The following is a 57,492-nucleotide window of genomic DNA, read 5'->3' as shown; positions in this document are numbered from 1 at the left end:
CCGATATACCTCTCGCATGTATCTCGAATGTCCAGTCTTCAGCCTTAGTAAACTTTGTGGTTAAAACGGGACCTATAACCACTTTCCATAAGCGGGTTGTGGCTTTTTGTTGTGGTATGAGGAAGTCAGTTTTGTATTCATTACTTAACCGATTCAACGTAACTACTTTTTTAAGATAAACCTCTTTCAGTTCACTATAGGATCGCTGGCTCTCGCAGAGTTTCAGGTTCGTCTCGCAGATATCGTTTAACGCCGATTCCTGACCTCCAAAATCTTCAAACGATGCACGTTTTAAATGGTCCTGCACGCCTTTCCAAAAATTTGACAGGCGCAATAAACTTTTTGCCGGTACGGTATCAGTTCCCCATTGCAACGTCTTCATTTGGCTCATTATGCGCAGCCATGTTGATCTTTCTCTACGGATAAGGAGGGCTATGGTGGAAAAGTGTAGTTCCAGTTCAGGATTAGTGTGGAACACATTTTGAATTTTTTCAGCATCGCGAAGTATTTCAAGTCGCAGCAGTGGGCGTTCATAAAACGGACGCGTTTCAATGTCTAATGCAACCAGCTCATTGATCGCTTGTCTACGCATGGATTCGGATGGCAGAGGAGAAATATACGCGGCCGGCGAACTACAGCTTGCTTGCAAACTGACGGGTGGCGCTCGTTTCACTCGGCATTGCTTTTCATCGAATTTTTCAGTGGTAAGTTCTTCGAGTGCATCATTTCGGTCCGGGCCAGAGCGATACTGGATTCTGCCTTCCTTATCATGAAAGCTGAAAATAAATTGATCGCGGTTAAAATGATCAACGTACATCGTGGATGTCGACCAACCTTCTGGTAGGTTAAACCCCTGTTCTATTGCCGCGTTAAAAGAAGTAATAGTCTTGGGAAGTTCGCTCATGGGTGTAATCAAATGATTGTTCGTTACGTACCAATTAGCGCCGTCATATTTCATATCAAGACGTAAGTCTTCCGGTATGCCCTTTCCCAAAATACCCTCTCCCTTAATACGACGTTCTCCACTGGGCTCGGATTGTTCTTCGAGTAAATAGAATCCGCCCTCAAGTTTGATATATTCACGGTCTCCTACGCTGTAGATACCATGCTTTGCCTGCACAGGCGGATGATCAAAGAAACTCTGGTATTTGATCTGGCGCACGCTGTTGAGACGTTTGTTGTTGTATAACATGCCGGCTACATCTGCTGAGGATGAGGGTTGGGGAAATTTACGCATAAATGTGGATAAAACTTGCGGATCTTGATCGAGCAGATGTTCATATGACTTCAACCATTGATCGGTTTGCAATTCCAATATTTGTTTTGGCTCATTCCAGAGGTAACTCACTTTTTTTTCTGAATTAGCTAACCCCATGACGATATATATTTGCCCACCCTCAGACTTTTGTATAAGGCCTTTCGGGGCCAAGTTGCGCGGCACCCTGAGGGTGTTTCCCCGAACTGAAATCTTGTTAGGGAGCGTTACGATTTTAGCTGGTGTAGTGTCAATAAATTCGGAAATCCCAGTTCTAAACTGTAAGTCCTTTGGTTTCATCGCCATATGAGTACTTGCCGCAAGCTTTCTTCTCTCCTGCTTCAGATCCACTTTTGAGCCGGTTTCGGGCGCTTGTTTTGCCAGATGCGTTGTAATCTTGGATTCCGCAAATTCGTCTGAAATTCTGAAGTTAAAAGGAGGGCGAACAGAGGGAATCAGATAACTTGCCTGCTCTGCTCTGACCATCCCGGTGAAACAAAATAAGGCATCCGTCCCTATTGCCATTCCTTGCTCCGCGAGACCCTCGTCGGTATTTGCGGGCAGTGCGATCATTTCAGCTGTGTCAAGGACGGCAATTACGCAACTTCCCTCTGGAATCATTCCAATAAGGAATTTTCCGAATGCATAAATTGTAGAATGGAGGTTTCCGGTTACGGTTGTCGATGGTGGTTTCTCCGCTGACGCATCGATAAATCTTTTATGTATCGATGGTGGGAAGTTGTACAACCCACTCAAGGCGATGGCGATTTCATCTGGATTTGTTCCAAATGTAAAGATAGATGAAGTCTCAAAGCTAATCTGGCTGGACGGCTGGAACCGGACGCCGCTGGTAAAGGTGGCATGATGGTCATTCACGTACCTTGTTACATCGCCCGCTATTTGTTTCGTAATTCTGGAAACAACCGGGGAGCTCCAGGAGCGCTCCTCTGAAAATAAATAATATTCGGAAGACCCCGTGCTGTGTGTGGATCCGGTTCCGACAATAAATCCAGATGTTGCAGTAAGTGTGGCTTTATAAGAGGCGTTATCGTCTTCGGCTTTATATAAAATCACTTCGGGTACAAATACTTCTAGTCGACCCTCACTACTTGAGCGGATAAGATTTTCTTGATCGGTTTGTGGCAAATGCTCAATGCCGAATTTGTATAAATGAAATTTACTTAACTCAAGTTCATTTAGCGCACTCCTGGACTGCTGTTCGTGAAATGTATCGTTATTGAACCGTTCGGCTGCACATAATAAGAACGCATTCTCTTTAATTTTGACTTCCTGCAAGAGCCGAATTTTGGTTAGTACAGGCGCCATCAGAGAAGATAGTCCGGCTTTCATACGTTCAGCGGGACTCTTTAAGGGCTCACCAGGCGCATTTGCCGGAAGCGAATTGTAAAAGCGTATCAGGGCAGCGCCGGTAGTCGATGGCCATGCTTGAGGAGAAAGATTAATCAAGCTATGCAGGCCCACCTCACGCAGAACGGCGGGCGTGAGGGCGTGGCTGGTTTTTGCTGGAAATTGATGAATGAATCCGGCCCCAATGCTCATTAATGTGCCGTCACGACTATGATAGGAAGTCTGGCCAAAGTCAGGATGCTGAATGTTAAGTTCCGCGCTAAGCAACGGATCCATATCCACCAATGTCGCCTCGGTAAACCAATTTACCAGCGTATCCAATCGGTGACGCTCCGTCGCAGTCAGTGAAAGCCCGGGAAGCGCCAGCCTCCTGAGCACTAACCCTCTTATTTGAGTAGCCAATTTAGGCAATTTATCCAAGGTGGGATTAGCGTGTAGATCCCAGTCTACAATGCTGTGTATGAAATCTCTTAAGGTTCGAGCGCCCAATGTTTCATTTATTTCTGCTAAAGCATTAAAGAATAGCTTCGTGGCTGCTTCTTTTAATTCTGTCTGCGGCCTAACCGTTTGCGGTTGCACAATGTCACTCAACCAGACCCTGCTGCCAGCGGGAGCGCGCTGGAGCTGCGTCGCATACTTCAATATCGCGTACTCATATTGATCAACCGTTACCTCCTTCCCCCACTCGCGCCGAATTAAAGGTGCGAACGCGACCAGAAGCTGCTTAACATCGACTATATTATTACGGGTGTACTCGAGTGCTAGACCCTTTAATCGTTCGTCTTGCGGAACATTCGGTAGCCAGTGGTGATAAGCGTTGATACCGCTAAATATTGCTGCTGAGGTATTTAAAGAAGTTGTCTCAGCATCGGCGGTAAGGGCGGCCCAGAAAGTTTTAGGAGTAGGCTTAGGTTCTTGATCAGCTACGTGCCAATATCTTTCCCGGTTATGTTCAGGAACACTTGCGCCGACGCCCTGTATACCTCCCTTGGGTAACGCTGGCAGGCTGTCATATACATATTTTCCACATTCTAAAAGGCCGTTCCCGATGTCTGCTAACGTGGGTATATTTGACGGTGTGACTGCAGCCGTATCATTGTTCCGGCTTTTGATGGGTGCCGTTAGCTTCAGGTCTTCAGTGGTCGTCGGTAAGATAGGAAAACGCGTTCCCGTCTGTTTACAATAAGCTGAAAATAATAGCGATGGTTTACATGCATTTGCTATCAGTACAATGGCTAGCGCCAATCCTGTTTTATTGATAGGTCCTTCCGCAGCGCATGAGCTAAGGCAAGAAACGTCGCCAGGATTCCCGTAAAATTGCGCGTAACCATCTCGCAGTGCGGCCATTTCCACTTGTTCATTTTCTTCATTTATTTTTTCATTTTTAATTTCCGTATTAATGCGTTGTCTGCGGGTTTCCCTGGGCGCTTTTGCATGATGCGACAATTTCACTTTGTGTTGTGAGGCATCAACACCATTGCAGTTTGTGACCCGAGTGCTAAATGTCGAACGGGCGCCGGCAGTTAAAGCCGGCGCGTGAGCTGCGGAATTCGCGGGGGGCGGTGACGTTGAGAGACGGGAGGTGATAGGGCCCATGGGCATCCTTTGATGATGTTATTGACAGGTAACGACGAGCGACCAAGATGCTGCGAAACACCGACTTAGCTGGGGATGTTTCCGGTTATAGTTTTGGTTGTCAATCGTGCATTTATTGATGCGAAGCCGTCTAACATGGCTGGGTGACAGTTAAGAAAAGATATAAATTGAAACTAAGGATATAAATTGAAGGTAAGACAAGCTAGTTGTTGCCTTGTACGCGCTAAAGCTTTCAAATTCACGCCCTGTGGACGCTACCAATAGCAACTAAATAAGTACGGTATCGTATTTATTTAATTGCGTTGGTTTCTCTAAATTATCACTAAGCTTTTCTTCTGTCGCTAGGACTAGAACGAAAGTTTAGTTCTCATATGTGGGGTATTAGGTGGTGGCGTGGTCGCGTTATATTAGGACGCTCAGCCGTACTAAACGCTGTTATTCTTGATGGGTACTGCGTGTGCGCTCAGCTATCCAATTCAGGGTAGCGGCGAAAAATCCCTTGCTGGTTAAACGCCAGCCGTCTTGATGAGGCCAGGTATCGTGCTATCCGCGGCTGTGAAGCGACTAATTTGTACAATGCTATCAAACAGGGATAATCGGGTTCAAGTCTTTTCATGGTTTTTGGAAATGCATATCGCAATCCTGCGACTATCTGAAACATTGACAGGTCCACATAAGATAACGCGTCGCCGATTAAGTGTTTGTCACTTTTTGGGTTGCTGACGATAATCGACTCAAAGTAATCCAAAAATTTCGGTAGCCTTGCACCAGTGAAGTCAGTTGCGCGCAGTAATGCTTCAGGCTTTTGATCTTTGTAATACAGGCCACTGGCGACAGGGTGATGGGTATCGTGCACTTCGGTGACCAGATCGGCGATGGTGAGTTGTAGCTGATGGGCCCAGAGGTGCGTTGCTTCATCTTCAGGAACTAAATGTAGACGTGGGCCCAAAAACAAAAGGATGTTTGCAGTTTGCCCAATGAATATATCGCCAGATTGTAAGAACGGCGGGGCGAACGAGGGTAACGGATTGACGCCATTTTCCATCAAACGCAGCATCGCCGCCACGCCCATCCCGCTTCGCTCCGATCGACGTGCTACGTCTGTATAGGTCGCCCCGGATTGCTCTAACGCGAGTCGAATAAATTCTCCGCGCCCTTGAATCGTCGGCCAGTAATATAGTTTATAACGCATGCCTTAACTATAGCCGGAAGATATTGGACAAGGCAAGGTCAAACAATCGTAGGTTATTAGAACCTACTGTTGAGTGACAGTATTTCAGCAGATAAATTCTGCACGCAGTAAGATATAAGAAGGATGAATACTTTAGTTAAAAAATATTCAACAAGGCGGATGTTGCGCTGTTTAGCTATCTGCATGCTATTAATTGGTGCGGGATCCGCTGTTGCCGCAGGAATAGTCAAGCCAGAAGTAGTGGAATCGCTTTCACCCGTAACCCTACGCGCCAGATATGCCGATTTGCGCGGACAACTTAGTCATAATCAGTTTAATAGGCCGTTATATCTCGACTCTACCGAGTCTTCCAGTCATTTGAAGGGTGATATTTACGTATTAGTGGATTACCCATTTTCTACCGTCAATATAGCGCTCAATGATCCGTCGCATTGGTGTGACGTGTTAACGCTGCATCTTAATATCAAATATTGTCATGCTTCTGCAGATAAAAGTGGCGACGCGCTGCTGGTTAGCGTTGGGACAAAATACGATAAGCCACTTTCTCAAGCTTTTGATGTCACATTTTCGTACAGCGTAGCTGCGAAGACACCAGATTATTTTGCTGTGCGTCTTCATGCAAAAAACGGTCCCCTTAGTACGAGTGACTACCATATACAACTTGAAGCAGCATCGCTTCAGGAAGGTAAAACTTTTCTGCATCTGACGTATTCATACGCTTACAGCTTCGCAGGGCGTTTAGCTATGCAAAGTTATCTCGCAACAATCGGTCGAGATAAAGTCGGGTTCACCATCCAAAATGGTACGAGTAAGCAATTGCATGCAAGCCCGGATTATATCGGCGGCGTGCGTGGCCTGGTGGAGCGTAATACGATGCGCTATTACCTCGCCATTGATTCCTACCTCTCCGCATTTTCTGCGCCACCCGCCGCGCAGCGTGAAATGCGGCTGCAAAGTTGGTTTACTTCTACCGAACAATATGCGAAACAGTTACATGAAATGGATCGTGCTACCTATCTTGAGATCAAGCATAGTGAGTATCAGCGTCAGCAGAAGCCATCGTCATAAAAGATCAATTGCGTTTTCGATGTGGATTAATGTATTCCCTGAATCATGCGATTGATTAGGCGCGGCATTACATCTGGTTGCTGCATGCGTTCTACCCACCACGCCAGCGCAGCACCATTCTCACCGGTTCGCCAAGCCAGATAAAACTGTTCATCCTGTCTCGGTTCTTCCACTTCTTTGGCGATTAACTGACCCGAAGCAAGCGCTGCACGCGCGCACGGTTCTGGCAAAAAACCAAAGCCGATCCCGGCAACTTGTAATGCGAACTTACTCTGCATATCGGGTACTGTTAAGGTATTTTGTCCCAGCAAAAGTCCGACAGTGCGCGCCGCCATTTTTCTGGCAGAATCGGCCACCGTAATGGCGCGATAAGGGTGCATGTCGGCTTTTCCTAAAGGGTGCGTTACTTGTGCAAGAGGATGGTTTGGCGCGACGGCAAAGACGAATGAAAGACTTCCCATCGGCTCGGCAATGTAGCCGCCACCAGCTGGGCCTTCACCCGGCGCTGCAATGAGCAGGTCGACACGACGATCAAGTAGTGCTTCCCACGTGCCATCCAGCGATTCTCGTGCAATGCGCAGCCGCGTATGATCAGCGACTTCATAGAATGCGGCGATATCAGTCACCAGTGCGGTTGCCAGCGCTCCGCCTGAAAATAGTGAATCCAACCCGATGGTGAGTTCAGTTTCCCAGCCGGACGCCACGCGTCTGACGCGATGTTGAAGGTCTTCTGCGGCCTTTAAAATATAGCGGCCTTCTTTTAGAAGTTCAGCACCAGCTAAGGTTAATGTGACTTTTGGTCCACGTCTCTCAAATACTTGTACGCCTAAGTCCTGTTCCAGTTTGGCGACTGTGTAGGAAATTGTCGAGGGAACGCGATGTAAGGCAATGCCCGCTGCTGAGAATGAACCACGCCTGTCAATTGCATCCAAAATTTGTAACGCATCAAGGCTTAATCTAAGCATGCCAACTTTCGTGGGGGAAAATAGTTCGACACCTTTGGTATTTCATCGCAATACCGCCAGCGCTACAACCATGTTGTCTTAGTTCGGTGTCAGGTTTCGACAGGATAACCAGCAGCAACCCACGCATCGATACCGCCAGTCAGGGGCCGTACCTTTTTATAACCACGTTGCATCAATTGTTTGGCGACCGCTGCCGCCGATGCTTCATTAGGACACGCACAATAGACGATGATTTCCTGATCGGTCGTCGCATCGAGGGTGAAGGTATTGATCTGTTGTAATGAGGTGATGACTGCACCAGGAATCCAACCCTGCTGTTGCGCCAAAGGCGTTCTGACATCAACAATCGCCGGTTTTATACCTTGCTGCAGTAATCGTTCTAATTCCGCCACCGAAATACGCGCCATCAGTAATGACTTCATAAAACGTTTGCGTTGCCACCATTTCCCCACGACAAAAATGGCAACTCCAGCAAGGATGATCGCTAAACCGGTTTCACCCAACTCTTCTAGCAGAAGCAATAACTGGTCGATTGTCGTGCTAAAGCGCGAACCAAGGAAAATTGCCAGACCGGCCCACAAGGCCACACCAGCCCCGTCAAAGAGCAGAAAAGTTGGGCGACGGGTCCCGATCGTACCGGCCAATGCGCTGGCGATTGAGGCGAAGCCAGGAATAAATTTGGCAATTAGCAATGAGGGCGGACCCCATCGTGCATAAATCGCCTCCGTTTGCCGTACGCAGGAATCTGGCGACAGCGAAACGCGGCATAACATTCCCATCACTTTTCTGCCGTAGCGTTGTCCTGTCAGATACCAGCCATAGTCAGCAATTAATGCCGCCAATACTGCCGTGAGTAACAACATTGTAGTTGAATATTCACCACCGCTGGCTAGTGCGCCAGTGATGATCAACGTCGGATATGCTGGCAGCGGCACGCCTAACTGTGAGAGTAAGACATTAAAAAAAACAATAATCAGACCGTATTGCTCGATCAGTTGGAGCAGGTAAGACATTTAATCTCCAGTGCAACGACTGTGTTTGGTGATGTGTTCATGGGTTTGACTGGAGATGGTTGGTATTGAGCCCCTATTTTACTGCTTGCTCATGTTTAGCATGGTTTGTTATGCGTTTTTTTGTCATGGAGTCCGCGCCAAATGTTCTACGTGCTCTCTGATGAGTTTTTATGTGCATCGCTTTCGTCAAATCTTCTTGTGAAAATTCTGTAGTAGAAGGCTTAAATAAATCTTCAATGTTGCCGTTAACCCCTTTAAGTCGCGTTGTTGGTCTTGGTAACGGCTACTTTTCAGAGATTATATAAAGATCTTTTAAGCGTGACTGATCGAAAACTAGAATAGTGCCATATTGATATTTAACATCCTGACATCTGCACCCATTTTTACACCGCTGCGACTGATACGTTGCTTACACTTTTGAATTGAAAAGAAAAATATGACTTGGTTCAATAACCTCAAGATTGCAAGGAAGATGGTACTTTCTTTCGCATTGATGCTGATTCTGACCATATTACTGGGCGGCTTTTCGATTTTGCAGTTGGGGCGTGTAAATAGCGCAGCCACCGAAATTAACAGCAACTGGTTACCAAGTGTTCGTGCCGTTCTGCGTCTGAAATCGGAGTTGTCCAGATTGCGTCTAATGGAGTTGCAGCACGTCACGTCCTACGATGAAAAGGGCATGGAAAGCTATTCCGTCCAGGTGCCAGAAATAAAAGCGGCGCTAAAAAGAAATATATCTTTTTATGGAGCGATGAATCTAGGAGCGGCCGAGAAGATTACTTTTGAAAAAGTTAAAGCCGGTATGGAGACTTTCTTTTCCCAGAACGATAAGATATTCGCGTTATCGAAAGGAAACGAAAAAGAAGATGCGCTAAACGCTATTCGTGATGAATCTTTTTCGACCTTTCAAGGATTAAATGCTTCGCTCGATCAGTTGGAAAAGGCGAATAGTATTGGCAGCCAAAAAGCTAGCGCAAATGGAGAGACACTTTTCCGTAACGCTCGCCTTGCTATTTGTGCACTATTGATCGCGATGATCGTCATTGGTATGGGGATGGCGATGTGGATTGCGCGCAAGGTAGCGCAGCCATTGGAGTTTGCAGTGGATGTTGCGCGTCGGGTGGCGGATGGTGATTTAACCACCGATATTGAAGTCAGGTCGAAGGACGAAACCGGGCAACTCATGCAGGCGTTAAAAGATATGAATGCAAGCCTTCAGCAGATAGTGGGTGAAGTACGCAATGGTACCGATATGATTGCCACCGCATCGAGTCAGATCGCAGCAGGGAATCAGGATCTATCGTCGCGTACCGAGCAACAAGCTAGTTCACTGCAAGAAACAGCGGCATCGATGGAGCAATTGACATCAACCGTAAGGCAAAATGCCGACAATGCAAGCCAGGCTAATCAACTTGCCGTCACTGCATCGGAAGTCGCTCTCCACGGCGGTTCTGTCGTCACTCAGGTGGTGACGACGATGGGCTCAATTAATGCGTCATCGAAAAAAATTGTAGACATTATCGGCGTCATCGATGGGATCGCGTTTCAAACCAATATTCTGGCATTGAATGCCGCGGTCGAGGCGGCGAGGGCGGGTGAACAAGGGCGCGGTTTCGCCGTCGTCGCTGCAGAAGTCAGAAATTTGGCGCAGCGTTCCGCGAGTGCTGCCAAAGAGATCAAAGGTTTAATCGATGATTCGGTCAACAAAATCACCCTTGGTTCTCAGCTGGTTGATCAGGCCGGTACCACGATGAACGACATTGTAGTTAGCATCCGTCGCGTCACTGACATCATGGGTGATATTAGCGCGGCCAGTCATGAACAAACTGCCGGGATCGATCAGATAAATCAGGCGGTTAGTCAGATGGATCAGGTCACACAACAAAATGCCGCATTGGTTGAAGAAGCGGCTGCGGCGGCTGAGAGTTTGCAAGATCAAGCTGCTGCTCTGGCTGACGTCGTCAGCGCATTTAAGCTGGATCGACATGATGTTGTGACACATTTGCATGGTCAGACATCATTCAATAGTTCATTGCATGCATCATTGAATACATCACAAACCACTACCGAAAAAAACCAGCCGGCAGCCAAGCGCGTCATCGATATTACCCCACCAGCGCGCATGTTACATGGTCGCGCAGGCCATACAAGTCACACCCATTCGCCATCAAAGCATCCAACGGGCTCTGAATAACGATTCCGTCGAATTGCTTGGTGAACGTTGTCAAATTGCTTTGTATGGGTCGTTAATCAGATTTGCAAACTTGTACGCAGGTGATCAGTCCGACATTCAAGGTAAGCTTTCGGGCGCAAGTATTTGTTACATGCAGGAAGGAAGCCTTGTTTTAACGTGTTTTTCGACCCATTGAATGGCAACAGATTTATGTATATTTATCATCGTGTAGATAAAACATGCATAACAATATTTTTCGGTCGAATACGCAAAGAAAAAAATGGGTAGCCAATGCTATTTGCCAATCGATTGATTTTGATCGGGTACACATAACGTTGACTGTGTTGAAGGGATATCCAGATAGTTGCAGAAAATCACAGCATGACCATCAGTTTCTGACATCGTTGGCTGTCATTCTTAGATGGTTCGCATCATCGTTAATATCACTGGCAAATTATTTGATGTGTGCACTCCAAAATTTTCGAAAAACCTTCCGTTGCAGGATGCTAGCGAACGATTTTTCTGTATCCGCATGGTCAGGACGGTAACGCCATGACGCGTTCTTCACCAATATCACCAGTTTCAAACACTAGCGTTATGCGCGACTTTGTGCTCACGGAGTATGATTTTTCCCGCGTAAGAAATATGATCTATCAACGCGCTGGTATAGCCTTGGGCGAAAAAAAGTGTGAAATGGTCTACAGCCGGTTATCGCGGCGCTTGCGCGCTTTGGGACTTACCGAATTTGCGTCCTATCTGGCGATGCTGGAATCTGATCAGGATAGCCTCGAATGGGAGGCCTTTACTAACGCACTGACTACCAACCTGACCGCTTTTTTTCGCGAACCGCATCACTTTCCGTTATTGGCAGCGCACGCTCTTAAATGCGCCCAGCCGATCACCGTCTGGTGTTCTGCTGCTTCCACCGGTGAAGAGCCGTATTCAATCGCCATGACGCTTATTGAGGCGCTCGGTAATCGGGCTAGCACCGCCCGGGTATTGGCAACAGATATCGACACGCAGGTACTTGATAAGGCTGCAACCGGTGAGTACAGCATCGAACAGGTGAGAAAATTGTCACCGGAGCGGCTGAAGCGATTTTTTTTAAAAGGTTCCGGAGCACAGACCGGAAAGGCAAAAATTCGACCGGAAGTTGCCGCTATGGTCCGCTTTGAACAATTGAATCTTTTGAGCCCAAACTGGGCTCTCAAAGAGCCATTTGACGCCATTTTTTGTCGCAATGTAATGATCTATTTCGATAAGCCAACCCAAGGAAAAATTCTGGAGCGTTTTGCGCCTTTAATGAAGCCGCACGGCCTGTTATTTGCTGGACATTCGGAGAGTTTTTCTTATGTAAATCAACCGTTTAGATTGCGTGGACAAACCGTCTATGAACTGACCACACCTAAAGTGCGACCATGATTTCTGCAAAAATGGAGCCGGTCGCTAGTCATCATTATTTTGATCGCGAATTTCAGATTGAAGCCGTGAAGCTGTTACCCAATCAATATTACGTCACCGACAAGGACATGGTACTGACAACAGTACTCGGCTCATGCGTGTCGGCGTGTGTGCACGATAGTATGGCGGGTATTGGTGGTATGAATCATTTCATGCTGCCTGAAGATGGCGGGGCCAATACGCGGGATGCCACAGCCGCGGTATCAATGAATGCTTTGCAGGGAATGAAATCAATGCATGCCATGCGGTATGGCGCGTACGCCATGGAAGTGCTTTTGAACGAGCTATTGAAAGCCGGTGCGCGTCGTGATCGACTCGAAGCCAAGGTTTTCGGTGGCGGTGCGGTATTAGCAAATATGACGATGTTAAACATAGGGGATCGCAACGCTGAGTTTGTGCTGCGTTATCTTGAGTTGAATCAGATTCGTTTAGCAGCGCAGGATTTACGCGGGCAATTACCGCGGCGAGTGAATTACTTTCCAAGAACCGGAAAAGTGATGGTGTTGAAGTTACGTCGACATGATGATTTCGTGCAAGTGCAAAAAGAGGAGCGTGAACTGGTGCAGGTTTTAGCGCGTTTGCCGTAACTTTGCAGGGAAGCTTTCTTTGATCCTCACTACACGTTTGTATCGCGGACTAAACGGTGCTTAAATCTTGACGGACTGAAGCTGATCCCAGCTTTCCTTTGCTTGCCGCGATTTGATGATCAGATCGTACACCTGTATTAAGAGATCTGAATTGACGGAAATAAGTTGAATTGTTGTAGTCGGTGAAATAAACCCGGAATGAGACGGCCATAAAAAACGAGGGACAAGTGGCTAATAAAATAAAAGTAATATGTGTTGATGATTCAGCTTTAATGCGCTGTCTGATTAGTAAAATCATCAATAGTCAGCCGGATATGACTGTGATTGCGACAGCGCCCGATCCGCTTGTTGCGCGTGAGCTGATTAAACTATTAAATCCAGATGTGTTGACGTTAGATGTACAAATGCCACGTATGGATGGCCTTGATTTTTTGGAAAAACTTATGCGATTACGACCAATGCCGGTCGTAATGGTCTCTTCGCTGACGGAACAAGGATCAGAAACTACCTTGCGTGCGCTGGAGTTGGGTGCAGTCGATTTTGTTCCAAAGCCGCGGCTTGGTGCCTCTGATGACCTGGTTGAATACACCAATCTGGTTGCAGATAAAATTCGTACGGCATCACGTGCACGTCTGCAGATCAGGCGCACGTTGGTTCGCCGCGAGAAAAACGAGATCAATGTTGCACCGCCGCCCTTAGCGTGTGTGTCGTTATTAAATGCAGAAAAAATTATTGTCATTGGGGCCTCGACTGGTGGGACCGAGGCAATTAGGGAGATATTGCAGCCCATGCCACCGGAGTGCCCTGGTATTTTGATCGCGCAACACATGCCGCCCGGATTTACGCAATCTTTTGCACAACGTCTTAATGGATTGTGTCGAATTACGGTCAAGGAGGCTGTTCACGGCGAACCAATTTTACCCGGTCATGCCTACATTGCCCCAGGCGGCTATCACCTTTCGATAGCGCGTATGGGCGCGCAATACCTACTTCAGGTCGATCAGGAGCCACCAGTCAATCGGCACAGACCATCAATCGACGTTTTATTTGATTCAGCTGCCAAAGCCGTAGGAAAAAATGCTATTGGCATCATCCTGACCGGTATGGGCCGCGATGGCGCCGCCGGCTTGCTACGGTTGCGTCAGGCGGGTGCTTACACGTTTGCGCAAGACGAAGCCAGTTGCGTGGTGTTTGGTATGCCACGCGAAGCGATAGCAATTGGGGCAGCAACTGAAGTGGTGAGTATGAGTGAAATGAGTCAGCGTGTATTCACCCGTTTTACGGTACTGAGCGAAAGAACGCGTCGTTTTTAAAGAAAAGAAGTTAACGAGTGGCAAGTGAAGACTAATGAGAGGCTACCGGAAGCCAGGCACACCAATTTATACCGATTGTTTGAAAGCTAATGTGCACGGCATTTGTAGTCCAAAGACCAGATCGATAAGCAGTGGTGTTTAGTCCTACCTTTTACCTGAAAATTTTTTATAAAGTAGCAGTTTTGTCCGCCAGAAAAGCGGTCGACCTGCAATAGTAATCATCGTCTGGAGCACTAAATGATCGACAAAAGTATCAAAATTCTCGTGGTAGATGATTTCCCAACCATGCGCAGAATTATTCGCAATCTGCTCAAAGAGTTGGATTTCATCAACGTCGATGAAGCAGAAGACGGTGTTGCGGCGCTGGAGAAGTTGAAAGCGGGTAACTTCGGACTGGTTGTCTCGGATTGGAATATGCCTAACATGGATGGTTTGATCATGTTGAAGGTGATTCGCGCCGATCCGTTGCTGGCAAAGTTGCCAGTATTGATGGTCACGGCGGAAGCCAAAAGAGAAAATATTATTGCAGCGGCGCAGGCGGGTGCAAGCGGTTATGTGGTGAAGCCATTCACCGCCGCAACGCTGGAAGAGAAAATCACCAAGATTTTTGAAAAAATTCAAAGAGAAGGAGTGTGAGATGCCGCATACCATCGTTGCATCAGATATGTCGCTTCAATCCCCCATTCCGGTTGCCGCAGACACTGCCGAACAGCTGGTTAGTCGTATTGGGCATTTGACACGGACGTTACGCGAAAGCATGCGCGAGTTAGGGTTGGATCAAGAGATTGCCAAAGCAGCACAGGCGATACCGGATGCGCGCGACCGTCTCAATTATGTGGCTGCCATGACCGAACGTGCGGCGGAACGTGCTTTGAATGCCGTCGATGTTGCACAACCAATTCAAGATCAGTTAGCGTCCCAAGCCAGGCAATTACACAGCCGTTGGGATGCCTGGTTTGCAAAACCTGTGGCGCTAGGCGATGCCCGAGCACTTGTGACCGACACGCGCAGCTATCTGCAAGCAGTCCCGCAGCAAACAGCAGCAACGAACGTGCAATTGACTGAAATCATGATGGCGCAGGACTTTCAGGATCTGACGGGACAGGTAATCAAAAAAATGATGGAAGTGGTACAACAAATGGAAACACAATTGTTGCAATTGCTTATTGACAATACATCACAGGATAAGCGTCCTGATGTCGTGATTCAGACCGATACCCAAGGTCTCTTGAACGGTCCGCAAGTCGCTCCTATCAGTTCGGCAGATGCTGTATCCGATCAGACCCAAGTTGATGACCTGCTTGCCAGTATGGGTTTTTAAGTCCTCTGATTTGTGCGGATAGCTCTCAAACGCATCGATTGCCCAAGAAGCAACCCGTTCTCGAGCCTGTTCCCTTGATCAAACCATGGCTCCAGCAGCAATAATCCCTGTCGGGGGAGCACACTTCGCTCCCTCAGGCACGGAGCATGCATGGCGGAAGAAAGCGATCTCGAAAAAACGGAACCAGGGTCACCTCGTCGTCTTGAAAAGGCGCGGGAAGAAGGGCAGGTTGTACGTTCACGAGAACTGACTACGTTCGTATTATTGGTAACCGGCGTCGGTGGGTTGTGGTTGACCGCGATACCCATGAGCGAACGGCTGGGCCATGCTTTACAAAGCAGCTTGCAATTCGAACGTGCTTCTGCCTTCGATCCCTCGCACATGCTGGCGCAGGCTGGAATGGTGTGGCTTGAGGCATTACAAGCCATTGCGCCGCTATTGGGGCTGATGTTTATAGCGGCGCTGGTAGCGCCACTTTTGTTGGGTGGATGGCTGTTTTCAGTTGAATCGCTGGCACCCAAATTCTCCAAGCTAAATCCACTCGCTGGCCTTGGCCGGCTGTTTTCGTCTCAATCGCTGGCTGAATTAACCAAGGCCATCGCCAAATCATTTTTGGTCGGTAGCATCGCCTACGCGATTATTTCCGCAAAAATGGACGCGATACTGGCGCTCTTAACCGAACCGATTAATTCAGCGCTCCCTTATACAGTGCGACTAGTCGCCAATTGTTGCGGATGGATTATCGCGTCATTGTTTTTGATCGCCGCTATTGATGTTCCTTATCAGCTATGGAGTTTTCATAAGAAGTTGCGCATGTCGCGTGAAGATCTGCGCCAAGAACATAAAGAAAGTGAAGGCGATCCGCTGGTCAAGGCCAAGATACGTCGCCAGCAGCAACAGATGGCGCGTCGTCGCATGATGTCGGACGTGGCGACTGCAGACGTAGTGATCACGAATCCAACCCATTTTGCCGTCGCGCTTAAGTATCAGGATAAAGAAATGCGTGCACCGCGCGTGGTGGCCAAAGGGACCGATCTGATCGCCTTGCGAATCCGTGCCATCGGTGTCGAAAATAATGTGCCCATTCTCGAAGCGCCACCTTTGAGCCGTGCGCTTTATCGGCACACCAATCTCGGTGATGAGATACCGGCAGCGCTTTATACCGCGGTTGCTGAAGTGTTGGCCTGGGTATATCAGTTGCAGCGTTGGCGCGAGGGAAGTGGCAACGGCGCCGCCCCGCGTAATCCGGAAGATTTACCAGTACCCGAATCACTTGATCCATTAGGAAGTCCGGTATGAAGTTTGCAGACTTAACCGCCAAATCTGGCCTGACCTCTTTTATGCAACTACCAAAGTTGCTGTTAGCGGGCAATCAGATCAAAGGCATGGCCGGTCCTATTCTGATCATTCTGATTCTCGGCATGATGATTTTGCCGTTGCCGCCGTTTCTGCTGGATCTGCTATTTACTTTCAACATTGCGCTGTCAGTGATGGTGTTGCTGGTCAGCATGTACACAATGAAGGCGCTGGATTTTGCTGCTTTCCCGGCGATTTTGTTGTTTTCGACTTTGTTGCGGCTATCGCTCAACGTCGCTTCTACCCGCGTGGTTCTCATGGAAGGTCATAAAGGGCCAGATGCTGCGGGGAAGGTGATCGAAGCGTTTGGTCACTTTTTGGTTGGCGGTAATTTTGCGGTCGGCATCGTCGTGTTCATCATTTTAGTGCTGATCAATTTTATGGTCATCACAAAAGGTGCAGGCCGGATTGCCGAAGTGGGCGCACGGTTTACCCTTGACGCAATGCCGGGTAAGCAAATGGCGATTGATGCTGACCTGAATGCAGGACTGATTGGTGAGGATGTTGCACGTAAACGCCGCGCAGAAGTATCGCAAGAGGCTGATTTTTACGGTTCCATGGACGGTGCCAGCAAATTTGTGCGCGGTGATGCCATTGCCGGTTTGCTCATCATGTTGATCAATGTGATTGGCGGACTGGTGGTCGGCGTGGCGCAGCACGGATTGGATATATCAGTCGCTGCCAAGAGTTACACTTTGCTCACCATCGGCGACGGTCTGGTCGCCCAGATTCCGGCGCTGGTGATATCGACCGCTGCTGGTGTGATCGTCTCACGCGTGACTACCGATGAGAACGTTGGCGAGCAGTTGATGGGGCAATTGTTCTCCAATCCACAGGTAATGTATTTGACCGCGGGCATCATTGGCCTGATGGGATTGATTCCGGGTATGCCGCATTTCGCGTTTTTGGCGATTGCTGGTGGTCTGGTCTGGATTGGTCAGCGCGTCGCCCGACGCAAAGTAATGGCGGCGGATGCTGCCAATAGTCCCGCGTCTGCCGCGAACGCTGCCGCTGCTGCGGCTGCGGCGATGGAGCCAGCGGAGGCGACGTGGGACGATGTGGCGCTGATTGATCCGCTTGGACTTGAAGTTGGTTATCGATTGATTGCCATGGTGGATCGCACGCAAAATGGTGAACTACTCGGGCGCATCAAAAGTATTCGTAAAAAGTTTGCGCAGGACATCGGCTTTTTGGTCCCAGTCGTCCATATTCGAGACAACCTTGAACTCAAGCCCAATGCGTATGTGATTACTCTCAAAGGGGTTGAAATAGGCCATGGTGAAGCGATTCCGGGGCAATGGATGGCGATCAACCCAGGACAGGTCAGCGCGTCCTTGCCGGGTACGGCCACCGTCGATCCGGCTTTTGGGCTTCCCGCTTTCTGGATAGATAGCAATTTGCGTGAACAGGCGCAAATTTATGGCTACACAGTGGTCGATGCAAGCACGGTGATCGCGACACATCTGAACCATCTGATCCATGCGCACGCAGCCGAATTATTAGGACGGCAAGAAGTTCAGCAGCTATTGGATCGGATCAGCAAAGAAGCGCCCAAGCTCTGTGATGACTTGGTGCCAAAGGTCCTGTCACTGACGAATTTACAGAAAGTCTTGCAGAACTTGCTTGACGAAAGTGTTCCTATCCGTGATATGCGCTCCATTTTAGAAGTGTTGGCCGAACATGCGCCAGCGATCAGTGACGCTAACGAGTTGACGTCAATGACACGATTGGCGTTACGTCGTGCGATTACGCAGCAGTTGTTTCCCGGCGATAGCGAATTGCAGGTCATTGGTCTTGATGGGGCGCTTGATCGCATGTTGTTACAGGCGTTAAGCACCGGAAGCGGTCTTGAGCCTGGTCTGGCGGATAGTTTGCTGAGTCAGACGCAGGTGGCTATTGATCGCCAGCAACAACTTGGTCTGACGCCTGTTCTGGTGGTCCAGCATCCACTGCGTGCACTCTTGGCGCGCTTTTTAAGACGTAGCTTGCCGCAGCTAAAAGTGCTGTCGCATGCCGAAATTCCAGATAACCGCAATATCAAGGTTACTGCCACTATCGGAGGTAAAGGTTGAACGCCCTTAATGACATGACCGCAACCGATCAAGCGTTAATGGGCGAATCTGAGCGCATCTTGATGAGCAACTTAAAAACTGAATCAAAAGCTGAATCAGCAAGTCATTTAGCAGATTTTGTAGCATCCACACCGGTTAGCCAGGGAGGCAATATCACTGCCATCAGTAATGTCGTCAACACCACGACGATCACCGCAGCAACCAGTCGGGAGGCGCTACGTTTGGTGCGCGAAAAGCTAGGGCCGGATGCCGTGATTATTTCTAATCGTGTTACCCCACAAGGCGTAGAAATCGTGGCGTTTGTAGAGGGCGACGTTTTTGCGTCTGCTGTCTTGTCTGCGGTCGCACCGGCAATCATCCCGATGATTAGTACCACGCCATCAACGCCTTCTGAGCAGCTTGTTGCGCCGATCAACATTGCTGCGGTCCCACCGTTGCCTCAGCCATTGCTGCAAACACCAGTCATAAAAGTTGATGACAGTCCAACTAAAGACAGTGTATTAACCGAGTTACAGTCAATGCGCGGCATGATTGAGGAGCAACTGGCAGGTTTGGCATGGAACGAAAAGCAGCGTCGCGATCCCGTTCGCAGTCATTTATTACGCATGCTGCTGGGAGCGGGATTCAGTGCACGGCTGGCGAAGGCTATGCTGGATCATTTGCCGACGGGACGAAATTACGCTTCCGGTATGGCGTGGGTTAAAGCCGAGTTAGCACGTAATCTGCCAGTTCTCGAAGATGAAAATGCACTGCTGGATAATGGCGGCGTCTATGCGTTGATGGGGCCGACCGGCGTTGGCAAGACGACTACCACCGCAAAATTAGCGGCCCGCTGCGTAATGCGTTTCGGTCCTGAAAAGCTGGCATTGTTGACCACTGACACTTACCGAATCGGTGCTTACGAGCAGTTGCGTATTTATGGTCAGATTTTGGGTGTTTCGGTGCATGCGGTGAAGGATGCTGTGGACCTGCGGCTGGTCCTTGACGATTTGCGGGATAAACATATGGTGCTGATTGATACTGTGGGCAAAAGTCAGCGTGATCGTAGTGTCGCCGAACAGGTCGCGATGCTGTGCGGCACAGGCCATCCGGTTAAGCGTTTGTTGCTTCTCAATGCCAGCAGCCATGGCGATACCCTTAACGAAGTGGTACACGCGTACCGTCAAGATATCGATGGCGGCACATTAGCTGGATGCATATTCACAAAGATGGACGAAGCCACGCATCCAGGCGCATTGCTGGACACGGCCATACGCCACCGACTGCCGGTCCATTATGTTTCAACCGGCCAAAAAGTGCCTGAAAATCTGATCGTTGCCAATCGGTCTGAACTAGTCGAAAGTGTGTTTCAGTCCGCGAGTCGGAGTGCCTTATTTGTTCCCGGTGAGGCTGATCTGAAAAGTCCACTGACGCCGTTACCGGAGATCGCTCAAGCTGCCGCTTTGCAAGCCGCGGCGCACGAGGCCCAGACGGTATTACACACCGCAACTACGGAGCGCTTGCGCATGCAATGTCGGCAATTGATTCGGGCGCTATCCAATGACTCCGTAGCATTGAGAGCCAATGCAGCCGCTCTTGCCGCCGGTGGTATTGGTTTTGATGCGACACGAAGCCTGCGACGCCAACTGGACGATAAAGAGGTGAGCGCTACCGGTGTAACCCAGACATTGATGACACATGCCCGTCACGAAATTGCAGTCGGTTGTAACGAGGTGGTGCTGGCGATTGGTGGCAAAGTGACGCTAAATGCGGCGCATAGCGGCGATGCTTATATGTTGCATGGCGGTTTGCTGTTGTCGGATAGTACTGGTATGGCGCTTGCCGCGCCGCGTCAGATATTGACAACGGCTGTTCGCCAGAACCCTGTCACCGCGGAAAAAGCGTCAGCCAGTTCACCTGTTCTGCGGCAATTATCGTGGCTGCAACAACAGGATTTTGGCAAGCCTGTTATCCATGTTCTGGATAGCTTGCCCCCGTTCAGCTTGCTCATTGATCAGCAAAACAGCAGTTTGCAATGGTTGGCGCGGGGCCGCGCTTCTACTTCCGTCATCTTTGCTGATACGTTGATTTCTCTGACGAAGCTAGCTGATAAACTGCATTTTGGATCGTCGGAACCGATTATCTATAAAGGCAAAGCAGCGCTTCAATCCTTAGCAGAAATAACGGTTGGTCTACGCAATTTACAAAAAAAAGGCGATACGACTATTCATTGCCAAGTGATCACCGAGGTGCGTTGCGTGGTGACGAGGATCATCGATTTACGATCAGGTAAGAGTTTGGCGCAATGGCATTTGTTAAGCAATCTGGGGCAATCAGTAGCGGCCTCACAAATGATCGAGTGGTATCGCTGGCGTGTGGAAGCCGACACTTATTTCAAATTGTTGAAGCAGGCTATCCAGCAATCTGGTGGCTGCGGTGAGCCTGGTGATGCCGACATGATGAAGCGATTGCTCATCGCTGGTCAGACCAGCGTGACCGTATGGCGTTTGCAACGTGCGCAAGCGGAATGGGCCCCGTCGGCTCGTGCATTGTTAGCCCATCTGGCTGGAAGATCAATGCGCATGCGCATGGACGGGATCAGTCCGGTGTCGGCTGCCGTGTCAGGCACGGTGTTGCTCGAAGGGCTGGAAAAATGTTTGGTATTGATGGACGTTTTGGATACTGGCGTAGTGTCGCTACAAAATGCCGCAAAAGACATGCCGATAGAAAATCGTGAAAGTGCTGACTCTGGTGTAGTGGATATCGATCCAGCCATAGCTTTGATCAATATATCGGCAATTCCTGAGTCGGGGCTGCGGTGACGGCTGAGACCCGCCAACGCCAGCGGAGATTAGGATGATCCCAAAAATGTCCGATCAGGCCGATGGGTTGCGCGCGATGATGGCGCAGTCCTCTTCAACTAACGTCCAACGGATGATCGCCGTGGTAGGAAGCGGTCGTAAAAGTGGCGCGACCACGGTCGTGATGAATCTTGCCGCTGCACTGACACAACAAGGTCAGCACGTATTACTTATCGATGAATCTGTCCATCACACGCCGAGTCCTTCAGGCACAGCTTCTGCGATCTGGCAAGTTGACGCATTGGGTAACTGGAGCGACGTAGTGTCGGGACGGCTGTCTCTGGATGCGGCGGGTGGTCGTGCCGCTTGCGGCGTTCAGGTACTCATAGCACGGAGAGAGTTAGTATCAAAGGCGGTATCAGCGACTGGGTTACAGCAATTGCGCCAAGATCAGATTATCCTGATTGATGCCGCTTTAGGCGACGACGGTACGCTGTCGCCATTAGCATGTCAGGCCGATTATGTGATGGTGGTGTTGCAGCCACAACCGGCGTCCATTACGGCCGCTTATGCTTGTATCAAACGTCTTCACCATGCACACGCGCTTCAACAGGTACGGATAGTGCTGAATGGTGCTGCCAGCGATGCAGAGGCATCTCGCATTCTTACTAATCTTGCCGTTACCGGCAGTCGTTATCTGGCCGTATCGGTGGAACCGGCTGGTGCGGTGATGACTGACTTGCAGATTTTACACGCGCAGCAATTACATTTGACCGTGGTAGAGGCATTCAAAAGGAGCACCGCAGCCCTGACGTTTCGCCGGATAGCGGCTGACCTGATGCAATGGTCATCCAAGGCAAGGAGCGATGTGGCAAATGGAGACTCTTCACACCGCACAGCGATGCCGGAACTGCTTGCATGACCGAATGACCGAATGACTTTGGCACGTCAGCTAATGTGTGAGGGGCGTAGTCAGTGGCGATACCTAAAGTTTGGTACCAGCGTTAATTAAGAAGATAGGGAAGATAAGGAACATCGCAATGTATACAGCACAGGGGAGAATGGACAAGTCCGGGACGCTGACTAAATTTGCACCGTTGGTACGTCGTCTGGCCTTGCAGCTAATTGCCAAATTACCAGCCAGCGTTGAGCTTGATGACATGATACAAGCTGGTATGTTGGGCCTATTGGATGCCGCTAATCGTTACCAGGACAATCAGGGGGCGCAGTTTGAAACCTACGCTAGCCAGCGAATTCGTGGATCAATGCTTGACGAGTTGCGTGCCAACGATTGGCTCTCACGTGGGTTGCGACAGTCTGCGCGCAAGGTTGAGGTCGCCTTGCAAGGGCTTCAACAAAAACTTGCGCGGTCACCGACTGAAAGTGAAATCGCGCAGGCCATGGCGTTGTCACTGGAGGAATACCAACGACTATTGCAAGAGATTCATGGTTGTCAGTTGGTGTATTACGAAGACTTCGAAGGTGGCAGTAATGAGAATTCGTTTCTTGATCAGCAATTAAGCGGCGCGCATCATGAAAAAGATAAGCCGACCGACAATAGTGATCCTCTCCAGAAATTGCTGCAAAGCGGGCTGCGTAAGGTGCTGTTGGAGGCGATAGAAAGTATGCCTGATCGAGAGCGTCTTTTGCTGAGTTTATATTACGATCAGGAGCTAAATTTGCGGGAAATTGGCGCAGTACTTGAGGTAAGTCAGTCTCGCGTCTGCCAATTGCATAGTCAGGCTATCAGTCGTTTGCGTGGGCGCATGCGTGACACGATTGGGGCGGAGGTGGTTTGATATGCGTCAACAATACGAGAAAAAAAGCGTACATTCCGCGCATGGAAAATGGGCAAAGGCAGGCAGTGGAACGTGGCTTTTATTTTTTTTAATGGTGGGTTCTACGCCTGCTAACGCCACGGAAACCGCACCCGATGCGATACCTTTAGCGCGCTATTTACAGCGTTATGACACCGCGGCTAACGATCCGTTGAAGCGGTATAAATCAGGTGGAGATAGCCGATTTAAGGAGGCGTTAAACAAAAGGGTCAACGGTTCGTGGACCGGATCAATCTCACTACCGGCCATTTTCCAACGTGGTGAAGCAGTCGAGTCCGGTCAGATTAAGCCTTATGGAACTATCAAAAACAACGCTACAGCACGTAAAGTTAGTTGGCGGTACGCCTTCATGTCGCCGCCTCCAGTTGGATTACTAGCCTATTTATGTAATGCAACCCGATGTGTTGGCTTGAGCCGTGCGAGCGGGTCCACTGAAGCTTTTGATGGCGATAACGCCTATTCAAATTTTACGTTTGCTTTTGTGATCAGCGGGAGAGGGGCTTTGACACCAGGATTGCAGGGGCAATCGGGTCAGGTCACCATGAATTACGAATAACCACTTAATACTAACCGTGCCAATTGTGGTATCTGATATTAAGGGCCGATATAGGAGCGTGTTTCAGCCTGAAGCGAGGCTTTTACCAACTCCTCGCCCAACCCTGTGCTGTCCATCGGGACCGTACAGAGATTGTCCGCAGGCGCTTAAAAAATTAATTGCATTACGACTGAACTCCAGATGAGTATGGATCAGAATACCGTTTCGGTGATTCAGGTCGCGTGATGTCGCCGCGCATGACAACAGTCTCTGCCAAGCGCGTTGCAAGCCATCGCCGCCAGCCGCGGCTGCCGCATCTGCACCTGCGCGATTGGTCGGATAACCCAGTTCTTGCAATTGTTGCTCGCGCTCATGGTCAAGGACAGCGATACGATCAGCCAATTGTCCTTTGCGCTCTGTCAACAACGCCAAATCCGAGAATTTGCCACCGATCAAGGCTTGCGCCTCTTGCTCGAGTAACGCCAGAAACGCTTCCATAGCGGCGCGTTCCTCATCCATAAGGCTGATGTGATGTCTGCTCATAAAGTTACCAGGTGACCCAAATTATTGGTTCGGTTCGGCTGACGTTTTTAGTAAGTCCCTTACCGTGTCCAGCAGACCGTCAGCGATTTTGCCTGCATTTACCTGATAATGCCCTTCGCTGATAGCCTGACGGATTTTTTCCACCTTGGCAGCATCGAAATCGCCATTGCTTGGTTGCACCAGTTGATTTTGCAATTCACGCACCTGGTTTGTCAGCGAACTGGGGTTATTCGGTAGGCCGGAGGCGGTATCGACAACGTTGGTCGCTGTCGTAGCAGGGGGATTACTCCCCTGAACGCGACTATAGTTTGGCTTGTTGATGCCAGAGGCAGGGCTAACGATACTATTTGCCGAATTAATGGGTAGATTGATTTTCAAAATATTTCCTCAGAGGATCTCAACGGTATAACGGCAGTTGGTTGAAAAACTTTAGTCTGGTTGTTCGTGTAGGGAGCGAGATAGCTTTTTTATTGATGTTAAGTTGACAACTTATGCCATTGTCGATACTTTTGGGTTATCAACTTGATGTTTGCTATCCCACTATAGCGAATAGTCATTGGACTAATATAGTAAATCAACACTGCCGTCCGCGCGCACTTTACCGCTGACCATTTGGCCACTGACGGTCTTGACTTGTAGTCGGGAACCGATGGCTGCGCTAGTCATGGCGCGACCTTCGGTACTGGCGACAAATCCGGTTCCTGTTGCCATTACCTTGACGTTTTGTCCCGACTGTATAACGACCACGCCACGCAATAGTTCTGGTCGCACTGGCGCGCCCAACGCAATGCGATTGAGTGCGACCATGCCATTAATTTGTTCAACGTTAGTCAGAATATTGGGTGGCAGCATGGAGAGATCGCCTTCGTGCAAACTGAAGTCACCAGCGCGCAATGTTTCCCCCGCATTGATCGCACGGGTTGCGACAACATAATTGGCGATGACTGCGACATAGGCCGGCACGTAGCGTGTCCACGCCTGTTGCGCTTGAGGAGCGGGCGCATTGATCGACGTCGCGGCGACGGGTAAGACACCATTACAGCGGATGCCTACGGATACGCGGCCCCATACTTTTGCGCCGCTTGGTAAAAATGGCTCGGGCGCATCGCACGGCGGCAATGCGCCGGACATCGGGGTATCGACTGTAATAACAATTTTTCCGGGCAGCCCAGCAGCCTGATTTAACAAAAATGCCTTAATGATCGGCAGCGCATTACCGCTAAGCGGCGTAGCTCTTTGTGTACTAGCGTAAGAGTGATTCGCAACCAGAAGCATACTCATGACAGCAGCTAGCAGGTCCACGCTAAAGCGTAAAAGGACGCAAAGCTGCGTGCGGAATGATCGTGATTGCCGTCGATTTTGTCGATGCAGGTGCATTGATGCAGCCTCGCTCTGGGTAATATATTTGATTAAATCATCTGTTGATGGTGGTGCGCACGCCGGTGAAAACGGCACTTTTGCCGATTTTGGATCGGTGATCACTGGCGCACCAGTCAGTTGCCTTGATTTTACGGAATATTCGATTCGCACCAACCGTTGAAGAGGCAAGTGATCGCAGTCTTGTTTGGGTAATCGGGCTTACCTACGATCTAAAACGCATGCACGGACAAATGCATTGGTCCCTGCAAAGTGTGAATTGGATTGACATTCTCTTCTTGTTCTAGCGATTGGGATGGCGTCGCGCTACCTATAATTGTTTTCATCAAAAGGTCTAGGAAAATTACGCGATCTTATCGCGGTTGGTTTACTTGGATAGCCAAGATCGGAATGCACTCGGGATGTAGGCAGGGCGGTTAATTTATAGGATGGAAACATGGTCGACAGACTTGATAATGCACTTCGGTTTCAGCAGGAGGCGCTCAATTTGCGCGCTCGGCGGCAAGAGGTTTTGTCGGTCAATATCGCCCATGCAGACACGCCTAATTACAAAGCGCGCGATTTCGATTTCAGCAGCACGTTGACGCAGGCAGTTGAGCGTGGACGGCAATCTGAATCGCTTTCTATGACAACGACTTCTTCCCGGCATTTGGCAGGTGAGCAAACGCTTAGCAACGATACAGATTTACTGTATCGGATTCCCACCCAATCCAGTATCGATGGCAATACAGTAGAAATGGATGTTGAGCGTGTCAATTTTGCTGATAACGCGTTGCACTACGAATCTAGTCTGACCGTGATTAGTGCGCAAATTAAATCAATGCTATCGGCGGTGCAGTAATGTCTTATTGGAAGTGCCAATAAGACGGTCGGCAAATGGCCGAAGTCATAAACTGACATAGAGATGTCAGCACCTAGTTACGAAAGGATAAGCACATGCCGTCGAATGTTTCCATGAGTATTTTCGATGTTGCTGGTTCTGCCATGAGCGCGCAATCGCAACGTATGAACGTCACCGCCAGCAATCTTGCCAATGCCGATAGCGTGAGCGGCCCCGACGGTAAACCTTACCGGGCCAAGCAAGTCATGTTTGAAGTCGCATCATCGAATCAAAGCGATATCGGTGGCGTCAAAGTTGCAGGTGTAGTGGAGGATCAGTCGCCCATGCGGATGGTGTACGACCCTAAAAATCCAATGGCCGCCGCAGATGGTTACGTCACAATGCCGAACGTCAATGTGGTCGAGGAAATGGTCAATATGATGTCGGCATCGCGGTCCTATCAAGCGAACGTGGAAGTCTTGAATACCGCAAAGACCATGATGCTAAAAACCCTGACGATCGGCCAATAAAGCAATAGCGAGATATCACTTGAAGCGAGCTCATCACGTAATACCAGATTACTTACTATCAGCTTATTTAGAACAGGACTATTTAGCCCAGCTCACGCAACTCAGAATAGTGCATTACGCGTTTTTTACGCGGTGCTTTCTTCTTCGTTCGATTCAGGAAAAATTTATGGCAATTACCGCAACAAATTCACTCGACGCTCAGTCTTCTGCAACGGCATCGCTAAACGGTACATCGACCGCTGACAGTGAACAACGCTTTCTTAAATTACTCGTCACGCAATTGAATAATCAGGACCCACTTAATCCGCTCGACAATGCCCAGCTTACCTCGCAATTAGCCCAGATGAGCACCGTCAGTGGGATCGAAAAACTCAATGCGACGCTGGATTCGCTGGTGAATCAAAGTGGGGCCAACCAGGCGCTACAAGCGGCGTCGTTGATCGGTCGGACGGTGTTGGTACCGGGTCAAGACATCAAATATGTAAGCGGTAGCGATACTAAATTTGGCGTAGAAATGCTGGGCTCTGCCGATAAGGTCAGTGTCAGCGTGACCAATGCCAAAGGTGATGTCGTGCGTACCTTTGATCTTGGCGCGCAGCCAATGGGAGTTACCAATATGGTGTGGGATGGCAAGAGCGATGCCGGAACGGAATTGGCGGATGGCAATTACACGATCAGTGTTGCAGGTACTTCTGGGGTCGACAAAGTCGCAGCAAATACGCTCACGTACGAGAATGTGGCCAGCGTTGTGCAGAGCGGCGGGTCGGTTTCGCTAGATGTGGGCAAGCCAGCCAAAGTCAGTTTGAGTGATGTTAAGTTGATTTTGTAATTGGGTCTGTCACCATCTTCATCGTGGTTCATGGCATAACGCCGGGTTAGCGATGGTAAAAAATTAGGTTGTTTACAATCAATCCGAAAAGGAAACACAATGGGTTTTGCACAGGGAGTAAGCGGCTTAAATGCCGCATCTAATAATCTCGATGTTATCGGCAATAACGTTGCCAACTCGGGGACCGTTGGATTTAAGACAGGTAGTGTTTTGTTCGCTGATGTCTATGCAGGTTCACGGGTCGGTCTGGGGACGCATGTTGCCGGTATTACGCAAAATTTCACGCAAGGTGCAGTTCAGACCAGCACACGAGCACTCGATATGGCGATCACGGGCGGGGATGGATTTTTTCGTCTGGCTAGTCCTAGTGGCGAAATATCCTATTCACGCAATGGCCAGTTCAATGTGGATAAAGATAACTATATCGTCAGCGCAAGCGGTCTGCGTCTGACTGGCTATCCTGTCACCGCCAGCGGTACTTTGAGTGGTGGCAATCCAACGGCGCTACAGTTACCGCAAGTTGCCATGGCACCAAAATCGACTACCGCTATTGTGTCGCAATTCAATTTGGATTCGCGCAGTGCGGTCCCGATCAAAACACCATTCGACGCTACGGATTCGACGACTTACAACTATCCCAATGCGACAACGGTGTTTGATTCGCTCGGTAACTCACACGAAATTTCAACCTATTTTGTTAAAACTGGTGCTAACGCGTGGAGTATGTACGCCACGGCCGACGGCTGGCCGCTAGATGCTAACGGTGCAAAAGTGGCGCCTGACGCCACTGATGCGACCAAGCCATCAAGCGGTGGTGCCGCACTGAGTGCCATTGCCTTTGACACTAACGGAAAACTAGCCGTTGATGCAGCGGGCCAACCGACTAGCCCGGCTGGTGGGAAAATAAATTTTGCAGGTCTGGATTTCGGTAACGGGTCAACCCCATTAGCGTTCAGCATGGATATCACTAGCACTAGTCAGTTTGGGAATGTCAGTGAGGCCAAAAACCAGAATCAAAATGGCTACACTTCGGGTACGTTGACCGCTTTTGCGATTAATCCGGACGGTACGGTTACCGGCAAATATTCAAATGAGCAAACCAAGTCACTGGGGCAAATCGTATTGAGCGCATTTGCCAACCCTGATGGCTTGGTGCCTACTGGCGACAATGGCTATTCGGAAACTGCTGCCTCCGGTCAGCCGCTGACTGGCGCGCCAGGTGTCGGTAGCAAAGTAGGAGCATTACGTTCCGGCGCGCTGGAAGCATCTAATGTTGACTTGACTAGCGAGCTGGTGAATATGATCATTGCACAGCGCACATATCAAGCCAATGCACAAACAGTCAAGACGCAAGATCAGGTCATGCAGACCTTGGTGAGCATGCGCTAATGAAGTTGCCATCACTACACCTGCTGACGTTTGATTCATGCTGTCATCACTGGTCTGATGAACTCCGCGCAGCGCAATGTAAAGAGAGTGCATCATGGATCGGATGATTTATGTCGCCATGAGCGGCGCCAAGCAAACTATGGAGCAACAAGCTTCCATAGCGAACAATATGGCGAACGTCTCAACTGCCGGTTTTCGGGCGCAACTCAACAACTTCCGCGCGGTGCCGGTAGTCGGCGAAGGTGCGGCAACCAGGTCGTTTGTAGTGGCATCAACGCCTGGAGCCGATATGCGCAATGGTCCGATTACAGAAACTGGTCGCGCATTGGACGTCGCCATCAATGGCAATGGCTGGTTAGCAGTACAAGCATCCGATGGCGGGGAGGCGTATACACGCGTCGGCAATCTTCAGGTTGGCGCTGGCGGTGAATTGACTACCATGGATCAACGACCTGTGATCGGCGACGCCGGTCCGCTGGTCGTGCCACCGGGTTCGACTGTCAGCATTACCAAAGATGGATTGATTACCGCTATGGGGGCGGGCGATCCGATCACTGGCGCAGCGGGAGTTGGTCGGTTGAAATTGGTTAAGCCATCCAACGCAGATTTAGTGCGCGGCGATGATGGCTTGTTTCGTATGCGTGACGGGATGGCTGCCGCAGAAGCTGATCCAACGGTAACTGTTACCTCGGGTGCGATAGAAGGCAGCAACGTGAATCCGGTCGAAGTGATGGTTGACATGATCAACAATGCACGACAGTTTGAGATGCAGATGAAAGTAGTGCAGAGCGCCGATACGAACGATCAACATGCCAATCAATTGCTGAGCATGAGTTGAGGTTGAGTTGTGGTTGAGGCTTAAGCTGAATCTGAGTCTCATCGTTTCGCTTGAATACAGGCTGAATAGTTATGCAATTTTGCCACGTTTGATTGTTCCGATCTGGATTGAACATTTCACAGTTCCGGTGACTAGCTAGCCAGTCTTTCCCGAGAATATTTGATTACGGCTTCGGCCACCTTGCAGGAGTTTTAGATGTTGCGTTCCCTTTCGATTGCTAAAACCGGTCTTGACGCTCAACAGACCAACCTCGACGTCATTTCCAACAATCTTGCCAACGTCAGCACTACAGGATTTAAACGTAGTCGTGCTGTATTTGAAGATCTGATGTATCAAAACCTGCGCCAGGCGGGTGGACAGACGTCGGATCAGACGCGCATGCCGTCGGGTTTGCAGGTCGGCTCCGGTGTGCGTGTGGTGGCCACTGAAAGAATCCATACGCAGGGCAATCCGACCAAGACCGATAACGCTAAGGATATCGCGATCAACGGCGATGGCTTTTTTCAGGTCTTGATGCCAGACGGTACAACAGCTTATACCCGCGATGGCTCGTTTCAAACTGACCAGAACGGTCAATTGGTAACAGCCAGCGGTTTTCCGATGCAACCAGCAATTATTTTGCCGCAAAACGCTACTAGTATGTCGATTGGTCGTGACGGCACTGTTTCGGTCACGCAACCGGGCAACACCGCTGCTGTACAGGTGGGACAAATCCAGTTAGCGACATTTCTGAATCCGACCGGCTTACAAAGTCAGGGCGAAAATTTGTACATTGAAACCGATGCTTCTGGAGGTCCTAATCAAACCGCGCCGGCCCAAAATGGCGGTGGAACGCTCAGTCAGGGATACGTTGAAGGCTCCAACGTCAACGTGGTGGAAGAGCTGGTAAACATGATTCAGACTCAGCGCTCATATGAAATCAATAGCAAGGCCGTGACTACATCAGATCAAATGTTACAAAAACTGACGCAGTTGTGATGATGGAAGTGGTTAACGCTGGTCTGGATCGGTTGGCAGGAAAATATAGCCGTACGCGTGAGATTGCCTGCGAGGCGAAAAATACGCACAACTGCACTGATAAGCATAGCAATTTGCACATCAGGTTGGCGGGTGTAATCGTTCTACTTACTGCGCAATTGGCTGGTTGTGCGCAAATCCCGCGTGAGCCGTTGATACAACAGCCGATGTCTGCACGTGCCGAAGTCCGTCCGGTAGCGCCAGTGAATGGCTCTATTTTTCAATCCGGCTACGGATCACAAGCTTTATTCGAAGACAGAAGACCGCGTAATGTCGGCGATATTTTGACGATTGTTGTCAATGAAAACGTCAATGCCACAAAGAATTCCGGTACCAATGCCAGTCGTACCGGTAGCGCTAGTTCCGCGATCACTGCAGTTCCCAAACTATTTGGTGGCTTGTTCGGTGGTCTTGATGCCGGAGCCGATGGAAAGAGTGCATTGGTGGCGAAGGGCGGTGCTAATGCGGCCAATACCTTCAACGGTGTAATTACGGTGACCGTGACTGAAGTCCTGGGTAATGGCAATTTAATAGTCAGCGGCGAGAAGCAAATGATGATTAATCAAGGGACTGAGTTCATCCGTTTTTCTGGCGTAGTCAATCCGCGTACCGTTACTGGCAGCAATACGGTATCGTCCAATCAAGTCGCTGATGCACGTATTGAATATAGTGCAAAGGGCTATATCGACGAAGCGCAGAACATGGGATGGCTGCAACGTTTCTTCCTCAATGTCTTACCGTTCTGAGTTAGCGCTCCCAATATGTATCCTAAGCAGCTTACCGACTACTGTTCCTTACCGATTCTAATGCGCGTGAGTAAGACTTGTGCGGCTTTATTTGTCAGCATTCTTTTCTGTGCATTCCTCAGTCCACTGCCAGCACAAGCAGAGCGCTTGAAAGAACTTGTTAACATTCAAGGCGTTCGTGACAATCCGTTGATTGGTTACGGATTGATGGTTGGCCTGGATGGCACAGGCGATCAAACGCAGCAAACGCCATTTACTACGCAGAGCCTAAGCAATATGTTGTCGCAATTGGGGATTTCGGTCACTGCGGGCAATAATATGCAGCTAAAAAATGTTGCGGCAGTCATGGTAACGGCGAGTCTGCCTTCATTCGCCCAGCCCGGTCAGAATATCGATGTCACCGTGTCGTCGCTGGGCAATGCCAAGAGCCTGCGCGGAGGCACTTTGTTAATGACGCCTTTGAAAGGTGCTGATGGCATGGTCTACGCGGTAGCGCAAGGCAATATGGTGGTCGGCGGGGCTGGTGCGTCCGCCAATGGCAGCAGAGTGCAGGTGAATCAACTTGGGTCTGGTCGGATTCCCTCGGGCGCGGTTATCGAGCGGGCGGTAGTGTCGCCGATCGGTGAAGCCGGAACGTTCATACTGGAGCTGAACGTTTCAGATTTCGGCACTGCGCAAAAAACGGTAAATGCGATCAATCGCACTTTTGGTGAGGGCACTGCGCAGGCGCTGAACGCACGGGTGATTCGCGTTCTCGGTCCGACGCAACCTGAAGAGCGAGTTGGCTTTTTAGCCCAGATTGAAGATATTGATGTCACGCCGGCTAAAGCGCCGGCCAAAGTTGTCATCAACGCGCGTACTGGATCGGTGGTGATGAATCAAACTGTACGGGTACTTGATTGCGCCGTCGCACACGGCAACTTATCGGTCGTGATCAACACGCAGCCAGTGATCAGTCAACCGAATGCCTTTGCCGGAGGCAATACCGTTGTCGCACAAACCTCGCAAATTGAATTAAATCAAGGCGGTGGCGCTTTACAAGTCGTTCGTGGCGGCGCATCGCTGGCGGACGTGGTGCGCGGTTTAAATACATTGGGTGCTAATCCACAGGATTTGGTATCGATTTTGCAGGCAATGAAAGCGGCTGGTGCATTACGTGCCGAGTTGGAAGTTATTTAGTGAACGAATATTGAAGGCGATATGAACGTCCTTGCATCTCCAGGTAATCTTCCCATCGGTTCCACAGCAGCCAACGCTACCAGTCCGGCCATCCCCGGTAATCGCAGTGGCGATCTGGATCAACGCTTTGCGCTTGATGTGCAGGGCGTGGACGTCTTACGCCGGACTAACAAGAATTCACCAGCCGAAGGCATCAAGCAGGTATCGCGTCAGTTTGAGGCAATGTTCATGCAGATGGTGTTGAAGAGCATGCGTGACGCGACACCCTCCGATGGACCGTTCGATAGCCAGCAAACAAAAACTTACACCTCAATGCTGGATCAACAATTGTCCCAGAATTTATCAGGTCGTGGACTTGGTCTGGCTGAGGCCATGGCTGCTCAACTGACGCGAGACGCAAATCAGCGTGCGCAGCCACCGGATGGGTCGCAGAATCAGACCGGACCAGCTCCGCTCATGCCATTATCGCCAAAGCAATCTCTCTATTTGCTGCAAGATGCGCAACAGTTATCTCAACTCGGATTGCAGCAAGCGGTCGCTATACCCAATTTGTCCTTTTATGAGGCCGCGTCGGGCAAATCAGCTCGTCCGGCGAATGCGGGCAGCACCTCACAAGCAACCATTCAACAATTTGTCAGTAATATGGCGGTGCCAGCGCAGGCTGCCAGTCAAGCCACAGGCCTGCCATCGCAATTGATTCTGGCGCAGGCGGCATTGGAGTCGGGTTGGGGGCGGCGTGAAGTCAAAGCTGACGACGGTACGCAAAGCTACAACTTATTCGGTATCAAAGCCGGTAAAAACTGGACGGGTCCAGTGGTAGAAGCTGCTACTACTGAATACGTTAATGGCGCGGCCCAACATACCCGCGCGACGTTTCGGGCTTATGGATCGTACCAGGAAGCATTTACGGATTACGCCAATTTTTTGGCGAGTAATCCACGCTACGCGAATGTATTGGCAACACGTGATCCTGCAGCCGCAGCATATGGATTACAGCGCGCGGGATATGCGACAGATCCGCAATACGGGGATAAACTGGTCCGTATTATGCAGCAGATAAGTTGATTCAATTTTGGACGTTCGGGCATTTGTAAAAGTAATGCATGGCCGCCAGTGTTCAACGTTTGCTGCAACCAAGCGATGGCAGCAACGATCACGCAACACAGATTAAGCAAAATAATGCTGTTTCTGGCCTTCAGGTATTTGCCGCAACAGCCGTTATATCCAATATAAGTTGTGTACTCAAAGCAGTTACTTGATTTTTTCAGGATGGAATTATGTCGAATAGTATGTTTTATATCGGTTTAAGCGGTTTGAATGCAGCGCAAGCATCGCTGCTCACCGCGGGACATAATTCGGCTAATTTTGCGACTCCCGGCTATAGTCGCCAGACCGCTGTTGTCGGTTCGGGTGGTGGGACTTATGCGCCTAGTGTTGGTTTTTTTGGGAATGGCGCGGCAGTCACCAACGTCGTTCGCAGCTATGATCAATACCTGACCTCCCAACTGAACCAGGCGCAGGGGACTAATGAGGCCCTATCGACCTTCTTTTCGCAGGTGAGTCAGATTGACAATCTGCTGGCTAACCAGACTGCTGGTCTGGCACCGTTAATGCAGACGTTCTTTACCAGTGTTCAGGGTGTTGCTAATACCCCGTCTGATCCGGCAGCGCGTCAGCAAATGGTGAGTGCGGCACAAGCCGTCGCCAATCAGTATCGCTCGATGAGTTTGCAACTAAACGATATGAATAGTGGCGTAAATCAGCAAATCAGTGGGAACGTTGATCAGATTAACACCTTGGCGGATCAGATCGCTAATATCAATAAGCAGATCACCTTGGTCGGTGGCGTTGATGGCACACAGGCACCGAATGATTTGTTGGATCAGCGTGATCAAATGGTGAGTGATTTGGGTAAGCTGGTAGCGACCAAGGTTGTGGTGCAAGATGGTGGTCAGTACAACGTATTTATCGGCAACGGACAAACATTGGTACTCGGCGCTAAAGCATCAACCTTACAAGTGGTGAACTCCGCTGCCGACCCGAGTCGTTCTGCGGTGGCGGTCATCAATGCCAATGGCAAACCGGTTGAAATGCAGGATAGCGTGCTGACCGGTGGTTCACTTGGTGGTTTATTACAGTTTCGTAATGAGGCATTAGGCGATGCACAAAATTCCCTTGGACGAATCGCTATTTCGTTAGCAGATACATTCAATGCGCAACACAAGTTGGGCGTGGATTTGTCTGGTGCATTGGGGCAGGATTTCTTTTCACAGGCCAGTCCTTCAGCGATCTCGAATGATCGTAATAAGGGTGACATGAAACTGGCCCCGACTTTTTCGGATGTTGGACAACTGACTACCAGCGACTACACGCTGACTGTTAGCGGCGCTCCCGGCGCTCTGGCGTATTCACTAACCAGGCTGTCTGATAACAAGGTAATTAACACTTACAGCGATGCAGATTTTCCCGTCACATTTGACGGTGTCACGATGGCGATAGGAAGCGGTAAGGCACAGTCTGGCGATTCTTTTCTCATTCAACCCACGCGCAACGGTGGGCGTGACTTGAGCGTGATCGCGACCGACCCAGCTAAATTGGCCGCGGCAAATCCAGTTCTGACCGGTAACGTTGCTGGCAATCAAGGTACTGGTGTTATCAGCGCGCCCGTGATTGATGCAGCTTATTTAAATGCTCCGCTTACGGGAACAACAACACTTACTTACGACAAGGCAACAAATACCCTGACAGGATTTCCGTCAAATGCCAGTGTGAGTGTGACCTCGGCTGATGGCACAACTCAAATCTATAATCCGGGTACGCCCGTGCCGTATACAGCTGGCGCAAAGATGCGTTTTGACGGTGTTTCGATTTCTATTACCGGATCGCCTTCTACCGGCGATCAGTTTACCCTTAAGCCAAATTCCAGTGGCGTATCTGATGGTAGTAATGCGTTGTTGTTAGGCGCTTTACAAAGTAAAAAAACGATGAATGCCGGAACGGCTAGTTTTAACGATTCATACTCTCAACTGGTAAGTTCGGTGGGTAACAAGACCAGACAAGTACAAATAGCGAGTACCGCCCAAACCAGTCTGACCGCGCAAATCAAAGCTGCACAGCAGTCGGTATCGGGTGTCAATCAAGATGAAGAAACCGCGAATCTCTTAATGTTTCAGCAGATGTATCAAGCGAATGCAAAAGTGATTCAGACGGCGTCAACGATGTTTGATGCCGTATTGGGGATTCATACCTGAGCGATCGTCCTCTCCAAAAAATTAAATAATATTGAAATGTTACTCAGAACGGTGCGACTTTTATTGTACATCGCCACCGCTCTATCATTCATCAGGAGAATTTGATGCGCATTAGTACCCAATCGTTTTATGAGCAAAGCCAGGCCGCAATGAGTACACAGCAGGCCAATTTGCTACGCGTACAACAGCAAATCGGTGCTAACACCAAAATACTGGCTCCTTCCGATGATCCAATTGCAGCGACTCGTGCATTGGCTACGGCGCAGGCGATATCGCTTAATGGACAATACGCCAGCAGCCGAAATCAAGTCAAACAAACCTTGTCGCTAGAAGGAAATATTCTCGACAGCGTCACGAATATTTATAACAATATCAAGTCGTTAGTAGTGCAGGGTGGTAATGGTTCTCTGTCAGATTCCGATCGCGCATCTATCGCGACCACGTTGCAAAGCAATTACGATCAGTTGCTAGGATTAGCGAATACTGCTGATGGTAATGGGCAGTTTATATTTGCCGGATTTCAAAGCGGTACGCCACCGTTTGTTAAGCAAGCCGACGGAGCGGTTGCCTTTGTCGGTGATCAGGGACAGCGCTTGATGCAGGTTGATGCTTCGCGCCAGATGGCAGCTACTGATGACGGTCGCTCAATTTTTCAATCAGTCCAGGGTGCTGCGCGTTATGTCACTTCGTCACCTGCAAGCAATAACGGTACGGCTGTGTTTGGTTCAAGTGCTGTGACTGATGCGACAGATGTGAACTTTGGTAAAGATTTTTCGATTAGTTTTAGTGCTGGAAAATATACGGTCACAACTATCGCCAAGCCTCCTGAAGAAGTCGCAACCGGCACATTTGTTGATGGTGCGCCAATTACGTTTGGTGGTGTGCAAATCAGTGTGAGCGGGACGCCTGCAGATGGCGATAAGATGAATGTTTCTACTGCAAAAAATGCGGGTAGCGATATTTTTTCGGCACTTGGGGACGTGATTTCAGCGCTACGTAAGCCGATCGATAATGGGACATCTGCTGATCGTACGCAGTTGTTGAATTCACTGAGTACTGTGAATGTTAAATTGGCGAATTCTTTGGATAATGTGTTGACGGTTTCTGCGTCGGTTGGGTCGCGGTTGAATGAGGTGGATGCTTTGGATAATAGCGGTTCGGCGCGTAATATTTCGGATCAGAGTTATTTGTCGGATTTGCAGGATTTGGATGTGGTTAAGGCTAGTGTGGAGTTGGCGCAGCGGCAGGTTTCTTTACAGGCAACGCAGTTGGCTTTTATGAAAATACAGAAAATTTCGTTGATGAATTATTTGTGATTTTGTTTTGGTGGTAGGTGTTGGTTTTTTTGTTTTTTGCTTGGGCTTATTCGTTTAACTGTCTATGTAGGTTAAAAGCCACTTCAAAGGCAACACAAGGTGGTAAACTTCGGCCTTCGTTAATTAAACGGTTTGTGCTCCGTGGATGCTTGTCGGGGGTGGCTCCATATGCGCTAACCAAATTTACCCTTCCTAAATTGATCCTGCTGATATTGACGTTTCTTTCGCGGGGGCTCACGCAAAAAAAAATCGGCTGACTTCTCCCCACCGTTCAATACAAGCAAACAACGACAAACGGGGATTGACGGTGGCGCTGAGCAGCCAATGCACCAACGCCATTTCACGCCACCGGCAGCGATGTTTCATAACTTTTTTCTTCGTGCTGCGTAGGGCCGAGAGGGGAAAAATGATCGTCCAATGCAATCAACCACTCGATCAGACATGCAACCAATAATTTCCCCTGAAGCCAAGCCTTAGCACCCTTAGCACCCTCGGCATCCTTCTTTTTTAAATGACCCAATCCCAGCAACGACTTCATTCTTTTGAACGCCAGTTCAATCTGCCAGCGATGCCGGTATAACGCCAGTATGGCCTCGGCATTCGGGCCCTTCAAACGCGTCAAGAGCACTACATAACCTGTTGCCGCCACAGTATCAGCCTGGAATTTCTGCTGCTTTTTGTTGAGGTATTGGTAGTACTTCCGTTCGCTCTCGGCACGCTGTATTTCATTCTTCCGATAGGCGCACACACGTACCGCTATGCTTTCATTGGTACCTTGACCTTGCATCGTCGCTGGCCATTCTCCGCTTTGTACCATCTTCAAAGAAGTTAAATGCGCCAGCTGGACAAAGGGTTGGCCTGCCTCATCTTGTAAGGGCAGGCTTGACAGATTCATCCGCACCAGAATATCACCCGCTCGATCCAGCACGTGATTGACACCACGCCGGTTAGCAAAGCCACGGTCAGCTACGATGACGTCCTCTTTTTGTACCGCAAACCGGCTTAATGATTCACCTACTTTGCCGTCTGTAATTTCCATCTCATGACAGGCTAAGGTCCCGATATCGAGCGCATAATGTAAGCGCCAGCTCGACGTAATTGCACTCGGCCCCCGAATCGCGCTGCCATCCACCGCCAAGATCCGCCTTCCTGCCAAGGCAGAGCAATTCATGCCCTCCATCGGCCTCTCTTTGCTTAAGCGTTCCGTCATCCAGCGTAACTATTCCCCCGATTTATTGATCCGCTTGAGCAAGCCAACATCTGAGATATTCGCCAGGTTGCCAACCCGAGCACGCGCCACCGTTTCACGCATCGAGTAACCATCACTGAAATACATCAGCAACACGCGCAATAAATTATCCGGCCCAGAAAATTGCCGACCATACTTTAAGGCGCCCAACGTCCGTGCCTTATCTTCCCAACCATCAGGAAGCAAAGCAACTATCTTCGACCAGTCTTCACTCACTGTGTTGTAACAGTTTGTTTGCATTCTTTATTTTGGAGATTTATTTCAATTTCCAAATGTTAACAGCTATTGGTTCTGGTTAGCGCATATGGGTAGCCCCGACCAGCCTTCACGGAGCACCAAACCATGTTAATTAACGAAGACCCAACGCCTATAAACGCAACCGCATCTTTATCCCAACAACCTCTCCACTTTCCCACATCCCAAAATTCCCCAAATCCTCCCAAACACCACTTGCATCTCAGCCGTGCTAGCAGCCCCACTAAACTCCGCCAACCGCAACGCTTTCAACTCCAATTCCTCACGCGTCAAAGTATTCCCCGGATCACCCTTAGGCTCATCCACCCGACCCTGCAACGTCCGCCCATCAACCGTCTCAACCGTTACCTTACCAATCCAGCGCGCGGGATAAGCACCATCCACTTCCTCATCCAGCTTCATACTCACCTTATCGCAAAATGCAGCAACTCGCGCATCGTTATAAAACGACTCAAATTCCCTCAACCCCGCACAGCGGAACTGCGCAATCAACCCAAGCACCGTCCCCATCGAAAACTTTGCCTGATGCACCGTCTGCGGATTGACCACTGGACCAAGAACATCAATAGCGCCCTGATGCACATGCGTGACTACGCGGGCTATCTGATCAGGGGCGAGGTCATGTTGCGTGACCACTGCCAACAACGCATCGGCCGCAGGGTGTGTATGGCGGCAAGATGAGTGAAACTTAAATGACGTCTCCGCTAATGTCCAGCGCTCGCCCAAACGATCGGTCAGCTTCGCTGGATCGGCATCGGTCGACATGCCAGCTCCCATGCCTTGCGCGCCTTCAAGAATCCGTCTTGCGCCAGTAAATCCTTCGCTGGCGAGGTAGGCAGACATCAATCCGTCGCCAGCTGCTTTAGCCGTATGTAATTGCTTCGAGTCGGCCGCGTCGCGCAGGAATTCCCACAATCCTGCGCTTTGTGTGCCAGCTGACCCGAATGCGTGCAGCATCTGCTCAGGCGTCAGTTTTAATAAATGTCCGACCGCTGCGGCAGCGGCGATTGTTCCGGCGGTTCCGGTGGTATGAAATATCCGGTAATGCGAGCGGCCAAGAAATTCACCGACCCTGATGCCGACTTCGTAACCTGCGACGGCAGCGGTAATCAGCTCGCGTCCACTGCTGCCGAGTGATTGCGCCACCGCCAGCACTGCGGGAAAAACGACGGCGGCGGGGTGAAATACCGAGCCGTTATGAACATCGTCCTGTTCTGCAAAATGGGAGGAGGCGGCGTTGACCATTGCCGCAAATAACGGTGTGGTTTGACGGCGCGAGATGAGAATTTCGGAGGTGCCGGTGGCCGGGCCCATCTGGGTTGCAAACCATTCAATCGTTTTTACCGGCCTGCCGTTCTTGCCGGCCAAAGCGGAGCCGAACCAGTCGAGCATCAGGTCTTCGGCGCGTCTTACGACTGCTTCGGGGATGTCTTCAAAACGCAAAGTGGCGGCGAAGTTTGCTAAGGTCTGGCTAGCGTGATCAGTCATGGCGAATTGTATATTCTTATTAGATAGCGTGCTGTGCACGCAGAGCGACGATAGCGTCGTTGTCATAGCCGATTTGGTTCAGGATGGCATCAGTATGTTGACCTAATCCAGGAACAGCATCCATGCGCGGCGTGTAGGTATTGGGTATGCCGGGCGGTAGTAGAGCGGGAATTTTTCCGACGGGTGTGTCGACTTCTACCCAGCGCTGACGTGCCTTTAATTGTGCGTGTTCCCATATATCGTGCATGTCGTTCATTTGCGCGTTGGCAATCTGCGCTGATTCAAGACGTTCAATCACTTGGGCTGAACTCAGGGTGGAGAAGGCATCAATAATGATTGTGCGTAATGCTTCTCGCGCTGCCGTACGCGCAGAGTTTGAAGAGAAACGCGGGTCGCTGGTCAATGCCGGTTGTTGCAACACTTTGTCGCAAAATAGCGCCCATTCGCGTTCATTCTGAAGGCCAAGCATGACAACCTTGCCGTCACCAGCGAGGAATGGTCCGTAAGGATAAATTGTCGCGTGCGCGGCTCCGGCGCGTGGTGGTGGCGATGCGCCATCGATGGCGTAGTACAGCGGATAGTTCATCCACTCGACCATGCTTTCAAGCATCGATACGTCAATGTTGCAACCCTGACCGGTTTTGCCACGCTGGATGAGTGCCGCAAGGATGTTGGAGTACGCATACATGCCCGCAGCGATATCCGCTATCGAGCATCCTGCTTTGGCCGGTTCATCGGGTGAGCCGGTGATCGATAGAAATCCGGACTCGCTCTGTATCATCAGGTCGTAGGCCTTCTTATCGCGATACGGACCATCTGCGCCGTAGCCGGAGATGTCGCAGACGATCAGGCGTGGAAATTTTTCGTGCAATGCTTCATATGATAGGCCAAGTCGTGCGGCGGCTCCCGGGGCCAGGTTTTGTACAAACACGTCCGCGGTTTCGAGTAACTTGGTCAAAATGCTGTCGGCTTCCAGATGCTTGACGTCAAGCGTCAGACTTTCTTTGGACCGATTGGTCCATACGAAGTGCGAGGCCAATCCGTGTACGCGTTCGTCATAAGCGCGTGCAAAGTCACCAACGCCTGGTCGCTCGACCTTGATGACGCGTGCGCCGAGGTCGGCCAGTTGGCGAGTACAAAACGGCGCGGCAATTGCCTGTTCAAGTGTGATTACGGTAATGCCATCCAATGGACGCATGGAACTCTCCAATTAGAATGAACGGGGCATGCCGAGCACATGCTCAGCAACGTAGGATAGGATTAAATTGGTCGAGATTGGCGCGACCTGATACAGGCGGGTCTCGCGGAATTTGCGCTCAATGTCGTACTCGCACGCAAAACCAAATCCGCCATGGAATTGAAGGCATGCATTGGCGGCTTCCCATGAAGCATCGGCCGCCAGCATTTTGGCCATGTTCGCCTCCGTGCCGCAGGGCAAGTGCGCGTCGAACAATTCGCACGCTTTGTAGCGCATCAGGTTTGCCGCTTCCAGATTGACATAGGCTTTTGCGATAGGGAACTGCACGCCTTGGTTTTGTCCGATTGGACGACCAAATACAATGCGTTCATTAACGTATTTTGTCACCTTGTCGATAAACCAGTAGCCATCACCGATACATTCGGCGGCGATCAGCGTGCGTTCTGCGTTCAGGCCATCCAGAATATATTTGAAGCCTTTGCCTTCTTCACCGATCAAATTTTCGACTGGAATTTCGAGGTTTTCAAAGAATAATTCGTTGGTTTCGTGGTTCACCATATTCAGGATAGGGCGCACTGTCAGGCCATTACCGATGGCTTCACGCAGGTCAACCACGAAGATCGACATGCCTTCCGATTTTTTCTTCACCTCGGCTAGCGGCGTGGTGCGGGCCAGCAAGATCATTAAGTCCGAATGCTGGACCCGTGAAATCCATACTTTTTGGCCATTGACGACATAGCGGTCGCCCTTGCGTACTGCCGTGGTGGTGATTTTGGTGGTGTCTGTGCCGGTGGTTGGCTCTGTTACGGCCATCGATTGCAGGCGTAATTCGCCGCTGGCAATTTTTGGCAGATACAATTCTTTCTGCTTAGGCGAACCGTGTCGTAATAACGTGCCCATGTTGTACATTTGACCGTGACAGGCACCAGAATTACCGCCAGCACGGTTGATCTCTTCCATGATCACGGACGCTTCGGTCAAGCCAAGTCCAGAGCCACCGTATTCTTGCGGAATCAGCGCAGCCAGCCAACCGGCCTTAGTCAGCGCGTTAACAAATTCCTCTGGATAGCCTCGCGCTTCATCGATCTTGCGGAAATACTCTCCCGAAAATTCGCTGCATAAAGCGCGCACAGCATCGCGGATATCTTCGTAAGTATTGGTTTGAGTAGACATTCTGGTTCTTTATGATGGGTTGACTGTTGCGTCGGCAAGTTCGCCAAGTGTTGCTTCCGCCTGCATGGCGAGTTCGCCGCGATTGTTTTTGGCCCAGAGTCGCACCGTACGGCCATCGGCGTCTGGCTGTCCACAAACGGTGAAGGGTTCGGTGTCGAACAATGGACCAACTGCGCGAAAATTGAATGCGACCAATGACGCGTCCGGCATATTGCGCTGTAGTAAATCGGCCAACATCGTAGCAATCAATGGACCATGCACGATCAGACCGGGATAGCCCTCGACCTCGCTCGCATAGCTGCGATCATAATGAATGCGATGACCATTAAAAGTGAGTGCAGAGTAACGAAATAAAAGCACTGGGTCCGGCGTGATGGTGCGCGACCATGCGGCTTCGGTCGGCGCAAGCTTGGCCACTGAAGTGGCAGCGCCCCGTTCTGGCATGGCACGATAAACAATATCGTGCTCTTCGGTAATAGAAACTTGGCCTGCATGCGCAACTTGATGCTGGACGGTTACAAAAGCCAGATTGCCGGATGCGCCGCGTTTTTCGGTTACGTTTTGTATACGCGAGGAGCGGGTTGCAACGACTCCGATCGGAAGTGGGGGACCGAACTTCAGCCGACCGCCAGCCCACATGCGGCGTGGCAAAGGCACAGGCGGCAAAAAGCCGCCGCGTTGTGGATGTCCGTCACTGCCCAGTTCAGCCTGAGGCGCTACTGACCAGAAATAAATCCAGTGCCATAACGGCGGCAAAGCTGCACCTGCGGCGAATAAAGTCGGGCGGTCAAGGATTGCAGCCAGTGCGTTGACAGCGCCGACCGTGATAAGGTCGTCGGAAGTTGTCGTATTTCCGACCCACTGTTGCAATAAAAGAGGATCAGGGGTATCGAAGGTCATGATGGCAGTTTATAGTTTCAATCGAAGCATTCAGTGTGTGCGAGGTACTGCGATGCTGCAATTTGCATTTTTGGAAGGGGGGCTGCGATTTCGGTTAAGTTTCTCTCCCTGCGCGTTGACGCGGAAAATTATCATTTCATAACGAAGTAGTCGTGATTTTTAAAAGAAAGAGGAAGATGAGCTTGACGCAACCAGTAACATTGACCGGACAATTCGGATCGTTAGTACCGTTGTCGCCTGCACACAAAGATGATTTGATCGAGGCCGTGAAAGATGGCGAGCTTTGGGACTTGTGGTACACAGCGATCCCGACGCCTGATAAATTGGACGCGGAGATCAGCAGACGTCTCGACCTGCAAGAGAAGGGTGCGATGCTGCCCTTTGCGATTATCGACAACGCCACCGGTCAGGCAGTTGGGATGACGACTTATATGCATATCGATTCGGCAAATCGACGTCTTGAAATCGGCTCAACCTGGTATCGCAAACGGGTCCAGCGCGGCCCGCTTAATACTGAATGCAAGCTTCTGTTGCTGACGCACGCTTTTGAACAACTGGACTGCATCGCGGTCGAATTTCGTACACATTTCTTTAATCTGCAAAGCCGTGCTGGTATTGAGCGACTGGGCGCTAAGTTGGATGGTATTTTGCGGCACCATCAGATTTCGCCAAACGGTACTTTGCGTGATACGTGCGTGTACAGCATTATTGCTGGTGAATGGCCGACGGTGAAGGTGCACTTGAATTACCAACTTACCAAGCCGAGATGATGAGTAGTTTTATGGAAAGCTGCCCTCGCTGCATTTTGTCGTATTAACTTTGTGGGAGCATGTTTTCTGCGGTGGATAAACCTTAACGCTTGCGTGTTCGCCAAAACTACTAGATACTAAAAATGTCTCTGAAAAAGAGGGATTCGGGATTGGAAACCTGATTTATCCAAAGCGTACGAACGGCGCAATGCCGTTTTTTTTCGTGCGAAAACCCTGTTACGCCTTCTTTGGGCGGTAATGGTGGGGAGGCTTCGGCCTGCCGGTTGCTTTGGATACTGGTTTTCCAACCCTGCCATTTTCCGCCCACCCCGCTTGGAAACGGGGCGCGGATTAAACACTATCCAAGGAAGTTGCCATGTCTGCAAACGCTCAAACACGTACCGTAAAAACGATCGATATCCTGGACAGTCTCACGATTCTGCACAGTCGTACTTCTGCGGTCCTCGCTGCTTTGTCCATGGCATTTGACAGCGAGTACGACCAACTTCAAAAATCTACCATTCAGGAAGTCTTGGAGACGGCGCAATCTCTACTGAAAAAAGCACAAGAGGAAGTATTGGCACTAAATGGGTCTGTTGCCTGATAAAGGAACTGTAGACTGACATACAACTAACCGTTCGTTAAGTTCATGGACAACTTCAAGAAAGATATTATGGATGAAAAGGGTTTCGTTGAAATTCATAACATACGGTTAGCTTATCAACGCTGGCCCGGCTCGCAGCCACCGATTATGCTCATGCATGAGGCGCTTGGATCAGTTTCGATCTGGCGCAATTTCCCTGTCGAACTGGCGCGTGTTACGGGTCTCGAGGTGATTGCATGGTCGCGGCAGGGTTATGGTGACTCTGATGGGCTTTTAGGCCAGCGTCTGCCGGATTATATTGAGCAGGAAGCGAAATTGGTACCGCAGGTGATGGATGCATTGGGCGTGACTCAGGCGCATTTATTCGGTCATAGCGATGGTGCATCAATGGCGATTATTGCTGCTGCGCTGTTTCCCGAACGTGTGCTCTCTATTGTGCTGGAAGCGCCGCACGTGAATGTCGAGCAGCAGGCGATTGCAGGTATTGTTAAGGCTAAAAAAGCCTTTGAAACGACTGACTTTCGTCTAAAACTCCAAAGGCATCATAAAGATGTTGATCAGGTTTTTTGGTCTTGGTACGACACATGGGTCTCGCCGGTTTTTCAAGACTGGAATATCGAGCAATTCCTGGCGGATATTCACGCGCCAACACTCGTTATTCAAGGCGTGGAGGACGAGTATTTCAGCATGAATCAAGTCGATTTGATCGTGGCGGCTGTGCCGAATGCACGGTATGTTGCCCTTGCGCATTGTGGCCATTCACCCCATCGGGACCAGCAAGATGATGTGTTAAATGCCGTGGTGGATTTTGTGGCGTAATGTATGCCGCATTGCTCACCACATTTAGCGTCAATTACTTCATGTGGTGAGGCACTCTTTTTAAATCTATTGTTGTGCGCATAACACATTGTATTTGTGGATAGTAAAAAGGTCTTAGAAAGCGGTCAAAATTGTAACATTATTATTATTTTGATAATGATTCGCCGTCTTCTTTAAATGTTGCAGTGCATGATGGCGTCTGGAACCGTTATAATTTCGCATTCATTATTTTACCCATCCTTACAAGACGAGAGACAACATGAGCTTGAACGACGTATCCTCAGGGCGTGATTTGCCGAATGATTTCAATGTGATCATTGAAATTCCAATGAATGCTGATCCAATCAAATACGAAGTCGACAAAGAGTCGGGCGCGATTTTTGTTGATCGGTTCATGGGTACGGCGATGCATTATCCGTGTAACTACGGCTATATTCCGCAAACCTTGTCGGATGACGGTGATCCAGTTGACGTGTTGGTGATCACACCTTTCCCGTTGTTTCCTGGGGTGGTTGTGCGCTGCCGTCCTATCGGCGTGCTGAAAATGTCGGATGAAGCGGGTCAGGATGCCAAGCTATTGGCCGTGCCAGTCGATAAAGTGTTGAGTATCTACACGCATTGGCAAAAGCCTGAAGATATGAATGAATTGCGCCTGAACCAGATTCAACATTTCTTTGAGCATTACAAAGATCTGGAAAAAGGTAAATGGGTCAAGATTGATGGTTGGGGCGGTCCAGAAGATGCGCGCGAAGAAATTTTGGCGGGTGTGGCAGCTTACAATAAAACATTGGAAGCAAAATAATTTTTGCTTCCTTTTAAGATAAGCGCACTTCGGTGCGCTTTTTTTATGCCACGCAAGAAATAACGCCTGCGATTATGTTGAGTGGCTGCAAGTAATTAACACTAAAACGGTACAACTTTTGCCCGTTCAAGTCCGCTTGATGCATCGTTTGTTGTTGATAGGCGTCACTTAAGCATTATTTGTTTGGTTTGAGTATCAGCATGAGTTTTGCGCCGAATTGATTCAAAGCCAGTCCGCATAATACGAGTAATCCCGCCACAATTTTCCACCATTGCAACGGTTCGTCTAACACCAGCGTTGCGCTCAGCATTCCCACTACCGGCACTAATAATGCAAATGGCGCGATAGTGGCCGTCGGGTATTTGCGCATCAGGACGGACCAGATACCAAAGCCGATGATCGTATTTGGATACGAATTAAACAGTACCGCGCCAGCGGATATCCAGGTGAAGTGGCTGATTGCATTGGTCCATGAAGCGGGGCCTTCGGTCAAAAATGATGCCAATAATAAAGGTGGCACGGCGATTAACGATCCCCATACTACGAGCGCCAATGGATTGACTTTGCCGATGGTTTTGGTGACGATGTTGGCTGAGGCCCAACTCACGCCAGCGCAGACCACGAGCAAGAAGCCGATGAAAGTGGCAGTGCCATCAACATGGATGGCAACCAGGGCCATGCCAGCTAATGCGATAAACGCGCCAATTAATTGTGCGGCGCGTGGACGCTCCTTTAAAATCAAGACTGCTAATCCGATGGTGAAGAAGGCCTGAAGCTGTATCACCAACGACGCGAGTCCCGCCGTAAATCCCAGATGCATGCCCGAAAACAGCAACGCAAATTGCAGCGCAAATTGGAATAGACCGTAAGCGATCAAAAGACGCCAGGGTATGGCTGGGCGCTTGATGAAAAATATCAATGGTATCGCCGCAAAAATGAAACGCAGGGCCGAGAAAAATAAAGGTGGTAAGTCATGCAGACCTATTCGGATGACGACAAAATTAAAACCCCAAATGGTGACGGTAAGAAGTGCGAGAAGAATGTCGGTCGGTTGCATAGGTGAGGTTCTGCGTGACAGGGCCATCTTACGGATGGGCGCTGCGTGGTAGCAAATCTTTCTGATCGATAAGGAAGGGGTAACGGTTGGTGGTGCGGTGGTGCTTATGCGTCAAGTTGGTCGACTGTGGTCGCGCGCCAAGACGCAAAGCGGGTATTAGGAAATCAACCGTCGCCTTTGAAGGGATTGCGATCATTGAGTTCATCCATATAAGCCTCAATGTCATCGGTTTCCCTCTCTAAAAAATTGGCGACGGCGTTGGAAAAATCTTGGCGGGCGAGCCAATGTGCTGACCAGGTTTTCTGTGGCAGAAATCCACGCGCCATTTTATGTTCGCCTTGTGCGCCGCCCTCAAAGCAACCGATTTTTTGCGCAATGCAAAACTCTAAGGGTTGGTAATAAGCGGTTTCAAAATGTAGACAAGGGACTTCTTCAATTGCGCCCCAATAGCGACCATACAAGGTTGTCTCTGTGTGAATCAACAGTGATGACGCAATTGGTCGTCCCGCGCGCTCGGCCACGATTAATAAGATATTTTGTGGCATCGTCGCACCGATGCGTTGAAAGAATGCCAGGTTTAAATAAGGTGTGGAATGATGGGCAGAATAAGTATGGCGATAGCAGCGATTAAAAAATACCCAGTCTGACTCTGTTGCATCGACACCGCGTACGTGTCGGAAGGTGACGCCAGCCTCGGCGACCTTACGCCGTTCGGCACGAATGTTTTTGCGTTTTTTACGTTCTAATGTATCGAGAAATGCATCAAAGTCACGATAACCCGGATTGAGCCAATGAAACTGGACGCCGCTGCGCAATAAAAATCCTGCCGCATGCAGCGCTTTGGCCTGTTCTGGCGGCGAGTACAAAATATGGGTAGAAGAAGTCTGCGTATCTACGCGTAAGGTTTTCAGCAGGTCGATCAACGCCGCAGCGGATGCCGCATCGCGCGCCAGCAGGCGACTGCCGGTAACGGGCGTGAATGGAATTGCCGACAGCAACTTTGGGTAATACTCCAAACCGCTACGCTGATACGCATCCGCCCAGGCCCAGTCGAACACGTACTCGCCATACGAGTGGTATTTTACGTACAGGGGAAGCGCTGCCATCAATTGCGGCACGGTTGCCGTATCGTTAGTGTTTTCCTCAGCGTTATCCCACAACGTTAAATATTGCGGTTGCCAGCCAGATTTTTCGGAGGCGCAACCGGTTTCGTGCAATGCGTGCAAAAACGCAAAGGATAAAAATGGATTGTTCTCTGCTTGAAGCGCAAGCAAAGCATCCCACGCGGGTTGCCCAATTTCATCCAGAGAGGAAACAATGCGGGGTGTAAATTTCAATGTTGGCGGTGGTGGTGTTTGCTTATTCACTTAGTCAATACGATCTGGGAAGCCAGAGATTACGAGGAAAGGATTGAGTTTAGCACTCTCGGAGATAATCTTCTGGCATGACTAATAAAGGTTGGCGTCATGGAAGTTTCTGCTATTACAGGCCTTTTTATGCCGAGTGTTCGGTCCAGTTTCGCGAACAATGGCATGGTGGTCATGAGAATAAATAGTCAAGAAAACCGTATCGTAGTGACTTTTCATCTGGGCTTTGAAAGCCTTTAGGGCCACGGGAAGACAACTTTTTCTGTGTTTAAGTGAGGGTTGAATGGGGTTTATAAGCTCCTAAACGTTTTATAAAAGAGAGACGATCAGGCTAAACAGTGAGAATAAAGCGCAATAGCAATCCAATAAATATGTGATTAGCCGGGCGCAAGCAACAAATAGCGCATGCGAAGAGATAAGCAAGCGGAAGATAGGTTATACATAAACGATACGCATGTGACACCCATGCGATAATCGGGGCTTGAATTTGTTATTTCGCCTAATTTCGCTGTTTTCATCATCAATTACATTTCATATTCATCGCCATGACAGTCAAAGTCGCCATCGCTCAAATCAATAGCACCGTCGGTGATCTTGCCGGTAATCGCGCCAAAATCGCTGAATTTGCACGTCGTGCCGCTCAGCAGGGCGCGGACATCGTATTAACGCCGGAGTTGTCGTTGGTGGGCTATCCGCCAGAAGATTTATTATTACGTCAGGCTTTCTACGATAAGACTGAGGAAGCAATGACCGCATTGATCGCGGACCTGGCAGATTTACGTGACGTACATGTTGTGGTCGGCCATCCCATTTTGCAAAATGGCGCACGTTTTAATGCTGCATCCGTGATCGTTAATGGTGCGTTGTCAGGTACTTATTGCAAATACGCGTTGCCGAACGATGCTGTTTTTGACGAGAAGCGTTATTTCTCAGCCTCTGATGTGCCATTTGTTTTTGAAGTAAAAGGCGTTCGTTTCGGTCTGAATATTTGCGAAGATACCTGGTTTTCGCATGCGCCCGCGCGCGCGCGTGCCGCTGGCGCGCAGGTTTTATTGGTGCCGAATGGCTCGCCGTACCATATGAACAAGCAACATCTGCGCTACGACATCATGCGGGCGAACGTCACGGCAAAAGGTTTGTCGCTGGTGTATGCCAATCTGGTGGGCGGGCAGGATGAATTGATCTTTGACGGTAACTCGTTTGTGATGGACCAGTACGGTGAAGTCGCGGCGCAGCTGAAGCACGCGCAGGAAGACTTGCAGATCATCGAATTTGATGGCGCGACACCGCTGGTTGGCCCATCCTCGATTACGCCTACGCAGTCGGTAGAGGCGCAGGTCTACCAGGCCTTGGTGTTGGGCGTGCGCGACTATATTGGTAAGAATGGTTTCCCCAGTGTCTTGCTGGGTTTGTCTGGCGGTGTGGATTCGGCATTGGTGTTGGCGATCGCGGTCGATGCGCTGGGGGCTGAAAAAGTACGCTGTATCATGATGCCGTCTCCTTATACAGCAGAAATGTCGTGGGTTGACTCGCGCGATATGGTGCAGCGACTGGGTGTGCGCTATGATGAAATATCCATTAATGATTGTTTCAGCGCTTTCAAATCCACGTTGGCTAGCGAGTTTGAGGGCATAGCTGAAGACACTACCGAAGAAAACATCCAGGCGCGTATTCGTGGCACCCTGCTAATGGCGTTGTCGAACAAATTTGGCTCAATTGTATTGACCACTGGAAATAAGAGCGAAATGGCAGTGGGGTATTGCACGCTGTATGGTGATATGGCGGGCGGTTTTGCTGTTATTAAAGATATTGCCAAGACGCTGGTGTATCGCTTGTGCGCATATCGAAATACGCTGGGTGAAGTGATTCCCACCCGCATTTTGACGCGTCCACCGTCGGCCGAACTGCGGCCTGATCAGACTGATCAGGATTCGCTGCCGCCGTATGATGTGTTAGACGCCATTATGCAAATGTACATGGAAGAGAATCAGAGCATTGCCGAGATCGAAGCCGCCGGTTATCCGATTGAAGATATTCAACGTATTACGCGTCTGATCAAGATCAACGAATACAAGCGTCGACAGGCACCGGTTGGTTGTCGTGTGACGCACCGTGCGTTTGGTCGTGACTGGCGTTACCCGATTACTTCAAAGTTTAAAGAGTGAAGCTTGGAGCATGACATAATTGTGTCGAGCGCTCTTGGTCTCCTTTTCTTTCTTCCTGTATCAAAAGATTTTTGTTAATTGCATAAAGGAGTTGTCATGAAGCAAATTACTGCCATTATCAAACCGTTCAAACTGGACGAAGTACGCGAAGCGTTGGCCGAAGTCGGCGTCAATGGCTTAACCGTCACTGAAGTCAAAGGTTTTGGTCGCCAAAAAGGCCATACCGAGTTGTATCGCGGCGCGGAATATGTCGTCGATTTTTTGCCAAAAGTAAAAGTTGAATTGGTGATTGACGATGCGCTTGCTGAGCAAGCTGTTGATGCCATCATCAAAGCTGCGCGTACTGGCAAGATTGGTGACGGTAAGATTTTTGTCCGCGAAGTCGAGCAAGTTATCCGCATTCGTACCGGCGAAACTGGTTCGGAAGCGGTATAAGACGCTTTAAGACAGGGCTTTAAGACCGGACTTAAAAACCTGGCTTTACAGCACGCATGGTTGTATCGGCTCGTCGTAACATCGTGTATCTGCCAATTCCTGATGCGGAGTTTAGGTGGAATACAGACGGGCCGCGCTGTCTTACCTTTGACGCAGAACGCATTACCGCTGTGCGCGCATGTCGGCAGTATGTGGGCAGCAACACCTTTGCTGCCGTTTTCTGAAGTGTTTTGGCGCAAACGTTGTATCGTGGACGCCGCGCAGATTCTAGAAACCATTACAGAAACACATCGGACAATATCGCCATGCAGATTCCTCACATTGTATCCATTCAGGATAGCGATCTCAGTAATACCATCACCACTGTCATCAATAATAAAACCAAGCCGTTAGGCAGTTTGGGTGCGTTAGAAGCAATCGGCCTTCAAATCGGATTGATCCAAAAAACCACGCGTCCGACATTCATCCAGCCAGCTATCCTTATATTCGCCGCTGACCATGGTGTCGTCGCCGAGAATATCTCTGCTTATCCACAAAGTGTGACGTGGCAAATGGTTGAAAATTTTCTCAACCAAAATGCGGCGATTAATGTTTTTGCACGTCAAAATAATTGCGCTTTGCAGATAGTTGATGCTGGTGTTAATCATGATTTCGGTTGGCCTCCTCAGTTAATCGGTAAAAAAGTCGGTTTCGGAACGCGAAATTTTGCTAACGAGTCGGCGATGACCGCTGAGCAATGCACCACAGCCATGGAACACGGCATGGACCTGATTGGGGGGCTAACCGGCAATATCGTTGGTTTTGGAGAGATGGGAATCGGCAATACCACCGCAGCGGCGGCCATCATGCACAAGATCACCGGCTTGCCGCTGGTCGATTGCGTGGGGGCGGGAACCGCCTTTGATGCTGCCCGAATTTTGCATAAGCAAAATGTGATTCAGCGTGCGGTCAGTTTTCACGGTGGCATCGTTGCGCCGCTTGATGTATTGGCGACATTTGGTGGTTTTGAAATCGCCATGATGGTCGGTGCGATGCTGGCTGCTGCCGAACGCCGCATGGTTTTGCTGATCGATGGATTCATTGTTACCAGCGCATTACTGGTCGCCGCACAGTTGCGTCCCGAAATCCTGGATTACTGCATTTTTGCGCATTGCTCGGACGAGCGAGGCCACCAACAGATGTTGACGTTCCTTAAAGCGCAACCATTACTGCAATTAGGTTTGCGTTTGGGCGAGGGTACGGGCGCAGCGCTGGCATTACCTCTGGTGCAGGCGGCGGTACTTTTTATGACGGAAATGGCGACCTTTGACTCGGCAGCGGTTGATTCTATTTCTACGCCTCCGCATGCACAGTGAATACTGAATAGCCATGTCCAGCATGCGACCCAGTGCGTTACGCTCGCGTAGTCTGACCAAAGCAATCACCCATCAAGTGCGGTTATTCTTCGTTGCGCTGCAATTCTTTACGCGACTGCCCATTCCCGGCTGGGTTGGGTTCGATCCTGCATGGTTACAGCAAGCTTCGCGTTATTTTTCGGCGGTGGGGATTGTTGTGGGTGCTGTGACGGCAGCGATTTATGCGGCGGCGGCCCATGTGTGGCCGCCCGCGGTGGCGGTGTTGCTATCGACCATTGGCGGCATTTATCTGACCGGTGCGTTCCACGAAGATGGCTTTGCTGATAGCTGTGATGGTTTTGGCGGTGGTTATACTGCCGCCCGTATTCTTGAGATTATGAAGGATTCACGGGTTGGTGCATATGGTGTCATCGGCATGGTGTCGATGCTCGGTTTGAAATTCACGTTACTCGTGAGCCTGCCGTTCTGGGCGGTCGTGGCAGCGTTACTAACGGCCCATCCTATTTCCCGTTTGATGGCGAGTAGTTTGATTTGGCGGCTGACGTATGTCAAAGCCGAGGGCAAGGCAAAACCATTGGCAGAGCAGATGTCCGGACCTGAATGTGGCGTGGCGATGGCTTTCGCTGCGTTACCTTTATTGGCAATCGGTGTTTTGGGTTGGGCGCCTTGGGCGGGGATAGCCGCTGGTCTGGTGTGTAGCGCTATTGCTACCTTGTGGCTCGCCCGCTTTTTCGTTAAGCGCATTGGCGGTTATACCGGCGACTGTCTGGGTGCCGTGCAGCAGGTGGCAGAAGTGACCTTTTACCTTGGTTTATTGGCTGCCATGCCGCTTTTAAAATGATGTACTTAAGATAATGATGCAACTCCATCTTGTGCGTCATCCGAAGCCGAGCACGCCAGGAGCTGTATCCGACTTGTGCTACGGGCGTTCTGACCTCCTTGTATCCGAAGAAGAAAATACGCGTTTGTTGCATCAATTGATAAAGGTACTGCCAAAGCCGGTCCTGATGTTTTCTAGTCCGCTCCTTCGATGCGCGGGGTTGGCGGATAGTTTGTCGCGACAACCGGGTTGGCCGGCACCGACTCTTGATCACCGTCTGGTGGAACTGGACTTTGGAAAATGGGAAATGCAATCCTGGCAGGATATCCCGCGTGATGAGATCGATGCATGGGCGGGCGCGGTGATTGACTATCGACCGGGTGGTGGAGAAAGCGTGATGCAGATGGCGGCACGCGTGGATGCGTTTTATCGTGCGTTGCCGCGACTTCATTCACCATCATCGAGCAGTGGCGAAAATAACAACAATGGCGATGATGTTGCCGTCATTTGCCATGCAGGGACTATTCGCCTCCTTTTAGCCTGCCATGCCTTATCCCAGGAGGCTTCCATGCCAATCGGAGCGTCAAGGGCGATTGCGGATATTGCGCGAAAGGCTGCCAACGCAGCCCATAAGATCGGTTACGGCGAAGTGATTTCGCTAATCTGCTGATTTCGCTGGGATTTTGCACGCGGATTCGAAGATTTATTGTTGCTGTAAAGGCAGATGAATATTAGAATGCCGGTGCTTTTGGTGCTCGCGAACACGGCTGTGTTCGCAGTTAAACGGGAAACACGCGATACGTGTGCTGCCCCCGCAACGGAAAACAAGCGTCTCAATTTGCTTAATGAATGACTGGTTGAATGACCGGTTAATGTCGGCCTATTCACTATGGCCGATAATTGCAGCGTAGTTGCTGCAAAATATTGATTACACATTGTGACAAGCTGCCTCTAACACCACTGTGTTTCGCGCGGGAAGGTAAGGCAGTTGGACTTGGTAGCCCGGATACCGGCCAGTAGCAGGTGGAACTACTTTTAAGGCGGTACGGACGATCTGTCGCGAAATGCGATCCGGCAACTTTGCTGGATTGATTGTTCAGTGCAATGTCTTGCGGAGGTATTTCTTTTGAATCCAGCGCGCGGGGAGGCGAGCTGGTGGTTGTTTTCTTGCTTAAATTATCATGACCCTAACTGTTTCACCGACCCATCCGCGCCGCGCTGCGCGAATGATTGGGCCTTTGTGCCTTTCTACGCTTATTATTTCTACTTTTTCCGCATCCAGTTTTGCTCAGGAAGCCTCGGATAAGTCACTAGAGCCCGTTCTAGTCACAGCAACACGCACGCCACAAAAAGCCAGTGATGTGATCAGCGACAACGTGACGATTTCTGCCGAAGACATTGCGCTATCGGGACAAACCTCGCTGGTTGAACTGCTGCAAAAGCAACGTGGAATTGAAATCACTGCTAACGGCGGTCCTGGTACTTCGGCATCGGTATTCATGCGCGGTGCAGCTAATAATCAAAATATAGTATTAATCGATGGCGTCCGTGTCGGGTCTTCCACGACCGGCGGCGCTACATGGTCCAGCATTCCATTGTCACAAATTGATCACATCGAAATCGTGTATGGCCCTTTGAGTAGTTTTTATGGCGCTGACGCAATGGGTGGCGTGATTCAAATTTTTACCAAGAAAGGTTCGGGCGCGCCGCGTTTGACTGCATCTGCCGGTGTCGGCAGCTATGGTACCCGCACCATGGATGCGAGTATTTCTGGCGCGACCGAAGGCGACCATCGTTTTAGTTACGCTATATCGGTGGCGCATGAAAATGCAGATGGGTTTTCAGCGACTAAGCCAGACCCTTCGCCGTATAGTTCTTATAATCCAGATAAAGACGGCTACAAAAAAGATAGTGCCAGCGGACAGTTTGGGTTGGAGCTGGCAAAGGGCCAGGAAGTTGGCGTGACCTTTTTGCAAAGCCGGTTGAATGCGCAGTACGACGATGGTTCGGATTTCGACACGCGTGTCGTGCAAAAACTTGAAAATGTGGCTGTGTATTCGAAAAACCAGATTCTGCCTTGGTGGAATAGTAAGGTTCAGGTGTCGCAAACTACCGATAAATCGACTTATATCAGCAGCGATCAGCCGGATGGGATCAGCGATGTAACGACTAAGCAGAATAATTACAGCTGGCAAAATGATTTGTTCATCGGGACAGACGTCTTGCAGTTGTTGGCTGAGCGACGTGAGGAGGAGGTTTCTGCCACCGGTTTGTCTGGTGACCGGACGACCAATTCGGTTGCTGCATCGTACCAGTTGAAGCGTGGAGATCATCTGGCGACCGTTAGTATCCGGAATGATAATAGCTCGCAATTTGGTACGCATGCGACTGGTAGTCTTGGGTATGGCTATCGTTTGAACCAGGACTGGCGGGCTAATGTCAGTTATGGCACTAGTTTTCGTGCGCCGACTTTCAATGAGTTGTATTACCCCGGTTATGGTGTTGCGGCGAACAAACCGGAAAAAGGTAAGAATGCGGAGGTGGGGTTGGTGTATGACAATGGGACTTCGCAGTTAAATATTTCTTACTATCACAACAAAATAACTGATTTGATCGTCTCGACTACGACTTGTCCGGTTGAGCCGGATAGCCATCCTTATGGTTGTGCTTATAACGTTGATAAGGCGACGCTTGAGGGGGTTTCTTTTGGCGGCAGTACTAAGTTGGGTAATTTTGCTTTGCGTGGTTCGCTGGATGTGCAGAATCCGCGGGATGATACTAGTGGGAAGTTGCTGGCTCGGCGTGCGCGGCAGCATGGAACGGTGGCGCTTGAGTATGGGGTTGGGGCGTTGAAGTCTGGTGTTGAGATGGTGGTGTCTGGTAAGCGGTACGATGATGGGGATAATCAGGTTGTTTTGGGTGGGTATAGTTTGGTTAACTTGTATGCTAGTGTTGATTTGACTGGGAAGTGGTCTTTGTTTGGGCGGTGGAATAATGTGCTCAATAAGGATTATGAGTTGGCGCGGTATTATGGGACTGCTGGGAGTAGTTTGTTTTTGGGTGTTCGGTATGGGTTTCGGTGATTGGCTGGGGTGTGGTCGGTAGTCGGTAGGTTGGGGGGCTTTTGCTCCGTGGGGGCTTGTCGGGGGTAGCCCGACAGCTAGTTACTTTTTCTTGCTTCGGCTCGGCGCCCCCGCCAAGAAAAAGTAACCAAAAAGAAGGCGACCGCAACTGACGCTGCCCTGCGGGTCCCCAAGTATTTCAGCCGCCAGTCGGGTTGAAAGACCAACTCGCTACGCTCAAACATGTCTTCCAACAATTCCCGACT

Annotated in this window: 51 protein-coding genes and 1 riboswitch; of the genes, 35 read left to right on the top strand and 16 right to left on the bottom strand. The window is 49.9% G+C overall.

Annotated features, from left to right (window positions below):
- Positions 1-4,075, bottom strand: a 4,075-nt coding sequence (locus QN379_RS17725) for a hypothetical protein (RefSeq protein ID WP_323507189.1), incomplete at its 3' end; no start/stop codon positions are given.
- Positions 4,076-4,682: 607 nt separating this feature from the next.
- Positions 4,683-5,411 (bottom strand): glutathione S-transferase, encoded by a 729-nt coding sequence (locus QN379_RS17720; RefSeq protein WP_322239432.1) that lies wholly within the window; start codon positions 5,409-5,411, stop codon positions 4,683-4,685.
- A gap of 123 nt (positions 5,412-5,534) precedes the next feature.
- On the opposite strand from QN379_RS17720, the gene QN379_RS17715 reads away from it, so the two are divergent.
- On the top strand, positions 5,535-6,479 hold the full coding sequence (locus tag QN379_RS17715; RefSeq protein ID WP_322239430.1) for a hypothetical protein: 945 nt from the start codon (positions 5,535-5,537) through the stop codon (positions 6,477-6,479).
- A 26-nt stretch (positions 6,480-6,505) separates the two neighbouring features.
- Here QN379_RS17715 and QN379_RS17710 read toward each other — a convergent pair whose 3' ends face one another.
- The gene (locus QN379_RS17710; protein ID WP_322239428.1) at positions 6,506-7,444 is read right to left on the bottom strand and encodes a LysR substrate-binding domain-containing protein; all 939 of its coding nucleotides are present in this window, start codon (positions 7,442-7,444) and stop codon (positions 6,506-6,508) included.
- An 89-nt stretch (positions 7,445-7,533) separates the two neighbouring features.
- Complete coding sequence (locus tag QN379_RS17705; protein ID WP_322239427.1) at positions 7,534-8,457, bottom strand: DedA family protein/thiosulfate sulfurtransferase GlpE; 924 nt, start codon at positions 8,455-8,457, stop codon at positions 7,534-7,536.
- A 436-nt stretch (positions 8,458-8,893) separates the two neighbouring features.
- Between QN379_RS17705 and QN379_RS17700 the strand changes: the two genes are divergently transcribed.
- The 12 genes from QN379_RS17700 (at position 8,894) to QN379_RS17645 (ending at position 23,914) form a co-directional block, all read left to right on the top strand.
- Positions 8,894-10,651: a methyl-accepting chemotaxis protein gene (locus tag QN379_RS17700; protein WP_322239425.1), complete on the top strand. Its 1,758-nt coding sequence runs from the start codon at positions 8,894-8,896 to the stop codon at positions 10,649-10,651.
- Between the two features lie 531 nt (positions 10,652-11,182).
- A complete protein-coding gene (locus QN379_RS17695; protein ID WP_322239423.1) occupies positions 11,183-12,052 on the top strand; it encodes a CheR family methyltransferase in 870 nt (289 codons plus the stop codon).
- A complete protein-coding gene (gene cheD, locus QN379_RS17690) occupies positions 12,049-12,678 on the top strand; it encodes a chemoreceptor glutamine deamidase CheD (protein WP_322239421.1) in 630 nt (209 codons plus the stop codon). The genes QN379_RS17695 and cheD overlap by 4 nt, the downstream gene beginning before the upstream one ends.
- Before the next feature lie 272 nt (positions 12,679-12,950).
- Positions 12,951-13,991, top strand: coding sequence for a protein-glutamate methylesterase/protein-glutamine glutaminase (locus QN379_RS17685; RefSeq protein ID WP_416186888.1), 1,041 nt, complete (start codon positions 12,951-12,953; stop codon positions 13,989-13,991).
- Positions 13,992-14,228: 237 nt separating this feature from the next.
- Positions 14,229-14,627: a chemotaxis response regulator CheY gene (cheY, locus tag QN379_RS17680; protein WP_322239417.1), complete on the top strand. Its 399-nt coding sequence runs from the start codon at positions 14,229-14,231 to the stop codon at positions 14,625-14,627.
- Position 14,628: 1 nt separating this feature from the next.
- The gene (gene cheZ, locus QN379_RS17675; protein ID WP_322239416.1) at positions 14,629-15,312 is read left to right on the top strand and encodes a protein phosphatase CheZ; all 684 of its coding nucleotides are present in this window, start codon (positions 14,629-14,631) and stop codon (positions 15,310-15,312) included.
- Positions 15,313-15,462: 150 nt separating this feature from the next.
- Positions 15,463-16,611: a flagellar biosynthesis protein FlhB gene (gene flhB / locus QN379_RS17670; protein WP_322239414.1), complete on the top strand. Its 1,149-nt coding sequence runs from the start codon at positions 15,463-15,465 to the stop codon at positions 16,609-16,611.
- Positions 16,612-16,652: 41 nt separating this feature from the next.
- Complete coding sequence (gene flhA, locus QN379_RS17665) at positions 16,653-18,740, top strand: flagellar biosynthesis protein FlhA (protein ID WP_322240711.1); 2,088 nt, start codon at positions 16,653-16,655, stop codon at positions 18,738-18,740.
- The gene (gene flhF, locus QN379_RS23720) at positions 18,737-21,541 is read left to right on the top strand and encodes a flagellar biosynthesis protein FlhF (RefSeq protein WP_416186836.1); all 2,805 of its coding nucleotides are present in this window, start codon (positions 18,737-18,739) and stop codon (positions 21,539-21,541) included. The genes flhA and flhF overlap by 4 nt, the downstream gene beginning before the upstream one ends.
- A gap of 34 nt (positions 21,542-21,575) precedes the next feature.
- A complete protein-coding gene (locus tag QN379_RS17655) occupies positions 21,576-22,442 on the top strand; it encodes a flagellar biosynthesis protein FlhG (protein ID WP_323507188.1) in 867 nt (288 codons plus the stop codon).
- A 118-nt stretch (positions 22,443-22,560) separates the two neighbouring features.
- Positions 22,561-23,319 (top strand): RNA polymerase sigma factor FliA, encoded by a 759-nt coding sequence (locus tag QN379_RS17650; protein WP_322239410.1) that lies wholly within the window; start codon positions 22,561-22,563, stop codon positions 23,317-23,319.
- A 1-nt stretch (position 23,320) separates the two neighbouring features.
- Positions 23,321-23,914 carry a flagellar protein FlhE gene (locus QN379_RS17645; RefSeq protein WP_322239408.1) on the top strand — a complete coding sequence of 198 codons (594 nt, stop codon included), beginning with the start codon at positions 23,321-23,323 and terminating at the stop codon, positions 23,912-23,914.
- Between the two features lie 63 nt (positions 23,915-23,977).
- On the opposite strand, the gene QN379_RS17640 is transcribed toward QN379_RS17645, so the two are convergent.
- From QN379_RS17640 to flgA, 3 genes are all read right to left on the bottom strand, one after another.
- Positions 23,978-24,436 (bottom strand): flagellar protein FlgN, encoded by a 459-nt coding sequence (locus tag QN379_RS17640; RefSeq protein ID WP_322239405.1) that lies wholly within the window; start codon positions 24,434-24,436, stop codon positions 23,978-23,980.
- Between the two features lie 21 nt (positions 24,437-24,457).
- The gene (gene flgM, locus QN379_RS17635) at positions 24,458-24,814 is read right to left on the bottom strand and encodes a flagellar biosynthesis anti-sigma factor FlgM (protein ID WP_322239403.1); all 357 of its coding nucleotides are present in this window, start codon (positions 24,812-24,814) and stop codon (positions 24,458-24,460) included.
- A 183-nt stretch (positions 24,815-24,997) separates the two neighbouring features.
- Entirely contained in the window at positions 24,998-25,717 is a 720-nt protein-coding gene (gene flgA / locus QN379_RS17630; RefSeq protein ID WP_322239401.1) for a flagellar basal body P-ring formation chaperone FlgA, read from the bottom strand.
- 124 nt (positions 25,718-25,841) lie between these two features.
- Here flgA and QN379_RS17625 point away from each other — a divergent pair, with 124 nt between their 5' ends.
- From QN379_RS17625 to flgL, 12 genes are all read left to right on the top strand, one after another.
- The gene (locus QN379_RS17625) at positions 25,842-25,976 is read left to right on the top strand and encodes a hypothetical protein (RefSeq protein ID WP_322239399.1); all 135 of its coding nucleotides are present in this window, start codon (positions 25,842-25,844) and stop codon (positions 25,974-25,976) included.
- A gap of 273 nt (positions 25,977-26,249) precedes the next feature.
- Entirely contained in the window at positions 26,250-26,654 is a 405-nt protein-coding gene (flgB, locus tag QN379_RS17620; protein WP_322239397.1) for a flagellar basal body rod protein FlgB, read from the top strand.
- Between the two features lie 113 nt (positions 26,655-26,767).
- Complete coding sequence (flgC, locus tag QN379_RS17615) at positions 26,768-27,163, top strand: flagellar basal body rod protein FlgC (protein WP_416186887.1); 396 nt, start codon at positions 26,768-26,770, stop codon at positions 27,161-27,163.
- A gap of 166 nt (positions 27,164-27,329) precedes the next feature.
- Complete coding sequence (locus QN379_RS17610) at positions 27,330-27,992, top strand: flagellar hook assembly protein FlgD (RefSeq protein ID WP_322239393.1); 663 nt, start codon at positions 27,330-27,332, stop codon at positions 27,990-27,992.
- Between the two features lie 99 nt (positions 27,993-28,091).
- Complete coding sequence (gene flgE / locus QN379_RS17605; RefSeq protein ID WP_323507187.1) at positions 28,092-29,381, top strand: flagellar hook protein FlgE; 1,290 nt, start codon at positions 28,092-28,094, stop codon at positions 29,379-29,381.
- A 94-nt stretch (positions 29,382-29,475) separates the two neighbouring features.
- Positions 29,476-30,219, top strand: coding sequence for a flagellar basal body rod protein FlgF (locus QN379_RS17600; protein ID WP_322239389.1), 744 nt, complete (start codon positions 29,476-29,478; stop codon positions 30,217-30,219).
- A 195-nt stretch (positions 30,220-30,414) separates the two neighbouring features.
- Positions 30,415-31,197 carry a flagellar basal-body rod protein FlgG gene (gene flgG / locus QN379_RS17595; RefSeq protein ID WP_322239387.1) on the top strand — a complete coding sequence of 261 codons (783 nt, stop codon included), beginning with the start codon at positions 30,415-30,417 and terminating at the stop codon, positions 31,195-31,197.
- Complete coding sequence (locus tag QN379_RS17590; RefSeq protein ID WP_322239385.1) at positions 31,197-31,982, top strand: flagellar basal body L-ring protein FlgH; 786 nt, start codon at positions 31,197-31,199, stop codon at positions 31,980-31,982. Before flgG ends, QN379_RS17590 begins: the two co-directional genes overlap by 1 nt.
- Positions 31,983-32,042: 60 nt before the next feature.
- Complete coding sequence (locus QN379_RS17585) at positions 32,043-33,161, top strand: flagellar basal body P-ring protein FlgI (protein ID WP_322239383.1); 1,119 nt, start codon at positions 32,043-32,045, stop codon at positions 33,159-33,161.
- A gap of 21 nt (positions 33,162-33,182) precedes the next feature.
- Positions 33,183-34,226 (top strand): flagellar assembly peptidoglycan hydrolase FlgJ, encoded by a 1,044-nt coding sequence (flgJ, locus tag QN379_RS17580; protein WP_322239381.1) that lies wholly within the window; start codon positions 33,183-33,185, stop codon positions 34,224-34,226.
- 212 nt (positions 34,227-34,438) lie between these two features.
- A complete protein-coding gene (flgK, locus tag QN379_RS17575; protein ID WP_322239379.1) occupies positions 34,439-36,412 on the top strand; it encodes a flagellar hook-associated protein FlgK in 1,974 nt (657 codons plus the stop codon).
- Between the two features lie 104 nt (positions 36,413-36,516).
- Positions 36,517-37,728, top strand: a complete 1,212-nt coding sequence (flgL, locus tag QN379_RS17570) for a flagellar hook-associated protein FlgL (protein ID WP_323507186.1) — start codon at positions 36,517-36,519, stop codon at positions 37,726-37,728.
- Between the two features lie 234 nt (positions 37,729-37,962).
- Here the strand turns inward: flgL and QN379_RS17565 are convergent, their stop codons facing one another.
- From QN379_RS17565 to QN379_RS17535, 7 genes are all read right to left on the bottom strand, one after another.
- On the bottom strand, positions 37,963-38,094 hold the full coding sequence (locus QN379_RS17565) for a hypothetical protein (RefSeq protein ID WP_322239375.1): 132 nt from the start codon (positions 38,092-38,094) through the stop codon (positions 37,963-37,965).
- Positions 38,069-38,899 carry a transposase gene (locus tag QN379_RS17560; protein ID WP_323507185.1) on the bottom strand — a complete coding sequence of 277 codons (831 nt, stop codon included), beginning with the start codon at positions 38,897-38,899 and terminating at the stop codon, positions 38,069-38,071. The genes QN379_RS17565 and QN379_RS17560 overlap by 26 nt, the downstream gene beginning before the upstream one ends.
- A 48-nt stretch (positions 38,900-38,947) precedes the next feature.
- Positions 38,948-39,217: a hypothetical protein gene (locus tag QN379_RS17555; protein ID WP_322239371.1), complete on the bottom strand. Its 270-nt coding sequence runs from the start codon at positions 39,215-39,217 to the stop codon at positions 38,948-38,950.
- A gap of 147 nt (positions 39,218-39,364) precedes the next feature.
- On the bottom strand, positions 39,365-40,720 hold the full coding sequence (locus QN379_RS17550) for an MmgE/PrpD family protein (RefSeq protein ID WP_322239369.1): 1,356 nt from the start codon (positions 40,718-40,720) through the stop codon (positions 39,365-39,367).
- Between the two features lie 19 nt (positions 40,721-40,739).
- Positions 40,740-41,918: a CaiB/BaiF CoA-transferase family protein gene (locus tag QN379_RS17545; RefSeq protein ID WP_322239367.1), complete on the bottom strand. Its 1,179-nt coding sequence runs from the start codon at positions 41,916-41,918 to the stop codon at positions 40,740-40,742.
- 12 nt (positions 41,919-41,930) lie between these two features.
- On the bottom strand, positions 41,931-43,091 hold the full coding sequence (locus tag QN379_RS17540; RefSeq protein ID WP_322239365.1) for an acyl-CoA dehydrogenase family protein: 1,161 nt from the start codon (positions 43,089-43,091) through the stop codon (positions 41,931-41,933).
- 9 nt (positions 43,092-43,100) lie between these two features.
- Entirely contained in the window at positions 43,101-43,991 is an 891-nt protein-coding gene (locus tag QN379_RS17535) for an FAS1-like dehydratase domain-containing protein (protein WP_322239363.1), read from the bottom strand.
- Positions 43,992-44,167: 176 nt separating this feature from the next.
- Here QN379_RS17535 and QN379_RS17530 point away from each other — a divergent pair, with 176 nt between their 5' ends.
- The 4 genes from QN379_RS17530 (at position 44,168) to ppa (ending at position 46,965) form a co-directional block, all read left to right on the top strand.
- The gene (locus QN379_RS17530; RefSeq protein ID WP_322239361.1) at positions 44,168-44,761 is read left to right on the top strand and encodes a GNAT family protein; all 594 of its coding nucleotides are present in this window, start codon (positions 44,168-44,170) and stop codon (positions 44,759-44,761) included.
- Between the two features lie 355 nt (positions 44,762-45,116).
- Positions 45,117-45,344, top strand: a complete 228-nt coding sequence (locus QN379_RS17525; protein WP_322239359.1) for a hypothetical protein — start codon at positions 45,117-45,119, stop codon at positions 45,342-45,344.
- Between the two features lie 69 nt (positions 45,345-45,413).
- Positions 45,414-46,163 (top strand): alpha/beta hydrolase, encoded by a 750-nt coding sequence (locus QN379_RS17520; RefSeq protein WP_323507184.1) that lies wholly within the window; start codon positions 45,414-45,416, stop codon positions 46,161-46,163.
- 259 nt (positions 46,164-46,422) lie between these two features.
- Positions 46,423-46,965: an inorganic diphosphatase gene (gene ppa / locus QN379_RS17515; RefSeq protein WP_322239355.1), complete on the top strand. Its 543-nt coding sequence runs from the start codon at positions 46,423-46,425 to the stop codon at positions 46,963-46,965.
- 175 nt (positions 46,966-47,140) lie between these two features.
- Here ppa and QN379_RS17510 read toward each other — a convergent pair whose 3' ends face one another.
- Positions 47,141-48,022, bottom strand: a complete 882-nt coding sequence (locus tag QN379_RS17510; RefSeq protein WP_322239353.1) for an EamA family transporter — start codon at positions 48,020-48,022, stop codon at positions 47,141-47,143.
- A gap of 164 nt (positions 48,023-48,186) precedes the next feature.
- Positions 48,187-49,389, bottom strand: coding sequence for a GNAT family N-acetyltransferase (locus tag QN379_RS17505; protein ID WP_323507183.1), 1,203 nt, complete (start codon positions 49,387-49,389; stop codon positions 48,187-48,189).
- Between the two features lie 545 nt (positions 49,390-49,934).
- Between QN379_RS17505 and QN379_RS17500 the strand changes: the two genes are divergently transcribed.
- The 6 genes from QN379_RS17500 (at position 49,935) to QN379_RS17475 (ending at position 57,247) form a co-directional block, all read left to right on the top strand.
- A complete protein-coding gene (locus QN379_RS17500; protein WP_322239349.1) occupies positions 49,935-51,554 on the top strand; it encodes an NAD+ synthase in 1,620 nt (539 codons plus the stop codon).
- A gap of 96 nt (positions 51,555-51,650) precedes the next feature.
- A complete protein-coding gene (locus QN379_RS17495) occupies positions 51,651-51,989 on the top strand; it encodes a P-II family nitrogen regulator (RefSeq protein ID WP_322239347.1) in 339 nt (112 codons plus the stop codon).
- Between the two features lie 305 nt (positions 51,990-52,294).
- The gene (gene cobT / locus QN379_RS17490; protein ID WP_322239345.1) at positions 52,295-53,344 is read left to right on the top strand and encodes a nicotinate-nucleotide--dimethylbenzimidazole phosphoribosyltransferase; all 1,050 of its coding nucleotides are present in this window, start codon (positions 52,295-52,297) and stop codon (positions 53,342-53,344) included.
- Between the two features lie 22 nt (positions 53,345-53,366).
- The gene (locus QN379_RS17485) at positions 53,367-54,185 is read left to right on the top strand and encodes an adenosylcobinamide-GDP ribazoletransferase (protein ID WP_322240708.1); all 819 of its coding nucleotides are present in this window, start codon (positions 53,367-53,369) and stop codon (positions 54,183-54,185) included.
- 13 nt (positions 54,186-54,198) lie between these two features.
- On the top strand, positions 54,199-54,834 hold the full coding sequence (locus tag QN379_RS17480; RefSeq protein WP_322239344.1) for a histidine phosphatase family protein: 636 nt from the start codon (positions 54,199-54,201) through the stop codon (positions 54,832-54,834).
- A gap of 62 nt (positions 54,835-54,896) precedes the next feature.
- Positions 54,897-55,197: riboswitch (cobalamin riboswitch) on the top strand.
- Between the two features lie 148 nt (positions 55,198-55,345).
- A complete protein-coding gene (locus QN379_RS17475; protein WP_322239342.1) occupies positions 55,346-57,247 on the top strand; it encodes a TonB-dependent receptor domain-containing protein in 1,902 nt (633 codons plus the stop codon).
- Positions 57,248-57,492: the final 245 nt, after the last annotated feature.

It is taken from the genome of Glaciimonas sp. Gout2 (assembly GCF_035018905.1).
Lineage (GTDB): Bacteria > Pseudomonadota > Gammaproteobacteria > Burkholderiales > Burkholderiaceae_D > Glaciimonas.
Note: the sequence above shows the minus strand (reverse complement) of the source record. Positions and strands in the feature narration are given on the sequence as shown.

Excerpts from the sequence above, each read along its gene's own strand:
- QN379_RS17645 (WP_322239408.1), top strand. The coding sequence starts at position 23,321 with ATGCGTCAACAATACGAGAAAAAAAGCGTACATTCCGCGCATGGAAAA.
- QN379_RS17525 (WP_322239359.1), top strand. The coding sequence starts at position 45,117 with ATGTCTGCAAACGCTCAAACACGTACCGTAAAAACGATCGATATCCTG.
- flhA (WP_322240711.1), top strand. The coding sequence starts at position 16,653 with ATGCAACTACCAAAGTTGCTGTTAGCGGGCAATCAGATCAAAGGCATG.
- cheZ (WP_322239416.1), top strand. The coding sequence starts at position 14,629 with ATGCCGCATACCATCGTTGCATCAGATATGTCGCTTCAATCCCCCATT.
- cobT (WP_322239345.1), top strand. The coding sequence starts at position 52,295 with ATGCAGATTCCTCACATTGTATCCATTCAGGATAGCGATCTCAGTAAT.
- QN379_RS17700 (WP_322239425.1), top strand. The coding sequence starts at position 8,894 with ATGACTTGGTTCAATAACCTCAAGATTGCAAGGAAGATGGTACTTTCT.
- cheD (WP_322239421.1), top strand. The coding sequence starts at position 12,049 with ATGATTTCTGCAAAAATGGAGCCGGTCGCTAGTCATCATTATTTTGAT.
- QN379_RS17685 (WP_416186888.1), top strand. The coding sequence starts at position 12,951 with ATGCGCTGTCTGATTAGTAAAATCATCAATAGTCAGCCGGATATGACT.
- QN379_RS17530 (WP_322239361.1), top strand. The coding sequence starts at position 44,168 with ATGAGCTTGACGCAACCAGTAACATTGACCGGACAATTCGGATCGTTA.
- QN379_RS17510 (WP_322239353.1), bottom strand. The coding sequence starts at position 48,022 with ATGCAACCGACCGACATTCTTCTCGCACTTCTTACCGTCACCATTTGG.
- QN379_RS17590 (WP_322239385.1), top strand. The coding sequence starts at position 31,197 with ATGATGGAAGTGGTTAACGCTGGTCTGGATCGGTTGGCAGGAAAATAT.
- QN379_RS17540 (WP_322239365.1), bottom strand. The coding sequence starts at position 43,091 with ATGTCTACTCAAACCAATACTTACGAAGATATCCGCGATGCTGTGCGC.
- QN379_RS17520 (WP_323507184.1), top strand. The coding sequence starts at position 45,414 with ATGGATGAAAAGGGTTTCGTTGAAATTCATAACATACGGTTAGCTTAT.
- QN379_RS17650 (WP_322239410.1), top strand. The coding sequence starts at position 22,561 with ATGTATACAGCACAGGGGAGAATGGACAAGTCCGGGACGCTGACTAAA.
- ppa (WP_322239355.1), top strand. The coding sequence starts at position 46,423 with ATGAGCTTGAACGACGTATCCTCAGGGCGTGATTTGCCGAATGATTTC.
- QN379_RS17555 (WP_322239371.1), bottom strand. The coding sequence starts at position 39,217 with ATGCAAACAAACTGTTACAACACAGTGAGTGAAGACTGGTCGAAGATA.
- flgK (WP_322239379.1), top strand. The coding sequence starts at position 34,439 with ATGTCGAATAGTATGTTTTATATCGGTTTAAGCGGTTTGAATGCAGCG.
- QN379_RS17495 (WP_322239347.1), top strand. The coding sequence starts at position 51,651 with ATGAAGCAAATTACTGCCATTATCAAACCGTTCAAACTGGACGAAGTA.
- QN379_RS17695 (WP_322239423.1), top strand. The coding sequence starts at position 11,183 with ATGACGCGTTCTTCACCAATATCACCAGTTTCAAACACTAGCGTTATG.
- QN379_RS17560 (WP_323507185.1), bottom strand. The coding sequence starts at position 38,899 with ATGAATTGCTCTGCCTTGGCAGGAAGGCGGATCTTGGCGGTGGATGGC.
- QN379_RS17550 (WP_322239369.1), bottom strand. The coding sequence starts at position 40,720 with ATGACTGATCACGCTAGCCAGACCTTAGCAAACTTCGCCGCCACTTTG.
- QN379_RS17655 (WP_323507188.1), top strand. The coding sequence starts at position 21,576 with ATGATCCCAAAAATGTCCGATCAGGCCGATGGGTTGCGCGCGATGATG.
- QN379_RS17475 (WP_322239342.1), top strand. The coding sequence starts at position 55,346 with ATGACCCTAACTGTTTCACCGACCCATCCGCGCCGCGCTGCGCGAATG.
- flgL (WP_323507186.1), top strand. The coding sequence starts at position 36,517 with ATGCGCATTAGTACCCAATCGTTTTATGAGCAAAGCCAGGCCGCAATG.
- flhB (WP_322239414.1), top strand. The coding sequence starts at position 15,463 with ATGGCGGAAGAAAGCGATCTCGAAAAAACGGAACCAGGGTCACCTCGT.
- QN379_RS17485 (WP_322240708.1), top strand. The coding sequence starts at position 53,367 with ATGCGACCCAGTGCGTTACGCTCGCGTAGTCTGACCAAAGCAATCACC.
- QN379_RS17710 (WP_322239428.1), bottom strand. The coding sequence starts at position 7,444 with ATGCTTAGATTAAGCCTTGATGCGTTACAAATTTTGGATGCAATTGAC.
- flgJ (WP_322239381.1), top strand. The coding sequence starts at position 33,183 with ATGAACGTCCTTGCATCTCCAGGTAATCTTCCCATCGGTTCCACAGCA.
- QN379_RS17720 (WP_322239432.1), bottom strand. The coding sequence starts at position 5,411 with ATGCGTTATAAACTATATTACTGGCCGACGATTCAAGGGCGCGGAGAA.
- flgA (WP_322239401.1), bottom strand. The coding sequence starts at position 25,717 with ATGAGTATGCTTCTGGTTGCGAATCACTCTTACGCTAGTACACAAAGA.
- QN379_RS17610 (WP_322239393.1), top strand. The coding sequence starts at position 27,330 with ATGGCAATTACCGCAACAAATTCACTCGACGCTCAGTCTTCTGCAACG.
- flgC (WP_416186887.1), top strand. The coding sequence starts at position 26,768 with ATGAGTATTTTCGATGTTGCTGGTTCTGCCATGAGCGCGCAATCGCAA.
- QN379_RS17480 (WP_322239344.1), top strand. The coding sequence starts at position 54,199 with ATGATGCAACTCCATCTTGTGCGTCATCCGAAGCCGAGCACGCCAGGA.
- QN379_RS17715 (WP_322239430.1), top strand. The coding sequence starts at position 5,535 with ATGAATACTTTAGTTAAAAAATATTCAACAAGGCGGATGTTGCGCTGT.
- QN379_RS17545 (WP_322239367.1), bottom strand. The coding sequence starts at position 41,918 with ATGCGTCCATTGGATGGCATTACCGTAATCACACTTGAACAGGCAATT.
- QN379_RS17640 (WP_322239405.1), bottom strand. The coding sequence starts at position 24,436 with ATGAGCAGACATCACATCAGCCTTATGGATGAGGAACGCGCCGCTATG.
- QN379_RS17535 (WP_322239363.1), bottom strand. The coding sequence starts at position 43,991 with ATGACCTTCGATACCCCTGATCCTCTTTTATTGCAACAGTGGGTCGGA.
- cheY (WP_322239417.1), top strand. The coding sequence starts at position 14,229 with ATGATCGACAAAAGTATCAAAATTCTCGTGGTAGATGATTTCCCAACC.
- QN379_RS17565 (WP_322239375.1), bottom strand. The coding sequence starts at position 38,094 with ATGAAACATCGCTGCCGGTGGCGTGAAATGGCGTTGGTGCATTGGCTG.
- QN379_RS17705 (WP_322239427.1), bottom strand. The coding sequence starts at position 8,457 with ATGTCTTACCTGCTCCAACTGATCGAGCAATACGGTCTGATTATTGTT.
- flgB (WP_322239397.1), top strand. The coding sequence starts at position 26,250 with ATGGTCGACAGACTTGATAATGCACTTCGGTTTCAGCAGGAGGCGCTC.
- flgG (WP_322239387.1), top strand. The coding sequence starts at position 30,415 with ATGTTGCGTTCCCTTTCGATTGCTAAAACCGGTCTTGACGCTCAACAG.
- QN379_RS17500 (WP_322239349.1), top strand. The coding sequence starts at position 49,935 with ATGACAGTCAAAGTCGCCATCGCTCAAATCAATAGCACCGTCGGTGAT.
- QN379_RS17585 (WP_322239383.1), top strand. The coding sequence starts at position 32,043 with ATGCGCGTGAGTAAGACTTGTGCGGCTTTATTTGTCAGCATTCTTTTC.
- QN379_RS17600 (WP_322239389.1), top strand. The coding sequence starts at position 29,476 with ATGGATCGGATGATTTATGTCGCCATGAGCGGCGCCAAGCAAACTATG.
- flgE (WP_323507187.1), top strand. The coding sequence starts at position 28,092 with ATGGGTTTTGCACAGGGAGTAAGCGGCTTAAATGCCGCATCTAATAAT.